The following is a 51,082-nucleotide window of genomic DNA, read 5'->3' on the forward strand; positions in this document are numbered from 1 at the left end:
ACGGTCGTCGGGCGCTGCGACGCGGCCTCGGGCGCCGGTCGTGCCACCGCCGCGGGCTCCTCGATCACCTGTGCGACCTCCGGATCCGGCGCGGGCTCCGCCACCACGACCTTCGGCTCGGGCGCGACCTGGGCCGCGGCGTCGATGCCGGTTGCGACGACCGACACGCGCAGCACGCCGTCGAGCGACGGGTCCATCGTCGAGCCGACGATGATGTTCGCGTCCTCGTCCACTTCCTTGCGGATGCGGCCCGCCGCTTCGTCCAGTTCGAACAGCGTCATGTCCGTGCCGCCGGTCACGTTGATGAGCACGCCGCGCGCACCCTTCAGGCTGATCTCGTCGAGCAGCGGGTTCGCGATGGCGCGCTCGGCCGCTTCGACCGCGCGGTTCTCGCCTTCGGCCTCGCCGGTGCCCATCATCGCCTTGCCCATCTCGTCCATGACCGAGCGGACGTCCGCGAAGTCGAGGTTGATGAGGCCCGGACGCACCATCAGGTCGGTCACGCCCTTGACGCCCTGGTAGAGCACGTCGTCGGCCATCATGAACGCCTCGGTGAAGGTCGTCTTCTCGTTGGCCAGCCGGAACAGGTTCTGGTTGGGAATGATGATCAGCGTGTCGACATGCTTCTGCAGCTCGGCGATGCCGGCCTCGGCCTGCTTCATGCGCTTGGAGCCCTCGAAGGTGAAGGGCTTGGTCACGACGCCGACGGTCAGGATGCCCATCTCGCGCGCGGCCTGCGCGATGATCGGTGCGCCGCCCGTGCCGGTGCCGCCGCCCATGCCGGCGGTGATGAAGCACATGTGCGAGCCCGCGAGGTGATCGACGATCTCCTCGATGCTCTCCTCGGCCGCGGCGGCCCCCACGGTGGGTTTCGCGCCTGCGCCCAGGCCTTCCGTCACCTGCGCGCCCAGCTGGACCTGGCGCAGCGCCTTGGCCTGTTGCAAGGCTTGCGCGTCGGTGTTGGCGACCACGAATTCCGCGCCTTCCAGCGCCTTGTCGATCATGTTGTTGACCGCATTGCCGCCTGCGCCGCCGACCCCGAAGACGAGGATGCGCGGCTTCAGTTCGGTCTGCTCGGGCATCCGAAGATTCAGACTCATGGTGTGATCCGCCTGTGTTTGCTCTGCTCTACCTACGCGGCGTCCTCGTTTGGATCGGGACCCCTGCTGATTCGCAGGGTAGCGCAAAGGTATAAATCGGTCACGGAGAAATAGGTTAAGGCTGCCTTGTTTTGGGCGAAAACAAGGCAGGTTCGGCGGAAAATCGCGGTCTGCGATCCGTATGGAAAGCGTATGGCATGCGTATGGCAGATCGCCCGCGATTCAATCACCAGTTGTCGCGGAACCAGCGCATCGCCTTGCGGATGCGCTGACGGCCCGATCGGTCGGCGGGCATCTCGAAATCCCAGCATTCGTCCTGGGGCTTCGCGAGATGCAGCGCCAGCCCGACCGCGGCGGAGAACTGCGCGGCCGTCTGCGCCTGCGGCAGACCGGGGATGCGCATGGGACGGCCCAGCCGGACCTGACGGCCCAGGATGCGGGCCGCGACCTCCTCCAGCCCCGGAATGAGACTGCCGCCGCCCGTCAGCACGATGCGCCGTCCGGGCATGTGCTCGAAGCTGGCGGCGTCGAGCCGGTCGCGCGCCGATTCCAGGATCTCCTCGACCCGTGGGCGCATCACGCCGATGAGTTCGGCGCGGGAGATCATCTGCCGCCCCGGCGCGTCGTCATGCGCGTCGCGCGGCAGCTCGATCAGGTCGCGGTCGTCGCGGGAGGTGGCGACCAGTCCGCCTTGCAGCGTCTTGGTCCGCTCCGCCGTGTGGGTCGCGATCTCCAGCCCCGCGCAAATGTCACGCGTGACGTGATCGCCGCCCAGCGGCACCGCGTCGGCATAGATCATCTGCCGCTTCATGAAGATCGAGATGCCGGTCGAGCCGCCGCCGAGGTCGATGCAGGCGCCGCCCAGCTCCAGCTCGTCCTCGGTCATCGCGGCGAGCCCCGAGGCGTAGCTGGAATGGACCAGCCCCGACAGCTCCAGATCGCAGCGGCGCATCACCTGCACGAGGTTGAGGATGCTTTCCTGACTGACGGTCATCATGTGCATGTCGACGCTGAGCCGGGATCCGGTCAGCCCGCGCGGATCGGTCAGGCCGCTGCGCTGGTCGAGCATGAAGTTAACCGGCAGCGCGTGGATCACCTCGCGCGCCGCGCCGTAATCGGGCACGTCGCCCGCGGCGAGGGCCGCGCCGATATCGGCCTCGCTGACCTCGCCATGCTCGACCTCGGCCTCGCCCAGGATGCCGTAGGAGCGAGGCTGCCCGCCGGAATAGCAGGCGATGACGTGATCCACGCGGACCTCCGCCATCTTCTGCGCGCCCGCGATCACGGTGCGCACGCCGCGCTCGACCTCGTCCATAGAGGCGATCTCGCCCAGTTCGATCCCGCGCGAGCGGGTGGTGGCCGCGCCGATGACGCGCAGGCCCGCCTGCCCGTCGAGCCGCCCGACCCCGTCCGCGCGCGGTGCCCGCAGCAGCGCGGGATCGACCTGAAGGATCAGGCACGAAATCTTCGACGATCCCAGATCGACGATCGCGACCAGGCCCTTGCGCAGCGCGCTCTCGCGCCGGTCGCGCATGATGCGCTGGCTCTGGAACAGGCTCTGGCTCATGCGTCTTCCCCCGTCTGCATGGCGCGCACGCGCCGCATCTCGTACACCGCGTGGGTGCCCAGCCGCAGCGTCGGCCGCGCGCGGTTGCGCATGTCGAGCGTGACGATGTCGCGCTCCATCACTTCCTCGCTCAGATGCAGGGCGAGCACGTGCATCAGCGCATCCACCGCCCCGTCCTCGGGCAGCAGTATCCGCGCGCCGCGGTCGAGCACCACGTCCCAGCGCCGCTCGCCGATGCGCACCAGCCCGGTGATGCGGGGGGCGAGCGGGCCCGCCGCCTGCGCCAGCGACACCGCCTCGGCCACATGGGCATCCGCCCCGCGCCCGACGATCAGGGGCAGGTCCGGCAGGGTGTCGCGCGTCGGCACCGGGCCGATGTTCACGCCCTCCCCGTCCAGCGCGAACAGGCCCTCGTGGCTGCGCCAGACGGCGACGGCGGTGCGGGCGCGGACGCGGACATGCAGTTGGCGATCATCGCGGACCGACAGTTCCGCCCGCGCGATCGGGGCCAGCGCCTCGATGCGCGCACGGGCCGCCCGCAGATCGAGCCGCAAGGAGCTTTCGGGCAGGGTCAGGTCGAGCGCCGCCTCGATCCGGGCCGACAGCTCCGGCCCCGCGCCGTCGATGCGCAGGCCCTCGATTGCGAATTCGGGTCGCGCCTCGACCCCCGCGCGCAGATCGGTCCAGAGTCCCAATGCCCGCGCCTGGTTGGCCGGGTTCAGCGCGGCGAGCGCCAGCGCGCCGGTAACGAGGCCGAGCGGCAGCCAGCGCTTGACCAGCGCCTTGACCCGCGGGCTGAGCCACCACCGCGCGAGGCGGTAGCGCAGGCGGGAGGGGGCATAATCCCGCTTCACCGGTCGCATGAGGCGTCCGCCACCAGCATCCGGCAGAGTGCGGCGAAGGAGATCCCCTCCGCCTCCGCCTGCTCGGGGGTGAGGGAGGTCGGCGTCATGCCCGGCTGGGTATTGGTCTCCAACAGGATCAGCCCGTCGGGGCCGCGGCTCTCGTCCCAGCGCAGGTCGGTGCGCGACACGCCGCGGCAGCCCAGCACCTGATGCGCGCGCAGGGCGTAGTCGCGGCAGAGCGCGGTAATCTCCTCGGGCAGCTCGGCGGGCACGACATGGCGCGAGCCGCCATCACCGTATTTCGCCTCGTAATCGTACCAGCCGGTATTGCTGATGATGTCGGTAACTTGCAGCGCGCGCGGCGCGCCGTTCTCCTCGATGACGGAGACGGTCAGCTCACGCCCCGGCACGAAGGCCTCGGCCATCAGCATGTCGGGCATGTTCTCGTCGATCTGTGCGGGGCCGTTCGCGCCCTCCTGCACGATGTAGATGCCGACGGAGGAGCCTTCGTTATAGGGCTTGATGACGTAAGGGGGCGGCAGCGGGTGGTCGGCCATCGCCTCGGCCCTGGTCACGCGGCGGTCGTCGGCCACGGGCAGGCCCGCCGTGCGGTAGGCCGCCTTGGTCCTGAGCTTGTCCATCGCCAGCGAGGAGGCCAGCACGCCCGAATGGGTGTAGGGGATGCGCAGCCATTCCAGCAGGCCCTGGACGCAGCCATCCTCGCCCCAGCGGCCGTGCAGGCCGTTGAAGACGACGTCGGGTTTCGCCGCGCGCAATTGCTCGACCAGGTCGGGGCCCGCGTCGATCTCGATGACTTCGCTACCGTCTTCCCGCAATGCAGCCGCACATAGACGCCCCGAGACCAGCGAAACCTCACGCTCCGCCGAAGGGCCGCCCAGAAGGACTGCGATGCGGGTCTGTCCACTGCTCGACATGACCGCCTCTGGTGTTTTTCGCCCCGGTTCGTCCGGGGTCGCGTCATGCGCCGGAGTGTTCTCCTATCCGCATGATTTCCCACTGTAGCTCAATCCCCGAATGGGCCAAAACCCTTTTTCGCACTTCCTCGCCCAGACCTTCGAGATCGGCGGAGGTGGCGGTGCCGGTGTTGACCAGGAAATTGGGGTGCTTGGGCGACATGATCGCGCCGCCCTGCGTCAGGCCGCGGCAGCCCGCGTCGTCGATGACCTTCCACGCCTTGAGGTCGTGCACGTCGTCTGCCTGCCCGGTCGAGGAGAACCCCGCCGGGTTGCGGAAGGTCGAGCCGCAGGAGAGGTCGTCGACCGGCTGGCTCTCGGCCCGTTTGGCGAGTTGCTCCTCCATCTTCGCGGCGAGCGTGTCGGGATCGCCCTTCCCGCCCTCCATCAGCACCGAGAGGACCACCGCGCCGTCGGGCAGCGCGGAGGAGCGGTAGGCGAAGCCCAGCTCGTCCGCCGGAATCGTCACCACGTCGCCGCCGCGCAGCATGATCTCGGCCTCCACGACCACGTCGGCCATGTAGGTGCCGTAGCAGCCCGCGTTCATCTTCACCGCGCCGCCGATGGCGCCGGGAATGGTGCGCAGGAAGGTGAGGTCGACGCCTGCCTCCGCCGCGCGCCTGGCCACCTGCGCATCGAGCGCGGCGCAGCCCGCGCGCACGCTTGTGCCCTCGACCTCCACGCCGTTGAAGCCGCGACCCATGCGAATCACGACGCCGCGGATGCCGCCGTCGCGCACGATCATGTTAGAACAGACGCCGACCGGCAGGATCGGCACGTCCTCGGGGCAGCCCTTGAGGAAATCGGAGAGGTCGTCCGGGTCGGCGGGCATGTAGAGCACGTCCGCCGGGCCGCCGGTGCGCAGCCAGCTCATCGCGGACATGTCGCGGTCTTCCATGTAGCGGCCGCGGACCTCGGGGAGGCGGGAGAGGATATCAGACATCCTCGTGCGCCTCGCATTCCGCAAGGATCAGCCCGGCGGGCACCGCCGGGCAGCCCCCGACCGCCCCCCCGGGCGGGGGCTTCACCCCCACCCGCGGTCGGGGGCTGCCCTCAGCGATAAACTGCAACGCCATCACGTCAGGCTCCGCGGCAGCGCGTGGGCCCATTGCGTGATCGTGCCGGCACCGAGGAACACCACCATGTCGCCGGGCTCGGCCACCTCGCGCACGAAGGCGGGCAGGCCCTTCGGCGCATCGACCGCGCGCACGTCGCGGTGGCCATGCGCCTTGATCCCGTCCACCAGGTCCTGCTGCCCCGCGCCGGGGATCGGGTCCTCCCCGGCGGCATAGACCGAGGAGATGCCGACCACGTCCGCCTGGTTGAAGCAGGTGCAGAAATCCTCGAACAGGCTTTCCAGGCGGCTGTAGCGATGCGGCTGGTGCACCGCGATCACCTTGCCCTTCGTCGCGTTGCGGGCCGCGCGCAGCACCGCGGAAATCTCGACCGGGTGATGGCCGTAATCGTCGATGATGGTCACGCCGCCGACCTCGGCCACGTGGGTGAAGCGGCGGTTGACCCCGCCGAAGCCCGCGAGGCCCTTGATGATCGACTCGTCGGGGATCTTGAGGTCGAGCGCCACGGCCACCGCCGCCAGTGCGTTCTGCACGTTGTGCTCGCCCGGCATGGGCAGGCGCAGGCCCTCGATCCGCCGCTCCCCGTGGCGATGCCGCGCGATCACGTCGAAACAGGCGACGGGGCCGTCATAGTGCAGGTTCACCGCACAGATGTCGGCCTGCAGGCTGAACCCGTAGGTGATGACCCGCTTGTCGATCACCCGGCCCTTCAGCGACTGGCATTCGGGATGGTCGATGCAGATCACCGCGGCCCCGTAGAAGGGGATGTTGGACACGAAGCTGTCGAACGCATCGCGGATGGCGTCGAAGCTGCCGTAATGGTCCATGTGCTCGGGGTCGATATTGGTGATGATCCCGATGGTCGCGGGCAGCTTGAGGAAGGTGCCGTCGCTCTCGTCCGCCTCGACGACCATCCAGTCGCCCTCGCCCATGCGCGCATTCGAGCCATAGGCGTGGATCACCCCGCCATTGATGACCGTGGGATCCACCCCGCCCGCGTCGAGGATGGCCGCGACCAGCGAGGTGGTCGTGGTCTTTCCGTGCGTGCCCGCGACGGCGATGTTGGACTTGAGCCGCATCAGTTCGGCCAGCATCTCCGCCCGGCGCACGATGGGCAGGCCCCGCTTGCGCGCGCCGTCGAGCTCTGGATTGCCCTTCTTGATGGCGGTGGAGACGACGACGACCTCGGCATTCGTGAGGTTGTCCTCGGACTGGCCGACGAAGGTGCGCGCGCCCTTTTCACGCAGACGCTCCAGGATCGGGCCGTCCTTGAGATCGGAGCCCTGCACGTCGTAGCCGTGGTTCAGCATCACCTCGGCGATGCCGGACATGCCGATGCCGCCCAGACCGACGAAGTGGATCGAGCCGATATCCTGCGGCAGGCGGGTGGGGCGGTCGTTCATTCTGTCTCTCCATCGGCGATGCGCTCGACCAGATCGGCGAGGCGCGTCACGGCATCGGGTTTGGCATGGGTGCGCGCGGCCTCGGCCATCGCCGTGGCGCGCGCGGGATCGGTGAGGATGGCGGCGATTTCGGTGCGCAGGCTCTCGGACGTCAGATCGCCTTCGGGGCAGAGCACGGCGGCCCCCGCCTCGACCAGCCCGCGGGCATTGGCGGTCTGGTGGTCGTCGGTGGCCGAGGGCAGCGGGATCAGGATCGACGGGCGGCCCACCACGCCGATATCGGCGACCGAGGAGGCCCCCGCCCGGCTGATGACGAGTTGCGCCACCGACAGCCGCGCGGGCACGTCGTCGAAGAAGGGGCGCACGGTGGCGGAGATGCCCGCCTCGGCATAGGTCTCGCGCACCCGCGCCAGATCCTCCTCCCGCGCCTGGTGGGAGACGTTGAGCCGCTCGCGCACGGTGTGCGGCAGGCCGGCCAGCGCCTCGGGCGCGAGGCGCGACAGGGCCGCGGCCCCTTGCGAGCCGCCGATGACCAGCACCGAGAGCGGACCGTCGTCGGGCGCCTCGTAGGACGCCTCCGCCGCGGTCAGCACAGCGTCGCGCACGGGATTTCCGACATGCTCGGCCTGCGCGCCCTTCGGCAGTTCGGTCGGCCAGACGGCGCAGGCGACACGCGCCACGCGCGGGGCGAAGAGGCGGTTGACCCGGCCCAGCACGCCGTTCTGCTCGTGGATCAGGGCGGGAATGCCCATCAGCTTGGCCGCGCTCATCGCGGGCACGGCCGGGTAGCCGCCGAAGCCCGCCACCGCCGCGGGTCGTTCCGCGCGCATGGCGGCCATAGCCTCGCGCACGCCACGCGCGATGGCGAAGGGGGCGCCGAGCTTGCCCGCGATGCCGCCGCGTGCGGGCGTCGCCGCGCGCACCACCTCGCGTTTCACCGCGGGCGGGAAGTTGTCGGCATAGCGCGCCCCGCGCGCGTCCGTGCTCAGGCTCACCGTCCAGCCGCGGCGCAGCATCTCCTCCGCCAGGGCCTGTGCGGGAAACATGTGGCCACCGGTCCCCCCGGCGGCGATCACCAGTTTGCGCATGTTCTCTCGTATCTAGTCGGTCGTCCCCGTCGCGGGCGGCACCGCCCCCGCGATCTTTCAGCGCAAGATGGGCGTCTTACCCGTGAAGTCCAACCGCATCGCCCAGATCGTCCTGCGGGCGGCGACAGGTCAGCGCCAGCAGCATCCCCAGCGCGATCCCGGCAGCGACGACCGAGCTGCCGCCATAGCTGACGAAGGGCAGCGTCATCCCCTTGGCGGGCAGCAGGCGCACCGCCACGCCCATGTTGATGATCGCCTGCATCCCGAACAGCGCGGCAAGCCCCGTGCCCGCCAGCCGGATGAAGGGATCGCGCTCCCGGCTGACGCGGATCAGGGCGCGCAGGGTGATGAACAGGAACAGCCCGATGATGACCCAGACCAGCAGCAGGCCGTATTCCTCGGCCGCCACCGCGATGATGAAGTCGGTATGCGCATCCGGCAGCCGCCACTTCACCTGCCCCTCGCCGATGCCGACGCCGAGGAACCCGCCCTCGCGGATCGCGGCGGTGGCGTAGCCGATCTGCGTCGTGGGATCGATATTCGGGTTGAGATAGCCGTCGATGCGCCGGGCGAAATGCTCGGAGTTCTCGTAGGCGAAGGTGCCCGCGGCGACCACCGCGCCCGCCAGTCCCAGAAGCAGCGGCATCGGCGCGCCGGCCACGAAATACATCAGCCCCCAGGCGGCGAGGATGAGGCTCGCCTGTCCGAAATCGGGTTGCAGGGCAAGGCACCCGGCCACCGTCACCGCCACCCCGAAGGAGAGCAGCCGCCCCGGAGGCCCCCCGCGCACCATCGCCCCCGCCATCAGCCAGGCGCAGGTCACGACGAAGACCGGCTTGAGGAATTCCGACGGCTGCACGCTGGCGAAGCCCAGCGAATACCAGCGCGTCGCGCCCTTGCCGAAATCGGTGCCGAGCACCGGAAGCAGCAGGATCGCCACGAACGCCCCGGCGAAGCCGATCACCGCCCAGCGGCGCAGGTCGCGCGGGCTCATCATCGACGCGACCAGCATGGCCACCAGCCCGACCGAGCCGAAGAAGGCCTGCCGCGAGACGTAGTGGAACGGGTCGAGCCCGTTGCGCGCGGCCAGCGGCGGAGAGGCGGCGAGGCCCAAGAGCAGCCCCAGCAGGAACAGAATGAACACCGCCGACAGGCTCCAGCGATCCACCGTCCGCCACCAGCGGGAGAGAATCGGCTCCTCCAGGGGCACGTCCTGCGCCCCGAACACCATGTCGGTCATCTGCCTGCCTCGAACTCTGCCCGTGCCGCGCGCGCGCCGATCTTTCGCCGGTCGTCCTGGGGCACGGGTGGAACGATAGCGCGGACCGGGGCCTCGCGCCAGTCAGGACGATTCGGGCAGCACCTCGATGTCCTGTCGCTGCAACACCCGGCCCCGCGCCCAGGGGCGGAAGCGCAGGCGCACGGCGTCGAGGATGTCCGCATCGTCCTCGTCGCCATCCGCCGTCCAGCCTGCCGCGCGGGCGCGGGCGAGGAAGCTCTCCATGTCCACCCGGTCGGCCGTGCCCTGCCCCGCTTGCCCCGCGCGACCCGCGCGCGCCAGCCGCGCCCAGTCGAAGCGGGGGCCGGGGTCTTCCTTGCGGCCCGGCGACAGGTCCGAATGGCCGATCACATCCTCCGCCGCGATGTTCCAGCGCCCCCGGATCGCGTCGATCAGCCGTTCCAGCGCCTGCATCTGCGCCTGCGGAAAGGGCCGGTCGCCCAGATTGGCAAGCTCGATCCCGATGGAGACGGCGTTCACGTCCTCCCAGTCGCGCCAGCGCCCGATCCCCGCGTGCCAGGCCCGCCGCTCCTCGTCGACCATCGCGTAGGCTTTCCCCCGCTCGCAGATCAGCCAATGGGCGGAGACCTTGAACTCCTCCGCGCACAGCCGCTCCATCGCCGCCTCGGCACTGTCCATCGCCGTGTAGTGGATGACGATCACCCGCGGCACGGCCCCGTCGGGCCGGTCGTTGTGGTTGGGCGAGCGGTAGGTGAGATCGGCATCGGTCATGGCGCGCACCATGATGCGCCCGATGCGGAAGGACAAGGCACGGATGATCCGTCTTGCCTATTGCCAGAGAGGACCGTTATCGGCGGGCGCGGAGCCGAACACGTTCTCGCGGTGCCAGCGCAGATTTTCGGGATGCGGCGCGTCACGCGGGTCGGCGGGGCGGATCAGCTTGACGTCCGGCGGCAGCAAGCGGTCGGACACGTCGCGCGGCACCTTGTTGCGGGAGACGAGGATGGTCTCGCAATCCTCCGCGACCGAGATCAGGCCGCGATCGAACATCCAGTGCAGCGTGCCCGACAGCGCCAGCCCGTTGCGCACGGAATCGCTGCCCTCATGCTCGACCGGCCGGATATGCGCGGCCTGCACCTCGGGCCGCCCGCCGCCATTGCGCAGCATCAGCCCGGACATGGCGCAGCGATAGCCGTAGGCCTCGCGCACCTTTCGCCGAAAGGCGACATCGCGGTAGGGCCTGCGGGTCAGCCGTTCGAGGACCGGGCGCTCGAACGGCTCGGCCCCTTCGGCGAGACCGGGCGGGTGCGGGTCGTAGCGCGTCGCCTCGATCCGCTCCAGATCCTGCGGGAGGCCCCGATTGACGATGCGGGCGAAGTCGGCGTCGGGCAACCGGCGCACCGCGCTTTGCGCAAGTCCGCCCCTTTTCGGATTGCCGTCGGGTTCGCTCAGGGCCGTCTCCATCGGGCGGCCATCGACGAGACGCGGCACCTCCCGGTCGAACTGGAGGAAGGAGCCGGGAGCGATCAGGGCGAGGAAGCGCCCCTCCACACCCGGCTTCGGGATCACCTTGTCGATCCGTGCGACGGCGAAATAGCCGCGAGGCCCCGCCTTGACCGGCTCGTAATAGACGATCCAGTCGCCGACGGCCTCCTGCATCGCCTTCAGATATGCACGCGGGAAATCGTAGCAGACATCCGGCACATCCTCGTAGATCGAGTCGGCCTTGTGCAGGAGGACGAGTTTCACCATGCGCCCAGGAAAGCCCCTGCGCGCGGACGCGCAAGGGAAATCATGCCGGCCTGCAGTTCCTAGAGCCCCATCGAGACGTAGCTCGACGCGACGCGGCCGATGCTGACGAGGTAGGCCGCGGTGCGCAGGTCGGTCACGTCCTGGCGTTCGTGCCAGATGGCCTGCATCGACTGGTAGGCGGAGCGCATCGTGTCGTCGAGGCCGGAGCGGACCAGTTCCAGCTCCCCCGCCCCTTCGAGATACTCCTTCTTGAACTTCTCGGACAGCACGAGGTTGTTGCCCGCCGCGGTCTGCAGGCTTTCCAGCTCCTCGACCAGAAGCGCGTGCCGCGCCTCCTCGCGCCGCCGCTCCATCCGGCCGAAGCGGATGTGGCTGAGGTTCTTGACCCACTCGAAATAGGAGACGGTCACGCCGCCCGCGTTGGCGTACATGTCGGGGATGATGACGCAGCCGCGTTCGCGCAGGATCTCGTCCGCCCCGGCGGTCACGGGACCGTTCGCCGCCTCGATGATCAGCTTTGCCTTCACGTCGCGCGCGTTGGAGAGGTTGATGACCCCTTCCAGCGCCGCGGGCACCAGGATGTCGCAATCGAGCTCGAGCCCCTTCGCACCGTTCTCCTCGAAGGTGGAGCCGGGGAAGCCCTTGACCCCGCCGGTCTTGAGGATGTGGGCGCGCACGTCCTCCACGTTCAGGCCCGCCTCGTCCATGATGGCGCCGTCGCGCTCCATGATGCAGGTGACCAGGCACCCGTCCTGCTCGGACAGGAACTTCGCGGCGTGGTAGCCCACGTTGCCGAGGCCCTGCACCACCACGCGCTTGCCGTCGAGCTTGCCTTCCATCCCGGCCTTCGCGACGTCGGTGGGGTGGCGGAAGAATTCGCGCAGCGCGTATTGCACGCCCCGGCCCGTCGCCTCGACCCGGCCCTCGATGCCGCCCGCGTTCAGCGGCTTGCCGGTCACGCAGGCGCGCGCGTTGATGTCGGTCGTGTGCATCCGGCGGTACTGGTCGGCGATCCAGGCCATCTCGCGCGCGCCGGTGCCCATGTCGGGGGCGGGCACGTTCTGCGAGGGGTGGATCAGGTCGCGCTTGATCAGCTCGTAGGCGAAGCGGCGGGTGATCCGCTCCAGCTCGTCCTCCTCCCAGTCGCGCGGGTCGATGGCGAGCCCGCCCTTGGAGCCGCCGAAGGGCGTCTCGACCAGCGCGCACTTGTAAGTCATCAGCGCGGCGAGCGCCTCGACCTCGTCCTGGTGCACGTTGCTCGCATAGCGGATGCCGCCCTTCACCGGCTCCATGTGCTCGGAATGCACGGCGCGGTAGCCGGTGAAGGTCTGGATGTCGCCGCGCAATCTGACGCCGAAACGCACCGTGTAGGTCGCGTTGCACACGCGGATCTTCTCCACGAGGCCGGGCGGCAGGTCCATCAGCGCGACCGCGCGGTTGAACATCATGTCTACCGACTGGCGAAAGCTCGGCTCGGTCTTGTCCAGCATGGGCACCTTTCCTCCTGTCCGGTCTTGGGGCCGGGGTGTCGTGACCCAGCGTAATCCGAATCGTCGCCGGGGCCAGTGCGAGCGTCGTGATATCTGGTATCAAGCGCGCGAAAGCCGGGCGTTCAGTTCCGCCCGACACACGGTCCGAAGATCGCAAAAAGGGCTGTTGACGCCCCCCGCGGGACATGGCAATTACCGCCTCACTTCCGAAGGGGCCACGCTCCGACGGACGGATGGGCGTATAGCTCAGCGGGAGAGCACTTCGTTGACATCGAAGGGGTCACTGGTTCAATCCCAGTTACGCCCACCATCCAATTCCCGCCCCCGCCGACGCGCGACGGGGGCAATGCAACCAAAGGCGCTCGCCGCGCCGCTGAGACAGGAGAGTCAGAGATGAAGGTCAAGAACTCGCTTCGCTCCCTCAAGCAGCGCCACCGCGATTGCCGCGTCGTGCGCCGCAAGGGCCGGGTCTACGTGATCAACAAGACCCAGCCTCGCTTCAAGGCCCGCCAGGGCTGAGATCGGGCAAGACTCGAGATTTCGCGAAAGCCGTCCCGGATCGGGGCGGCTTTTGCAGTTTTGCACAGGGTCCGCGCACGGACTCGATGGATGATCTGCAAGGGGACCGCCGCGATGACCGATATCCGATATGTCGCCGCCGCGCCTGCGCATCTCGACGGCATGTGCGCGATGCTGCAACGCCTGCGCGACGACGGAGTGCGGACCCGTCCCGCCGATCCGGCTTTCGTGAACGACAACTATATCGCGAATCCCGATCGCATCGCCTGCACCGTGGCGCTCGACGGCGCGGGGCAGGTCCTCGGCTTCCAGTCGCTGAGCCGCGCGCGGGCGGGCAATCCGTGGGACACGCCGGTCGGCTGAGGGATCATCGGCACGCATGTCCATCCCGATGCAGGCCGACGCGGGCTGGGTCGCGGCCTGTTCGACGTGACGCGCGGGGCGGCGGTCGGCCTGCCCTTCATCGAAGCGTTCATCGGGCGGACGAACGCGCAGGGCCTGGGCTATTACAGTGCCATGGGGTTCGAGACCTATCGCGAGACGGACGCGGCCATCGTCAAGCGCTTCGCCCCCTGACATAAGGTGCCGGATCGGCGCGCGGGCGGTGCTTTGAGCGTGACGCGATCGCGCGAGGTCCGCGTCGGCGCCGGGGTCTGGAAAAGGCCGCGCCCGACGACGCGGCCTCCCCCGGTTCAGCAGGACGGCATCAGGCGGTCAGCGCCTTGCGGAACGTGACCTTGTCGTCGCCAGGCGCCCAGAAGTCGCGCAGGCGTGCCTCCGCCTCGTAGCCGACGCGGGCGTAGAAGGCGCGCGTCGCCGCGAAACCCTCCGTGCCGGACGTATCGACGATCATCAGCCGCGCGCCGTCCGCGCGCAGCCTGCCCTCCGCGGCCGTGACCAGTGCACGGCCGAGCCCCCGCCCCTGCATATCGGGACGGATGGCCAGGGCCCGCATGTTCCACGTGCCCTCGGTCAGTGGCTCGGGCACGCAGAAGACGAGCCCGACTGCCGCCCCGTCGCGGTGCAGGCTCAGCCACAGGGCCTCCCCCGCCTCCGCCAGCAGTCCCGGCAGCAACGCCGCCGGGAACAGGTCGGTTTCGGTGACCACGCGGGCCAGATCGGGGATGTCCGCCTCGGCGGTCGGATGAATTGCGAAGGTCATGTCTACCCTCCTCATCGGTTGTCGGGTTGCGCGTGCACGGCCGCGAGCCCGGCCCGCGTCACGCGGTAGGGCCGCCCACCGACGGAGCGGATGAAGCGCCGCTTCAACAGCCGGTCGAAGACCCGCATGTCGCAATCGCTGAGAAGGTGCCCCTCGCGGGTCATGCAGCGGATGTCGCGGATCTTGCCGCTCGGCAGCCGGTCGAAGCGGATGGCCCCGCCCTGCGCGAGCACATGCAGCACGCGCTGTTCGTGTTTCGAGATATTCAATGGAGTGTCTTTCGGACGTCATGTCAGCACGACGGGCTTCCGGCATCGCGCGCGGAAGTCCGATCGGTGGGGAGGTCCTTCAGATGGACCTAGCGGCGGACCGCAATCGTAGACATGAACACTCCATCGCCCCTGTCAGGTTCGGGGCGTGGGACCTTGCATAGCACGCAAGACACGCATGAAAAAGGCCGCTTCGAAAAGCGGCCTTCCTCGAACATTCGTCACTCGGCTCAGTTGCCCTGCAGCGTGATCAGCTGGCGCACCGTCGCCGGGTTCATGTAGCCCGTCGCGGGCAGGCCGTAATCGCGCTGGAACGCGGCCAAGGCTTCTCGGGTCTGCGCGTCGAAGCTGCCCGAGACGTTGCCAACCTGGTAGCCCAGCGCCTGCAGCCGGATCTGCGCGAGCGCGCGGTTGATCGAGTTGAGGCCCAGCGCGTTCTCCTCGGCCTGCGCCTGTGCGGTGGCATCCTGATTGCCGCCGGCGTTGCCGTTGTTGCCGTTGTTATTGTTGTTGTTGTTCTGGTTCGCCTGCTGTTGCGCGGCGCGCAGGTCGTTGATGCGCGCGCGGGCCGTGTTGGCGAAGTCGCTGTTGGGATAATCCTCGATGAAATCTTCGTAGTCGTCGATCGTGTTCGCGTTCAACGTCTCGTTCCACTCGCGCTCGATCTCCTGCGCGCGGGCATTGCCCAGCTGGTTCAGCTGCTGGCGCGCCTGCTCGGCGAAGGCACCGTTCGGATAGCGTTCGAGGTAGCGGCGCAGGCCGGCCTCGTTGCCGCTGGAGCCCGTCGCCTCCCAGAACGCACGGTCTTCGCGCTGGGCGGTGGCCTGTTGGCGCTGCTGCTCGGCCTGTTGTTCGGCGCGGCGGTTGTCGGCCTGCACGGCGAGCAGGTCGATCTGGCCGCGGGTCAGGAAGCCGTTGGAGGTGAAGTTCTGCTGCGTCTGCCACCCGGCGATGGCCGAGCGGGAGCCGGAGCCGAAGATCCCGTCCACGCCGCGCGTGTTGTAGCCCAGGATCGTCAGGTCCTCCTGGATCTCCGTGCGCTGGGCGCGGGTCAGGTTCAGCGCGTCCTCCGTCTCCTCCGCCGTGTTGCGCGGCTCGGGCTGCTGCGGGGTCTGGGGGACCGGCGTCTCGACCACCTGCGGCAGCGGCTCGGGATCGGGCTGCGAGCTCTGACGCTCGTCCACCAGCACGGCCCCGCGCGGGCCGAAGCCGGAACGCTGGACGCCATCGGGCAGGTCGCGCACCAGATCGCGCAGGGTCATACCCGGCGACAGCGCCTCGTCGCGCACCAGATCGGCGATCACATCGATCTCGCCGCTGAGGAAGATCGTGTCGCGCGGCGTGTAGATGCTGCCCACGCCGCCCTCGAAATCATCGGCCTCGAAGCCCGCATCGGCATCGGTGCCCACAAAAACCGCGCCATGCTCCTGCGCGTCCGCCGCGAAGGAGAGGAACAGGTCCAGCGTCGGCGCGCTGAGCGCGGTGCGCACGATCGTGTCGTCGCGCGCGTCGACCGGCAGGAACCAGGTCTCGTTATCGGTGGTGACCGTCACGCCGTTGAGGTGGACGACCACGCGGTCGGCGCCCTCGGCCCGGTCGAGATAGTCGCGCAGCAGGTTGAACATGTCCGAGCGCGACAGGTTCTCGCCCTCGACCACCTCGTACCCGGCGGAGGTATAGGCGCTGACCAGGCTGTCATGCTCGTCATCGGGCAGCGTGTCGGCGTTCTCGTAGTCGGAATTGCCGATCACCAGCGCGACGTTCTGCGCGGCAGCGGGTCCGGCCAGCGCGGCGAAGGCCGTGCCGGTCAGCAAGGCGGCAAGGGTGCGGTTCATGTCTGCGTCTCCTCGGTCCGTTTAACGGGTATCAAGGGAAAGACGCGGGATCGGGTCAGGGAGTTCCCTCGACCGCGACCACGGGTCCGTGAGCGGCCCAGCCTTCGCGCACGTGCTGCTCGCTGGTCCGGGCGAGCATCTTGCGCCCCCCGGCGGTCGCGGGGTCGAGCACCGGGCCGAAATCGAGATGCACGACCCCGCCCCAGGACCATTGCAGCATCTGCCAAGCATGGCCGCCGAGGCTCATGTCGCCCCACCAGCCGTAGAAGTCGGGCGGCATCCCTTCGGGCGCGACGTAGCGCGCCGCGACAGGCTGCACCGGCGCGTCGGCGCCCATCGCGTCGAACACGGCAAAGAGCGAGGACTTGAACGGCAGCACGCGTTGCCCGTCGGTACTGGTCCCCTCGGGAAAGAACAGGAGCTGCTGGCCGCGCGCCAGACGCTCCGACATCTCGACGGTCTGGGCAGCGGCGGCGGCGGCGCGGCGTTCCACGAACATTGCGTCCATCATCCGCGCGCACCAACCCACGCCGGCCCAGCCCGCGACCTCGGACTTCGCGACGAAGGCCACCCGCCCGATCGAGCAGAACAGCATGATGTCGAGCCAGCTCGAATGGTTCGCGACCAGCGCGACGCCGCGCGCGGGAGCCCCGTGCACCACGCGCCGAAGCCCCATCAGCCGCAGCGAGACCCGCGCCCAGGTCCGCATGACCGCGTAGCGCGGACGCCAGCGGCCGGTCAGCGGCTCGGCCCATTTCAGCGGCAGGTAGATCGCGATCATCAGCGCCAGCCATGCGAAGACGACCGCACCGCGTGCGCCCGCCACGATCTTGCGCAGCGGACCCGCCTGCGGCAGCACGGGCGGCGGCGGTCCTTGCCAGGTGCTCATGCCGCGCTCATGCCGAGACGTTGCGCGAGTACATGTCGCGGTAGCGCGCCGTCATGCGCGCCGTGTCCATCAGCAGGCAGACGTCGACCGTGTTGAAATCCCGGTCGACATAGGCCCCGTCGCCCACCACGCCGCCCAGCCGCAGATAGGCCTTGATCAGCGGCGGCATCATCCGCATCGCCTCGCGCCGGTCGATCGCCTCGGGCGGCAGGATGTCCATGTCGACATGATGCCGGTCGAGCGTGCGCACCCTGAGCTCGGGCGGCGCGAGATGGGCGTGATGCAGGTGCGACAGCGGCTGCGCCAGCGCCGCGACATCCGTGCCGGGAAAGCTCGCCACGCCGAACATGATCCCGATGCCGTTGCGGATCACGTAGGCGCCCAGCCCCTGCCACAACAGGTGCATCGCCGCCCCGCCGCGATGGGCGGGATGCACGCAGGAGCGGCCCAATTCGACCACTTCGCGATCCAGCCGCAGCAGCGGGTCGAGGTCGTATTCGTGCTGGCCGTAGAAGCCCGGACCCGCCTGCGCCACTGCCCCGCGCAGCAGGCGGTAGACACCCACCACGTGCAGGTCGCCGTCGCGGGGCGCGGCGTGGTCGATCAGCAGCAGATGGTCGAAATGCGCGTCGAAGGCGTCCTTCTCCAGCCGGGCCTCGTGATCGGCCTCGGCGGCCTCGGCCCCGCGCTCCTCCACGAAGACGATGTAGCGCAGGCGCTGGGCGGCGCGGATCTCGTCCGCGTCGCGCGCGAGGCGCACCTCGTATCGCTGGGTTTCGACCTGCATCCGCGTCCTCCGGGAGGTGCACCGGCCCGCTTCGCGCGGCCCGGACCGCGCGCAACCTACGCATCGCGCGGATCGGAGGCAACGGCTTGCCGGATCGGGCCTGCACGTAAGAGTTCGTTAACCTTTACAGGGCAGGGTTAACGAGAGCTTACTTTTCCTGGTGGATCTGGCGCAGTATGATCCTGTCGCCATCGATGAGGACCTTGCCGCGGTTCTCGAAATTCACCGTGATCCGTCGGCCGATGACCGACTGCACCTGGCCCACGCCCCAGTCCGGCTCGTCCGGATGTCGCACCAGGGCCCCCGGTTCGAGGAATTCGTTCATGTCGCTTCTCTCCCTGCATGATCGGCCCGCCCCCGCGACCCAGCTGGACGAGGACGACCTGATCGGCCTCGTCACCTCGCGGATCTGTCACGACCTGATCAGCCCCATCGGCGCGATCGACAACGGGATCGAACTGATGGGCGCGATGGCCGGGCCGCCTCAGGGGGCCGAGATGGGCCTGATCGGGGAGAGTGCAAGGGCCGCGGGCCTGAAACTGAAGCTGCTGCGCCTCGCCTTCGGCACCGCCAATTCCGAGGCCCGCAAGGGCGGGGCGGAGCTGTCCGCCCTGTTCGAATCCGCATTCGATCGACCGCGCCTGAGCTTCGCCGTCCAGATCGAGCCTGCATCCATATGCGCCGCGCGCGCCAAGCTCGCGACCCTCGCGCTGCTCTGCGCGGACGGGGCCATGCCCTTCGGCGGCACGCTGACCCTGACGCTGGGCGCGCGCGAGGTGCGGCTCGACATGCGGGCCGAGCGGCTGCGCTGGCAGGAGGCGCTGTGGGACGGGCTGCTGGGCAATGCGGGGTTCGACACCGTCCGCGCGGGCGAGGTCCATTTTCCCATCGCCCGCCTGCATGCCGAGCGGATGGGCCGCGAATTCACGTTGGAACGGGACGAGGGCGGCGCGATCCTGACCGTTTGAACCTTTCGGCCCCGCCCTGCGTTGATGCGACACCTACGGTTCCTGCCCGAGACGGCGCGATCCGAAGGGACAGCGGACGACGCGCCCCGTTAGCGGGAATCGATCGATCGCAAGGGGGGCCGGAAGCCTGGATCGCTTCCGGCTTCCTGCTGACTCAAGCCCTATTCCGCCGCCAGCGGCGCCTCCGCCTGCGACAGCCATTCCCACATGCGCACCGGCGTGACCGGCATATCGATATGGCGCACGCCCGCCTCCCACACCGCGTCGAGCACGGCATTGGTCACGGCGGCGAGCGCGCCGACCGTGCCCGCCTCGCCACAGCCCTTCATGCCGATCTCGTTGGCCGTCGAGGGCACCAGCTCGGCATGGAACTCCATCCACGGCACGTCATAAGCGCGCGGCATCGCGTAATCCATGAAGCTGCCCGACAGAAGCTGCCCGTCCGCATCGTAGACCACCTGCTCGGTGATCGCCTGGCCGATGCCCTGCGCGACGCCGCCATGCACCTGCCCCTCGGCCAGCATCGGGTTCATCAGCACGCCGAAATCGTCGACCACCGTGTATTTGACCACCGTGGTCTTGCCGGTGTCAGGATCGACCTCGACCTCGCAGAAATGCGCGCCGTTGGGGTAGGAGCGGGCGCCGACCGTGTTCTCCAGATCCGTGACCAGCAACTCGGCCCGCCCGGCCTTGCGCGCCGTCTCGGCCAGCGCCATCAGCGTGACCTCCCGGTCGGTGCCGACCACGCGGAACGCCCCGTCCGAAAAATCGAGATCGGCAGCGGATACCTCCAGCTCCTCCTCCGCGAGCGGGCGGAACTTCGCGATCATCTCGTCGGCGGCGGCGTTGATCGAGTTGCCCTGCATGGTGACGGAGCGGGAGCCCCCGGTGCCGCCGCCCTTGGCGATCAGGTCCGAGTCCCCTTGCACGAAGTTGATTTTCTCGAAGGGAATGCCCGCTCGCGCGTGCAGGATCTGGGCGAAGACCGTCTCGTGCCCCTGCCCGTTCGACTGCGTGCCGACATAGAGGTTCACGCGGCCATCGTCGCCGAACTCGATCTTCGTGTTCTCGGTCTGGGAGCCGAGGATGCTCTCGATATAGTAGCACAGCCCTAGCCCGCGATACTTGCCCTGCGCCTCGCTCGCCGCACGGCGGGCGTTGAAGCCGGCAATGTCCGCTTCCTCCAGCGCGCGGTCGAGCACGCGGTGGAAGTCGCCCACGTCGTAGGTCTCGCCGCTGGCGGAGGTGTAGGGAAAGCGCTCGCGCGGGATGAAGTTCTTCTGCCGCAGCTCCACCGGGCTGACGCCCAGCTCCCGCGCGCTGAGGTCCATCAGCCGCTCCAGCGCGTAGATCGCCTCGGGCCGCCCGGCGCCGCGATAGGCGTCGATGGGCGTGGTGTTGGTATAGACCCCCTCGACATGGAAGAAGGTGGTCTGCACGTCATAGCAACCCGGCATGACCTTCAGCGCCAGGTCCGACTGGATCATCTGCGCGTTGGGCGAGTTGTAGGCGCCCAGATTGCTGACGGTGTGGAAGCGCAGCGCCTTGAGCCGGTGATCCGCGTCGAAGGCCGCCTCGGCCGTCGTCACCAGATCGCGCCCGCCGCTGTCGGTCAGGTGCCCCTCGCCCCGGTCGGCCATCCAGCGCACGGGGCGGTCGAGCTCGCGTGCGGCGAAGGCGCAGAGGAAATATTCGGGGTAGTCGAAGCTCTTCATCCCGAAGCCACCGCCGACATCCGGGTTCGTCACCCGCACGGCGTCGCGGTCGAGCCCCAGCTTCTTGCCCAGCGCGCGTTTCAGACCCCAGACCCCCTGCCCGTTCACCGCGACATGCAGCCGGTCGCCCTGCATCTCGGCGAAGCATCCGCGCGGCTCCATCGCGTTGGCGAAGACGCGGTTGTCGATCAGCTCCAGCGTCACGTGATGCGCGGCCCCGGCGAAGGCGGCTTCGGTCGCCGCCTCGTCGCCATGCGCCCAGTCATAGGCGCGGTTCTCGGGTGCCTCCGCGTGGATCGCCTCGCCGCCCACCGCCGTCTCCAGATGCACGGGCAGGTCGTCATAATCGGCCATGACGAGTTCGGCGGCGTCCTGCCCCGCGCGCTTCGTCTCCGACAGGATCACCGCCACCGCCTCCCCGGCATAGCGCACGCGGTCGACGGCGAGGATGGGCCGCACCGGCGCCGCGCCCTTCGAGCCGTCGCGGTTCTTCACCACCGAGAAGTCCATCTCGTTGACCAGCTTCCCGTCGAGATCGGCGGCGGTGTAGATCGCGACCACGCCCTTCAGCCCTCGCGCCCCCTCCACATCCAGCGACGCGATGGTGCCATGCGCGACCGGCGCGCGGACGAAGGTGGCGAAGAGCGCACCGTCGGGCACGTTGTCGTCGACGTAATTGCCCGCCCCGGTCAGGAAGCGGGTGTCCTCCGTCCGCCGGACGGACTGGCTGGTGCCGAACTTGGTCTTCTGCGCGCTCATGGAATGCCCTTTCGTCCAGGCCGGTGCCTGATAGTCTGATGGCTGCGGCACAGACTAGCACCGGCACCGCCGGTGTCCATCGGAGGCGACATCATGCCCGACGGCTGGAGCAAGGCCCCCTTCACCGCGCCCGTCGCGGGCCGCGACCTGACGCGGCAGGTCCACACGCTGGGCGAAGGCCCCGATATGGTGCTGATCCAGGAGCTGCCGGGCGTCACGCCCGAATTGCTGGCCCTGGCCGGGCGTCTGGCGGCAGCGGGGTTCCGCGTGCACGTCCCCCACCTCTTCGGTCCCTGGGGGCGCAGCGCGATGCTGAGCAACACGCTGCGGGTCCTGTGCCTGCGCCGCGAATTCGCGGTCTTCGCGCGCGATCGCTCCAGCCCCGTGGTGGACTGGCTGCGCGCGCTCTGCGCCCAACTCGGCGGGCCGGTCGGGGTGATCGGCATGTGCCTGACCGGCAATTTCGCGCTGACCCTGATCGCCGAGGACAGCGTGGCCGCGGCGGTGGCGAGCCAGCCTTCCCTGCCCATCGCGCGGCAGGACGCGCTGCACATGAGCGCGGGCGACATCGCCGCCAGCCGCGCGGCGCTCGACGTGAAGCCGCCGATGCGGGCCCTGCGCTTCGAGGGCGATCCGCTGTGCCGGGCCGCGAAGTTCGCCGCCATCGACGCCGCCTTCAACGACGACCGCACGCGCGTCGAGACCACGACCCTGCCCGGACGCGGCCACGCCGTGCTGACCGCACATTTCGTGGACGAGGCGGGCCACCCGACCCGCGCGGCCCTCGACACCGTGCTCGCCTATCTCGATGCGACATTGCGCCCCGAGCGCGCGTAGCATCCTGCAATGGTCGCCAGCCCCTCCGAGCCTAGGTGACGGGGGGACCCATCTGACAGGAGACCCCTCATGGACGCCCTCTTCTTCGGCTCGATCGGCGCCATCGCCGAAACCTCCGAACGCCAGCGCCAGGCCTTCAACCGCGCCTTCTCCGAAGCTGGCGTCGCCCTCGAATGGCAGGAGGCGCAGTACCGCGACCTCCTGGGCAGCAGCGGAGGCGCCAACCGCATCCGCGACGAGGCCGCGCGCGCCGGGCTCGACCTCAGCGAGGAGCAGGTGAAGGCGCTGCACATGCGCAAGACCCAGATCTTCGACACCGGCCTCAAGGACGACCCGCTGGAGCCGCGCCCCGGCGTCGTGCGCCTGCTGCGAGAGGCACGGCAGAACAATATCCCAACCGCCTTCGTCACGACGACCTCCTCGGACAATGTCGACGCGCTGCTCGCCTCGGCCTCCGACCATCTCAAGCCGGAGATGTTCGACCTGATCATCACGCGCGACATGGTTAGCGCGGGCAAGCCCGACCCCGAGGCCTACCAGCTGGCGATGGAGCGGCTGGGCGTGACCGCACCGGTGGTCATCGAGGACAGCCCGCCCAGCCTGAAGGCCGCGCGCGGCGCGGGGCTGGCCACGCTGGTGACGCCGGGGGCCTACCATACCGGGCGCGACTTCGACGGAGCCATCGCCGTGGTGCCGCATCTCGACGACCGGGGCGACGGGCAGCCGGTGGACCTCGACTGGCTGCGGGGTAAGGCAGACATGGGCTGAGGGCCCGCGCGTGCCGTGCGGTCGCGCTTGACGCGGCCGCACGGGGCGGCATCGTGCGGCCCGAACGGATCAGGGAGGATCAGCATGACACGCGACATCGTCATTCTCGGCGGCGCACGCACCGCAATCGGCACCTTCGGCGGCAGCCTCGCCGCCACCCCGCCCATCGAGCTGGGCACCACCGTGGCCAAGGCCGCGCTGGAGCGCTCGGGCGTCGAGGGCGGGCAGATCGGGGCCGTGGTCTTCGGCCACGTCATCAACACCGAGCCGCGCGACATGTATCTTTCCCGCGTCGCGGCAATGCAGGCGGGCATCCCCGACACCACGCCCGCGATGAACGTCAACCGGCTCTGCGGCTCGGGCGCGCAGGCCATCGTCTCGGCCACGCAGTCGGTGATGCTGGGCGACGCGGATTTCGCGCTGGCAGGCGGGGCCGAGAGCATGAGCCGCTCGCCCTACATCCTGCCCGACGCGCGCTGGGGCGCCAAGATGGGCGACGTCCGCGGCCTCGACATGATGCTCGGCGCGCTCAACTGCCCCTTCGGCACCGGCCACATGGGCGTGACGGCCGAGAACGTGGCGGACGAGCATGACGTGACCCGCGAGGACATGGACGCCTTCGCCCTGCAAAGCCAGGAGCGCGCGGCGGAAGCCATCGCCCAGGGCCGCTTCGCCGAGCAGATCGTCCCGGTCGAGGTGAAGGTAAAGCGCGACATGGTCGCCTTCGACACCGACGAGCACCCCAAGGCGACCAGCGCCGACAAGCTCGCCGGTCTCAAGCCCGTCTTCCGCAAGGAGGGCCGCGTGACCGCGGGCAACGCCAGCGGCATCAACGACGGTGCCGCGGCCATCGTTCTGGCCGAGCGAGGTGCTGCGGAGAAGGCGGGTCTGACCCCGCGCTTCCGCGTCGTGGGCTACGCCCATGCCGGCGTGCGGCCCGAGGTCATGGGCATCGGCCCGATCCCGGCGGTGGAGAACCTGATGGCCAAGACCGGGCTAAAGGGTGCCGATTTCGACGTGGTCGAATCGAACGAGGCCTTCGCCGCGCAGGCCATCGCGGTCAATCGCGGGCTGGGCCTCGACCCCGCCAAGGTGAATCCGAACGGCGGCGCGATCGCGCTCGGCCACCCGGTCGGCGCGACCGGGGCCATCGTGACCGTGAAGGCGATGTACGAGCTCGACCGCATCGGCGGGCGCTACGGCCTGATCACCATGTGCATCGGCGGCGGCCAGGGCATCGCCATCGCCATCGAACGACTCTGAGGTCCGTGCTACCCTCCGCCCGTGAGTTTCATGGGCGGAGGATCCGATGACCGAGACGACGACCGGCACCTGTTTCTGGTATGACGGCACCGCCGAGGAGGCGGCGCGGCTCTACACCTCGATCATCCCCCGTTCCTCGATCACCGCCGTGATCCGCAACCCGATGGCCTGGCCCGGCGGGGCTGCGGGCGACGTGGTGCTGGTGGAGTTCGAGCTGGCCGGGACGCGCTATCAGGCGCTCAACGGCGGGCCGGACCAACCCTTCAACGAGACCGCCTCGGTCACGGTCTCCTGCCCCGATCAGGCGGAGGTGGACCGCATCTGGGACGCGCTGATCGACGCGGGCGGCGAGGCGATGATGTGCGGCTGGCTCAAGGACCGCTACGGCCTGCGCTGGCAGATCGTGCCGCAGGCGATGGAGCGCATGCTGCGCTCGGGCGACAGTGACGGCATCGGCCGGGCGATGGCCGCGATGGGCGAGATGGTGAAGCTCGACGGCCCTGCGCTGGAACGCGCGTTCGAGGGGTGAGGAGGCACATGTCTCCAAAGCGCGGAGTCAAGGCCGAAGGCCGCCGCGCATCGCCGGGCCGCCCCCCGGCACGGCGATTTGGTCGGTGGAGGCGCGACGTTTGAATGTCATGCGGACTTGGCTGGCATAAACTGCCATGCTCAAGCCGGAGATCGCCGCACCGCGGCCCGTCGCTGCGCTTTGTTCCTCTTCGGCGCAAGTTTCGGCACCCTCACGCCTTGTGCGGGCACCCCTCCTCGTGCACCAGCTCCCCGATGTCATGCGCCTCCGCCCCGCATTCGACGCAGCGGATCCCCGTCTCGGTCTTCTGCAGGAAGGACGGCAGCATCCCGTCCTCCCCGTGCCCGCCCGTGGGATCCGGCGCACCGGCGCGCGCAAGGCTCATCTTGTCCTCGAATTCACTCATCTGGAATCTCCCTTTCGCTGGGTCACCAACCCGCGACCCCATGCCGGAGTTGCGCCGCCGCGCCCCCGCGTCCATCCTTCGCGGCAAAGGGCCGCGAAGCGCCCGTCACGACAGGGAGACGACAACATGCACAACCTTATGCAGGACTGGCCATTGCGCGTCGGCGCGATCCTCGACCACGCGGCGCGCTACCATGCGAAGCGGCCCATCATCTCCCGCTCCGCCGAGGGGCCGATCATCCGCACCACCTGGGCCGACATCCACCTCGCCGCGCGCAAGTGCACGCAGGCCCTGCGCCGCCTCGGCGTCAAACCGGGCGACGTGGTCGGCGTCATGGCCTGGAACACCGCGCGGCATCTGGAGGTCTGGTACGGCGTGCCGGGCGCGGGCGCGGCGCTGCACACGCTCAACCCGCGGCTCTTCGCCGACCAGATGGCCTACGTGATCGACCACGCGGGCGACAGCGTGCTGATGGTGGACGCGGACCTGCTGCCGTTGATCGAGGCGCTGATGCCCCGCCTCCTCAAGGTGCGGCAGGTGATCGTGCTGACCGACCGCGCCAACATGCCCGACACCGCGCTCGACGTGCTGTGCTACGAGGACCTCGTCGCCGCCGAGGATGGCGACACGGATTGGGAGCCGGGGGACGAGCGCGACGCCTGCGGCATCTGCTACACCTCAGGCACCACCGGCAACCCCAAGGGCGTGGTCTACACCCATCGCTCCAACGTGATCCACGCGCTCGCCAGCCAGTCGCCCGACATGCTGGGGCTGGGTGCTGCGGACACGGTGATGCCCGTTGTGCCGCTGTTCCACGCGAATGGCTGGTCCATCGGCTACACCGCGCCGCTGGCCGGGGCCTCGGTGGTGATGCCGGGCCGCGACATGACGCCGCCCGCGCTCTACGAGATGCTGGAGCAGGGCGTGACGCTGACCGCCGCGGTGCCGACCGTGTGGCTGGGCCTGCTCGGCTGGCTGCGCGACAACCCCGAAAAGCGCTTCTCGACGCTCAAGCGCGTGGTGATCGGCGGCTCCTCCTGCCCGCGCGCGGTGATCGAGACCTTCCAGGATACCTACGGCGTTCAGGTCCTGCACGCCTGGGGCATGACGGAGATGAGCCCGCTCGGCACCGTCTGCTCCTTCAAGCCCGAGGTCACGGCTTTGCCGCACGAGAAGCGGCTCGACGTGCAGGAGACCGTGGGCCACCCCCCCTTCACCGTGGAGCTGAAGATCACCGACGATGACGGCACCCGCCTGCCCGAGAACGGGGAGGAACAGGGCAAGCTCTGGACCCGCGGCCCCGCGGTGGTCGGCGAATACCTGCACGCGGGCAAGTCCGCGACCGATGCCGAGGGCTGGTTCGACACCGGCGACGTCGCGACGATCGACGCGAACGGCTATGTCCGCATCACCGACCGCTCCAAGGACGTCATCAAGTCGGGCGGCGAATGGATCAGCTCCATCGACCTCGAAAACGCCGCCGTCTCCCACCCCGAGGTGGCCGAGGCCGCGGCGATCGGCGTGGCGCATCCGAAGTGGGACGAACGTCCGGTGCTGGTCGTCGTGCCGCGCCCCGGTGCCAGCCCCGACAAGCAGTCCATCCTCGACACCGTGGCGCGCAAGTTCGCGAAATGGCAGGTGCCCGACGACGTGATCTTCGTCGAGGAGCTGCCCCACACGGCGACCGGGAAGATCTCGAAACTGACGCTGCGCGACCGGCTGGCGGAGATGAACTACACCTTGCCCGGCTGATTTTCGCCGATCGCCGCTTGGCCTTGCCCGTTTTGCATTAGGTTAACGGTGCAAGGAACCGACGGGACAGATGCGCGCGATGACCGCCCTCGACCAGTATCAGCGGCTCGAAGCCGTAGCCTCGTGGCGCCCGGCGCCCGACGCCTACGAGCGGGAGGTCGTTGTCAGCTTCGGCAACGCGACGCTGACGCTGATGGACATGGATGACGCGCCGCGCGCGCACTGGTCGCTGGCGGCCCTGGAGGAGGTGCCGGGTGCCGAGGGGCGGCTGGTGCTCAGCCCAGATCCCGACGGGGCCGAGACGCTGAGCCTCGACGATCCCGACATGATCGCCGCCATCCGGGCCGTGCGTAGCGACATGAGCGTCGCGCGCACCGCGCGGCGGGCCTGGCGGCTGATGCTGCCGCTCGCCGCCGTGCTGATCGTCGCGGTCGGCGCGCTGGTCGCCCTGCGCGGGCCGCTGGCGCAGGAGGTCGGCGCCCGCATCGACCGCACGACCTGGGACCGGGTCTCGCTCAACCTCGCCACCGCGCAGATTTCCACTCCGGGCGCGAGCCTCTGCCGCTTCGCCACCTCCGCCGCGCTGCGCCGCAGTCCGGGGCATCCGCAGCTCTTGCGCATCGCGCAGCGCGTCGGCGGGGCCGAGCGGATGCGCCCGATGCTCGCCCGCTTCGACGGGCCGCTGGTGCTGTCGCTGCCGGGCGATCTGATGCTGGTCAACGCGACCGCGCTGGCGGCGGCGACCCAGCCCGAGGAGATCGCGGGCCTGATCGCGCTGGCGCAGGGCCGCCTCGACGCGGGCGCCGACCGCGCCGTCATCGTGCGGGAGTTGGGACTGATCGGCACCGCCCGCCTCGCCATGTCGGGTCAGGTCCCGCGCGAGGAGCGCCCGCGCCTCCTTGCCGCCCTGTCGCGCGACTGGGTCGAGAGCGGCGCGGGCGACCCGGCCGCGCTGCGGCTGCTGGCGACCGCGCAGCTGCCGACCCTGCCGGTCAGCCTGATGATGTCCGATGCCGGCGCGCCCGAGGAGCGGGTGGAGGCGATCCAGCAGGCCGACGTGATCGGCGGCGCGGCCTACACCCCCGCGCTCTACGACGCGGACTGGCTGCGCCTGTCGGCGGCGTGTGATTAGCCTTTCGCGTGAGCCGAGCAGCGCCGGGCCGCGGTGCGGCGATGCGACGTTCGTTCATGGCACTTTATGGCGGCCAAGTCCGCTCGACCTATCCGTGTCACGCCTTCATCAGCCAAATCGCCGTGCCGGGGGGCGGGTCACGCCGCAGGCGTGCTTCCGGCACGACCGATGCGCGGCGGCTTCGCCTTGATTCCGCGCAATGCCAAGCCCTAGACCGGATGCACCTGCCCGTGATCCAGCCGCAGCGTGCGATCCATGCGGCCCGCCAGCTCCAGGTTGTGCGTCGCGATCACCGCCGCCAGCCCGGTGGTGCGCACAAGGTCCATCAGCACGCCGAAAACCTGCTCGGACGTGTCGGGGTCGAGGTTCCCCGTCGGCTCGTCCGCCAGCATCAGCGCGGGCGCGTTGGCGAGCGCGCGGCAGAACGCCACCCGCTGCTGTTCCCCGCCCGACAACTCGGACGGGCGATGCTCGGCCCGTGCGGCCAGCCCGACCTTGTCGAGCAGGTCGCGCGCCCGCGCGCGCGCCGCTCCCGCCCCGACGCCGTTCGCGCGCTGGGGCAGCTCGATATTCTCGCTGGCCGAGAACTCGGGCAGCAGATGGTGGAACTGGTAGACGAAGCCGACCGTCTGGCGCCGCAGCCGCGTGCGCGCCCGCTCGCCCATCCGGCTCGCGTCCATCCCGGTGATCTCGACCGTGCCGCTATCGGCGCTGTCGAGCAGCCCCGCGATGTGCAGCAGCGTCGACTTGCCCGAGCCCGAGGGCGCGACCAGCCCCACGATCTCGCCGGGATGCACCACCAGATCGAGCGCGCGCAGCACGCGGATCTCGCCTGCCTTGCCTTCGTTGTAGGTCTTGGAGATGCCGCCGAGGTTCAGGACCGGATCACTCATAGCGCAGCGCCTCCACCGGGTTCATGCTGGCCGCACGCCGCGCGGGAAACAGCGTCACGACGAAGCTGAGGCCGAGCGACAGCATTGCCGCGCGCGCCACGTCCCAGGCGCGCAGCTCTGCCGGCAATTCGCTGATGAAGCGCACCGAGGGGTCCCAGACCCCGCCGCCCAGCAGCCAGTTCACCGCGCCGAAGATCGGGTCGATATAGATGGCGAAGAGGCAACCCATGATGACCCCGATCAGCGTGCCGAGGATGCCGATGGACGAGCCGCACAGGAAGAAGACCCGCATCACCGACCCGCGGCTCAGCCCCATCGTGCGCAGGATGCCCACGTCGCGGCCCTTGTTCTTGACCAGCATGATGAGGCCCGAGGTGATGTTGAGCGTGGCGATCAGCACCAGGATCGACAGGATGACGAACATGATGTTGTCCTCCATGTCGAGCGCGCGCAGGAACCCGCCCGAGGACTGTTTCCACGTCCACGAATAGGTCCCCTGCCCCGCGGCGGCGAGGATTGCGGGGACGAAGGCGTCGATCTCCTCGGGATCGTCGATCAGCACCTCCAGCTCGTCCACCACGCCCTCGCGGTTGAAGAAGCGCTGCGCTTCGGCCAGCGGCAGGTACACCCGCACCCGGTCGATGTCGTAGCGCCCGACCTGGAACACATGCACCACCTCGTAGGTGGAGGTGCGCGGCGTGGTGCCGAACGGCCCCTGCACCCCGTTCGGAGAGATCAGCTGCACCCGGTCGCCCACCACGATGCCGAGCGCATTGGCCACGCCGGTGCCGATGGCGATGGCGTCGTTGCGCCCCTCCAGCGCGTCGAGCGAGCCATAGCTTACCTCCGGCTCGGCCATCAGCGGCAGCTCGCGGATATCCTCGATGGTCTGCCCCAGCACCTGCACGCCCGCATTGTTGCCATTGGCCGAAGCCAGCACCTCGCCGCGCACGGTCGGTGCCGCGCGGATCACCCCGTCGAGGTCCACCACCGCCTGCGAGCGGGCGTCGTACTCGCCCAGCGTGCGGATCACCTCGCCCGACTGCACGCGGTAGGGCTGTTGCAGCACCTGCACATGCGCGTTCGCGCCGAGGATCGTGCCCACGAACTCCGTCCGAAACCCAGAGCGCACGGCCAGCGTCGCGATCAACGCGAAGACGGCGAGCGCGATGCCCACCAGGCTGATCCAAGTCATCACGCTGACCCCGCCCTCGCGCCTGCGCGCGCGCAGGTAGCGCCAGGCGATCAGCCACTCGTAGCGGGAAAAGGGGGCGGCGCTGCCGGACATGCGGGTCTCCTTGCCGAATGCGCGCGGACAATGGGGGCGGGCGGCGGCGGGGTCAAGGCGGCGGGCGGCGCCTTGCACCCTCTGGCATAAGCGGCATAGTTGAACTTTCAGTCGAGAGGGCGGCACGGGGCCGTTTTGGAACCACGGACCTGGACGATGAACGACGATCGAAACCGGACGGAGGACACCCGTCAGGATCAGCTTGAAATCAATCCGCAAGAGCATCAGGACAACGCGAACCCGGAGCCCGAGAGCCTCGGTCTCGACACGGCCGCGTTGTTCGAGCAGGCGCTGGAACAGACCCGGATGGCCATCACGCTGGTCGATCCGTTCGCTCCCGATCAACCGATCGTGTACTGCAACCGCGCCTTCGTGGATCTGACGGGCTACACCCGCGAGGAGGCCGTCGGAAAGAACTGCCGGTTCCTTCAGGGGCAGGACACCGACCCCGACTCGGTCGCCGCGATACGTGCGGCGCTGGAGGCCAACGAGGTCCGGGTCATCGAGATCCTGAACTACCGCAAGGATGGCACGCCGTTCTGGAACGCGCTGCATGTGGGGCCGGTTCTCGATGACCGGGGCGAGCTGACCCATTACTACGGCTCGCAATGGGACATCACCGCGATTGTCGAGGATCGTCGTCACATCGCACTGCAAAGCCGCGTGGCCGAGGAGCTGGAGCATCGCACCGGCAACCTGTTCAACGTCATCGCCTCCATCCTGCGCGTCACCGCGCGGACCGAGACGGAGATCGCGCCGCTGGTGCAGAAGGTCGAGGCGCGCCTCGCGGCCCTCAACCTCGCGCATCGCAGCTCCATCTCGGCCGAGCAGAATGCCCGCCATGCCGATCTGCGTGACTTCGTCCAGACGATCACGGCCCCCTACACCAGCGCGGAGACCGACCGCGTCATCGTGCGGGGCGAGCCTGTCGACCTGCTGCCCGAGGCGGTCACGCCATTGGGACTGATGCTGCACGAACTGGCGACGAACGCGCTGAAATACGGCGCGCTTGGGTCGGAAGGCGGGAAGGTCGACATCGCATGGCAGCGCCGCGGCGACCGACTGCACCTGGTCTGGACGGAAACCGGCGGACCCCAGGTCGCGCGGCCCAGCCGTGCGGGCACCGGCTCGCGCCTGACCGAAGGCGTGCTGGCCGCCATCGGCGCGACCTTGACCTATGACTGGCCGCCGACCGGGCTGACGGCGACGCTGGACATGCGCCTGGGACGAGAAGACTGAGATCGTCTCGGGCGGCCGGATCCGGCAACGGGAGCGGCCGGAGACAGGCGGCCCCGGCGCGCGCGCCGGGGCATCGTCGATAGGACGGGCGCCACGCGCGCCCGTCAGGCGACCGTCACTCCCGCGTCAGCCGCACGACCGAGCCGCGCTCCTCGTCGATCAGCACCAGCAGCGAGCCGTCCGCATCGACCTCAACGTCGCGGATCCGGCCCAGATCGGTGATCAGCCGCTCCTCGCCCACGACTGTGTCGCCGTCGAGCTCCAGCCGCACCAGCGCGCCGGGATAGAGCGAGGAAGCGAGCACGTCGCCCTCCCAGTCCGCGAACATCTCGCCCTGGTAGAAGATCATACCGCCCGGCGCGATCACCGGATCCCAGTAATAGCGCGGCTCGACGAAACCGTTGCCCGCGTGATCGGCCTGTCCGGTGCCGACCGGCGTGCCCGAGTAGTTCTCGCCGTAGCTGACCACCGGCCAGCCATAGTTGTTGCCCGGCTCGATGAGGTTCAGCTCGTCCCCGCCCGCGGGCCCGTGCTCGATCGACCAGAGCTGGTCGGTGCCGGGGCGCAGCGCCGCGCCCTGGATGTTGCGGTGGCCATAGGTCCAGATCTCGGGCAGCGCGCCCTCCTGCCCCTGGAAGGGGTTGTCGGCCAGCGCCTCGCCCTCGGGCGTCACGCGCACGATCTTGCCATAGGTCTTGTCGAGGTCTTGGGCATAGACCCGCTCCGCCGGGATCGAATGCTCGCCCATCGTGACGAAGACCCAGTCCTCGGTCGGAATGACGCGCGATCCGTAATGCTTGGACGAGGCCGAGGGCGGGTCCTGCACGAAGATGTCGCTGACCTCGCTGATCCCGCTCAGATCCTCGGCCAGCACCGCGCGCGCGGCGGCGGTGGCGGACATGCCGTCCTCCATCGGCTTGGCATAGCTCATGTAGATCACGCGGCTCTCCGCGAAATCGGGGGCCAGCACCACGTCCAGCAGCCCGCCCTGATCCACGTCGTGCACCTCCGGCACGCCCGTGAGCTGCTCGGACAGCGACCCGTCCGCGGCGATCACGCGCAACTGGCCCGAACGCTCGGTGACGAGATAGCCGCCCTCGGGCAGCACGGCGATGCCCCAGGGGTGGTTCAGCCCCTCGGCGATCGTGTCCATCGCGATCGACACCCCGCTGTCGGAGGCCGGCGCGCGCGTCTGCTCGGGGAAGGCGGGCGTGAACTCGGGCACGTTCGGCTCGCCCTGCGGCACGGGGTCGGCGGATTGCGCGGCGGCGGGCAGTGCGAGCGTCAGCGCGATCGCGGCGGTCATCATCGGTTTCATCTTGCGTCCTCCTTCGGGAAAATCCCTGTCGGGTGAGAACATAGCGCAAGGGACCGCCCTGACACGCGCCGGATCGTCACGGGTGGGTGAGGAAGGACACAAGCCGCGCATCGGCGGGCCGCGGTGCGGCGATCCAAGGTTCGAGCATGGCACTTTATGCCGGCCAAGCCCGTGAAACCTTCCAGCGTCACACTCACATCAACCAAATCGCCGTGCCGGGGGGCGGGTCACGCCGAAGGCGTGCCTTCGGCACGACCGATGCGCGGCGGGCTTCGCCCTTGGGTCCGCGCAAGGTCAGGTTCGCCCGCGTCTCACACCCCTTCGAAAATCCCCTTGAGCCGGTCCAGCGCCGCCTCGGGCGTTAGGCTCTCCGCCTCGCCCGTCCGGCGGGAGGTCAGCTCGACCTTGCCGTCCTTCAGCCCGCGCGGGCCGACCGTGATCCGCCACGGCGCGCCGATCAGGTCCATCGTGGCGAACTTGGCGCCCGCCCGCTCCTCGCGGTCGTCGTAGAGAACCTCGATCCCCGCCTGCCCGAGCTCCGCATAGAGCCGCTCGCACATCGCGTCGCAATCGCTGTCGTTCTGCTTGAGGTTCACGATCGCCACGCCGAACGGTGCCACGCCCTCGGGCCAGATGATGCCGTTCTCGTCGTGGTTCGCCTCGATGATGGCACCCACCAGACGCGATACGCCGATCCCGTGCGAGCCCATGTGCAACGGCGCGCGGCCCCCGTCCTCGGTCTGGACCATCGCGCCCAGCTTCTCGGAATATTCGGTGCCGAAATAGAAGATCTGCCCGACCTCGATGCCCCGCGCGACCCGGCGGCGCGCCTCGGGGACCTTGTCGAACACCGCTTCGTCATGGGTCTCGTCGGTGCGCGCGTAGCGGGAGGTGAACTCCTCCAGCACCGCCTGGCAGGCCGCGCGGTCGTTCGGATCGACCTCGCGGTCGCCGAAGGTCAGGTCGGTGATCTCGCTGTCGTAGAACACCTCCGACTCGCCCGTGTCGGCGAGCACCAGGAACTCGTGCGTGTAGTCCCCGCCGATCGGCCCCGAATCGGCCCGCATCGGGATCGCCTGCAGGCCCATGCGCTCGTAGGTCCGCAGGTAGCTGACCAGATGCCGGTTGTAGGCGTGCAGCGCGTCCTCGCGCGTCAGGTCGAAATTGTAGCCGTCCTTCATCAGGAACTCCCGCCCGCGCATGACGCCGAAGCGCGGCCGCACCTCGTCGCGGAACTTCCACTGAATGTGGTAGAGCGTCAGCGGCAGCGCCTTGTAGGAGGTCACGTAGTTGGCGACGATATCGGTGATCATCTCCTCGTTCGTCGGACCGTAGAGCATCTCGCGCCCCTGCCGGTCGGCGATGCGCAGCATTTCGGGGCCGTAGGCGTCGTAGCGGCCCGACTTGCGCCACAGGTCCGCCGATTGCAGCGTGGGCATCAGCATCGGGATGTGACCGACGCGCTGCTGTTCCTCGTGCACGATCTGCTCGACCCGGCGCAGCACCTTGTAGCCCAGCGGCAGCCACGAATAGATCCCCGCGCTCGCCTGCCGGATCATGCCCGCGCGCAGCATCAGGCGATGGCTGGCGATGGTGGCATCGGCGGGCGTCTCCTTGAGCACGGGCAGGAAATAGCGGGACATGCGCATGGGTCGGGGCTCCGTCGATATGGCGTCGCCCCCGTCTAGATCATGGGACGGGGCTGGGCAATGGCGGGCACCGCCCGTCCGCCCTCGTCCGCGAAAGATCCGTGCGCGCACCCCGGCGCGGCGGCCGATCGGACCGGCGCGATCATGCCCTTCCCCGCCCGATCCGGTCCCCTGACCCGGAAATCGAGGGGGTCCGCGCACGCGATGCCCCCCGATTGGGCGCTGCACCCCCGCCTTTCGCTTATTTTTTGTGCATGAAATAAAATTACGGGGTGACGCGGGGTCATAGAATCGATTAGACCTTTCTCAAAGCCGCTGAAACGGCCCAAGTCTGGGGAGACTTCATGAAACGGATCGGGTCCGCCCGGTCCGTTTCTCGTTTGGGGGGGCTGGCTGCTCCGACCCGCCTCAATGCATCTCGATCCGCGCCTTGCGCCCCATGTTGGCGGCGAGCTTGGCCAGCCGCTTCTCCACCACCTCGCCGCGCAGCGCCGCCATCGAGCCGTCGAGCGTCAGCACCAGCTCGCCCTCCTCCAGCTCCAGCCGCGACTGGCGCAGCGCATCGGCCGACGCCCCGGTCAGCATCGCGCCCAAGCGCAGCGCGCGGCCCACCGTCTCCGCCAGCACCTGTTGGTCGTCGGTCAGCAGCGCCAGCACATCCTCGGGCGGGCGGGCGCGCTGCCCGCTCTTGTAGCGATGCGACAGCACGAGGCCGAGGAACACCCGCCCCTGATGCGTGATCCCGCCCAGATTGGCGCGGGTCACACTCTCGAAACTCGCCGTGGGCCGGAAATCGGGATGGGTGCGCCAGTTCACGTCGTGCAGGTGGCACGCCGCCCGGATCAGCCGCTGCACCGAAGGCGGGCACCCCTCGAAGAGCGGCCGCACCCAGTCGAACAGCGCCACGCCGAAGCCGGGGAAGCGCGCGGCGGCCAGCTCCATGTGACGGCACGCCTCCAGCAGCGGGTCTAGCTGCCGCGCCTCCGCCGACATCTGCTCGTAGAGCACACCCTCGCGCAGCCCGTAGGACGACACCGCGATCCGGTCCGGCCCGAAGGCGGGGATCAGCTTCGACAGCACGCGCGCCGCCATCGGCACCAGCTGCAACCGCGCCTCGGAGGTCGTCACGAGGTCCTGGAAGGTGGCGACCTCCTGCCCCACCGCCCATTCCGCCGTCTCGAGCAACGCTTCCGGCGCGACCTCGTAGGCATGCAGCACATGCAGCGGATAGCCGGTGCGGGCCATGTGCAGGTTGGCGATCGCCCGCCACGATCCGCCGACGAGGAACATTTCCTCGACCGTGCCGGGCAGCTTGTCGCGCAGGTCCTCCAGCGTGCGCTCGATGACCTTGTCGCGCTTGCTCTCCTTCACGTCCGCCAGCGACAGCGGCGCGAGGTTGGAGGTCACGCAGGTGCCGATGCGCCCGCCATGCACGCGGGCCATCTCCATCGAGGAGCCGCCGATATCCACGATCAGCCCCACCGCGTCGGGCCAGCCGACCAGCACGCCCTGCGCGGACAGCCGCGCCTCCTCCACGCCCTCGATCACGCGCAGGTCCAGCCCGGTCTCGCGCTTCACTTCGGCCACGAAGTCCGGGCCGTCCTCCGCCTCGCGCACCGCCGCCGTGGCGACGCCGATCAGCGCGCTGAGCCGCATGCGCTCCCCCAGCACGGCGAAGCGCTTGATGGTGGCGAGTGCTGCGACGCGGCCCTCGGGGCTGAGCTTCCCGGTCGCGCCCACGCCCGCACCCAGCCCGCACAGCACCTTCTCGTTGAAGAAATAGGCGGGAGAGCGGGCGGCCCCGTCGAACACCACCAGCCGGACGGAGTTCGAGCCCACATCCACCACGCCCACCCGCGACAGGTCGCGCGCATCCGCCATCGGTCCGGCCATCTCGTTCATCGCAGGCTCCTCCTCGGTCAGCCGGGTCACGATAGGGCACGCGGGGGGCGAGGCCAGCCCAAGAATGCGGGGAGGGATCGCAATTGTGACACGGAAGCCGCGCAGCGTCGGGCCGCGGTGCGGCGAACCGACTGTCGAACATGGCACTTTATGCCTGCCAAGTCCGCGAGACCTAGCGACCTCGCCCATCCATCAACCAAATCGCCGTGCCGGGGGGCGGCCCGGCGATGCGCGGCGGCCTTCGGCCTTGATTCCGCGCAATCCACACCCCTACCCCGCCACCAGCTCCTTCGTCAGGCGCGGCGCGTCCTCGGTCCCGGCCCGCCCGCGCCCGCTCAGCGACGGGTGGCGCATGAAGAACTCGTGGCAGCTGAACGGCTCGCCACCATCCACCGCGCCAGGGCGCACGTAGTCGCCATCGGGCTTCAGGACCCAGCTCTGCGCCTCGTCGGCGAAATTCGCGGCCATCACCTGATGGATGATCTGCGCATGCACCGTGGGGTTCGTCACCTCCACCAGCGTCTCCACCCGCCGGTTGAGGTTGCGCCCCATCAGGTCGGCCGAGGAGATATAGACCCGCGCCCCGTCGGAAGGCAGCCCCGCCCCGTTGCCGAAGCACGCGATCCGGCTGTGTTCCAGGAACCGCCCGATCACCGATTTCACGCGCACGTTCTCCGACAGGCCCGCCACGCCGGGGCGCACGCCGCAAATGCCGCGGATCACCATGTCGATGCGCACGCCCGCCTGGCTGGCCGCATAAATGGCGTCGATCACGTCCGGCTCGATCACCGAGTTGCACTTGAACCACGCCGCGGCGGGCCGCCCGGCGCGCGCATGCTCCGCCTCCGCCTCCAGGCTCTTGATGATGTGCGATTTCAGGCTGTGCGGCGAGATGTGCAGGTTGTCGAGGCTCTCGGGCTTGGCATAGCCCGAGACGTAGTTGAACACCCGCGTCGCATCGCGCCCCAGCGCGGTGTCGCAGGTCATCAGGCTCAGATCCGTGTAGAAATTCGCCGTGATCGGGTGGTAGTTGCCCGTCCCGAAATGCGAGTAGGTGACCAGCTTCTTGCCCTCGCGCCGCACCACGGTCGAGATCTTGGCATGGGTCTTCCAGTCCATGAAACCATAGATTACCTGCGCGCCCGCGCGTTCGAGCTGGCGGCTCAGCCGGATATTCGCCGCCTCGTCGAACCGCGCCTTCAGCTCCACCAGCGCGGTGACGGATTTCCCGTCCTCCGCCGCCTCGCACAGCGCCGCCACGATGGGCGAGTTCTTCGACGTGCGGTAGAGCGTCTGCTTGATCGCCACCACGTCCGGGTCGCGCGCCGCCTGCCGGATGAAGTCGACCACCGTGTCGAAGGTCTCGTATGGGTGGTGCAGCAGCATGTCCTTCTGCGCCACGGCGGCGAAGATGTCGCCGTCATGGTCCTGCACCCGCTCGGGCGGGCGCGGCTTGTATTTCGGCCACAGAAGCTCGGGCCGGTCGTCCAGCACCAGTTCCCCGAGGTCGGAGATGCCGATGACGCCGTCCACCTCGATCACCTCCTCGGGCGAGGCGTGCAGCTCCTCCACGATCATCGCCCGCAGGTCGGCGGGGGCGCCCGCGCTCATCTTCAGGCGGATCACCTCGCCGCGGCGACGGCGTTTCAGCGCGCTTTCGAACTCGCGCACCAGATCCTCGGCCTCCTCCTCCACCTCCAGATCGCTGTCGCGCAGCACGCGGAAGGTACACAGGCCCGCCGTCTCATAGCCGGGAAACAGCCGGGTCAGGAACAGCTCCAGCAGCCCTTCGAGCGGCAGCATCCGCGTCAGCCCCGGCCGCCCGCCCTCCAGCCGCACGAAGCGGTCTAGCTGGTTGGGGACCGGCAGCAGCGCGTCGAGCGGCTCGCCATCCTCCTCGCGCCGCAGCTGCAAGGCCAGCGCGTAGCCCGCATTGGCGATGAAGGGAAACGGGTGTGCCGGGTCGATGGCGAGCGGGGTCAGGACGGGGAAGACCTGCTCCATGAACACCGCCTCCAGCCGCTGCGCATCGGCCTTGGTCAGGTCCGCGACGCCCACCACCTCGATATGCTCCCCCGCCAAGAGCTTGCGCAGCTCCGCCCAGCATTCCTGCTGGCGCAGCATCAGCGCGCGCGCATCCGCGTCGATCCGCTCCAGCTGCTGCCGGGGCGTCAGCCCGTCGGCCGAGGGCTTCGACACCCCGCCGCGCACCAGCCCGCGCAGGCCCGCGACGCGCACCGTGTAGAACTCGTCGAGATTGGAGCCCGAGATCGACAGGAACCGCACCCGCTCCAGCAGCGGCACCGCGGGGTTCTCCGCCTCCTCCAGCACCCGCCAGTTGAAGGCGAGCCAGCTCAGCTCCCGATTGAAGAACCGCTCGGGCCCCGAGACGTCGAAATCGGCGGGAATGGCGGGCGGGACATCGGAGTTGAGGAAGTCGGGATTGGTCATGCCGCACTATATCGCGCGGTTTCACGACAGGTAAATGACGGCCTAGCCCGAAGCGCCGCGGCGCAGCAGCCAGGGCCGGACGAAGATCGCGACGGCGACCATGCCCCCCAGCGCCATCAGGCCGAACGGATGGTGGGTCGCCTCGCGCCATGCCAGCAGCACGCCCAGCCCCGCACAGCCCACGATGCCCGCCATCGGCAGCCAGCGCACCCGATCCGCCTCGCGCCAGCACAGCCAGTTCACGATGCCGAATGTGACGACGTAGATCAGGCTCGCCGCCTCCACCAGCGCGGTCAGCGAGCCGAGCACCGCCAGCGCCGCCGCGACCGCGCCGATCACCAGGACGCCGACGCTCGGGATCCCGTTAGCATTGGTTCGCGCGAAGGCTGGGGGCAGCTCCCTGTCCCGCGCCACCCGCGCGCTGAGCTTCGCGGTGGAGAACAGCGTCGAATTGATCGCGGCCATGGTTGCGCAGCAGGCGGCCAGCGTCATCCCAGCCAGGCCCCAGCCCCCCGCCGCAACGCGCGCGGCGACGCTCAGCGCCACGTCCTGCTGGTCGATGACGGCCTGCGCCCCGGCCAGGCTGACGGCGCCCAGCGCGACCAGCACATAGACCCCGATCACCACAAAGGTGGCGGCCAGCATCACCGGCGTCAGCATCCGGCGCGGGCGATCAAGCTCGTCATATTCATAGGTCAGGAGCTGGAAGCCCTCGTAGGAGATGAAGATGACCGCCGCCCCGATCAGTGCCTGACCCGGTCCGTTGCCCGCGCCCGGCGCGGACAGGTTCGCGGGGCTCCACCCGGCGGTCACCCCCCACAGGCCCAGGATCAGCAGTGCCACGAGGTTGACCGAAACGATTCCGATCTCGACGCGCGTCAGCTTCGCCACCCCCCCGAGGTTCAGCGCGACGATGCACGCGACCACGGCCACGGCCAGGCCCTTGTCCGCCCAGACCGGCGCGCCCAGCGCGAAGCCGAGGTAATGCCCGAAGGCGAAGGAATAGACCGCGACGGTCAGCGTGTAGCCCCCGATCAACAGCCAGGACAGCGCCCCGGCCCAGGATGCGCGGTCCGCCTCCTCCAGGAACTCGAACACCCCGCCCGACTTGCGGTAGAGGTTGGACAGCCGCGCATAGCTCCACGCCGTCGGCACGATCACCAGCCCCGCCAGCGCGAAGCTCGCCCAGGCCCAGGCGCCCGCCACCTCGACGATCACGCCGAGCGAGACGTAGATGCCGCCCCCCACCATGCCGCCCGCCGCAAGCGCGAACGCCTTGGCCGCTCCGATCCCGCCCTGTGCCATCCCGCCCCCGACGCTGCGTAATGCCGCGCAAGCTAGGACGCGCGCTTGTCGGTGCAAACCTTGCCCCGGCCTCCCCCCGCGCGTATCTCAAGGCCAACCGCAACCGATGAAAGGGTGCCACGATGTTCAAGGGTATGGGCGGCCTCGGCGACATGGCCAAGGTCATGAAGCAGGCGCAGGAGATGCAGGCCAAGATGGAGGAGGCGCAGGAACGTCTGAACACTATCGAGGTCGAGGGCCAGGCCGGCGGCGGCCTCGTCACCGCGCGCGCCACCGCCAAGGGGGAGCTGACGGGCCTGACCATCTCCGACGAACTCTTCAAGCCCGAGGAGCGCGAGGTGGTCGAGGACCTGATCCTTGCCGCCATCAAGGACGCGCAGGGCCGCGCCTCCGACCGCGCGCAGGAGGAGATGGCCAAGGTCACCGAGGGCCTGCCGATCCCGCCGGGCATGAAACTGCCCTTCTGAGCCCCGCATTGACCGTGCGACGTCGCGCGGTCACTCTGGCCCGAACGATAAAAACGAGGGGAAACGCCATGTATCAGCCCGCCATCACCGGCAGCGGCGTGTTCACGCCGTCCGAGATCATCACGAATGACGAGCTGGTCGCCGCGTTCAACGCCCATGCCGACCTCTTCAACCAGCAGAACGCCGACGCGATCGCGGCGGGCGAGGTCGAGGCCAAGCCGCAATCCAACGCCGACTTCATCTTCGCCGCCTCCGGCATCGAGCAGCGCTACGTGCTGGAGAAGGAGGGCGTGCTCGACCCCGCGCGCATGTATCCCCGCTTCCGCGAACGCTCCGACGACGAGCCGTCGCTGATGGCCGAGATCGCGGTCAAGGCCGCGAAGATCGCGCTGGAACAGGCGGGCCGCGATGCGCGCGATATCGATGCCGTGATCTGCGCGGCCTCGAACATGGAGCGCGCCTATCCCGCGATGGCCGTCGAGATCCAGCAGGAGATCGGGATGGAGGGCGGCTTCGCCTTCGACATGAACGTCGCCTGCTCCTCCGCCACGTTCGGGCTGCAACAGGCGGCGGACATGATCCGCTCCGGCTCCGCGCGCACCGTGCTGATGGTCAATCCCGAGATCACGTCGGGGCACCTCGAATGGCGCGACCGCGACTGCCACTTCATCTTCGGCGACGTCTGCACGGCGGTGGTGGTGGAGCGGGCGGAGGACGCGAAGGGCGCCCGCTTCGACATCCTCGACACCCGGCTTCTGACACAGTTCTCCAACAATATCCGCAACAATAACGGCTTCCTGCGCCGCACCCGCCCGCACGGGATGGAGGACCGGCGCGACATGCAGTTCATGCAGGAGGGTCGCAAGGTCTTCAAACAGGTGGTGCCCATCGTGGCCGAGCTGATGACCGCGCACCTCGCCGACAACGACATCGCGCCGGGCGATCTGAAGCGGATGTGGCTGCACCAGGCCAACAAGTCGATGAACGACCTGATCGGCAAGAAGGTGATGGGCCGCGAGCCGACGCGCGAGGAGCAGCCCAACATCCTGCAGGACTACGCCAACACCTCTTCCGCCGGCTCGATCATCGCCTTTTCCAAGCATTCCGACGATTTCGAGCCGGGCGACCTGGGCGTGATCTGTTCCTTCGGGGCGGGCTATTCCGTCGGCTCGGTGATCGTGCGACGGGCCGGGTGATTTCGAGTATTTGGGCCAATCCGAAAGCCGCAGGCGCGTGCCTTGTCGCGGGCGCTGCGACCTGCCACATCTGAGACATGGCCCAGACCCCGCTCGATGACCTGATCGCCCTGCTCGCCCGCCTGCCCGGCCTCGGCCCCCGCTCGGCCCGCCGCGCGGCGCTGGCGCTGGTCCAGAAACGCCAGGTCCTGCTGGAGCCGCTAGCCGAGGCGATGGCGGATGTGGCGCGCAACGCCCGCGAATGTCTGGTCTGCGGCAATATCGGCACGGGCGAGCGCTGCGAGATCTGCCTCGATCCCAAGCGCGACGCCACGATCATCTGCGTGGTCGAGGACGTGGCCGACCTCTGGGCGATGGAGCGGGCGGAGGTGTTCCGCGGCCGCTACCACGTGCTCGGCGGCACGCTCAGCGCGCTCGACGGGATCGGGCCGGACGACCTGAACCTGCCGCACCTCTTCGCCCGCATCGACGGCGATGCGGTGTCCGAGGTCATCCTCGCACTCGGCGCCACGGTCGATGGCCAGACCACCGCGCACTATATCGCCGACGCGCTGGAGGGCCGCGGCGTGACCCTGACCTCGCTGGCGCAGGGCGTGCCGGTGGGGGGCGAGCTCGACTATCTCGACGACGGCACGATCACCGCCGCCCTGCGCGCGCGCCGCGCGCTATAGCAGCCACAGGATCGCGCCGGTGGCGATGCCGCCCAAGCCGAAGATCGAGGCGATCAGCGTGATCCCGGTGGTCGAGGGCGGCTCGGCCCGGTGCGAATCGAGCCGCGCCTGAACCTTGCACCCCGCCCGCCGCGCCATGGCGAAGATGACCAGCGCCACCGCGACGAAGATCATCGAGACCGATTTGGCGAGCCAGGTCGGCTCCGTCTCCTTGAACACCGCCGACAGGCCCACGGCGATGGCCAGCGCCGCCGTGCCGGTGCGCATCCACCCCGCGAAGGTCCGCTCGTTGGCCATGACCGTGCGGTCCTCGGCCCAGTCGGTCCGGTCCTCGGCCATCTGGTTCTTGTCGCTCATGGCGGCGAATATGAACCGGGCGATGCGGGGGGTAAAGGGTGAGAGGCTGGACGACGACCCAAGCGGGACTCGTTGTGGCTGCTTCCTTCCGGACCTGACCAGGTTGGCGAGGCGCCTGCCCGCGCCAACCTCTCGACCTTCAGATAATCCGCGCGGGCGGTGAACGCAACCCGGCGCGAAAGGTTAACGCGGCCCGGCGCGCCCGACAGGTGCCATACGCATGCCATACGCGTGCCATACGCATCGCAGACCGCGTTTTTCGGCGTTAACCTGTCCGCCCGCCGCGTCGCCCTTCGCGGACGCAGCATTTCGGTTGACGTTGACCCGGCATCAAAATACCCGTTGAGCCGACGCCATTGAAATTTTCTGTCGCACCGGAGACGCGCCCATGTCCTTCAAGGTCCAGCCCCAGGCCCCCGCCATTCCCAACCGCTGCCAGCTCTTCGGCCCCGGCTCGCGGCCCGCGATCTTCGAGAAGATGGCCGCCTCCGCCGCCGACGTGATCAACCTCGATCTGGAGGATTCCGTCAGCCCGTCCGACAAGGACGGCGCGCGCGCCAACGTCATCGAGGCGATCAACGACATCGACTGGGGCACCAAGACGCTGAGCGTGCGGATCAACGGGCTCGACACGCCCTACTGGTATCGCGACGTGGTGGAAGTGCTTGAAAAGGCAGGGGATCGCATCGACCGCTTCATGATCCCCAAGGTCGGCAATGCAGGCGACATCTACGCCGTCGACGCGCTGGCGAGCGCCGTCGAGATGGCCAAGGGACGCACGAAGCCGGTCAAGTTCGAGGTCATCATCGAAACGGCCGCAGGCCTCGCCCATGTCGAGGAGATCGCCGCCGCCTCGCCCCGCATGACCGCGATGAGCCTCGGCGCCGCGGACTATGCCGCGAGCATGGGGATGCAGACCACCGGCATCGGCGGGACGCAGGAAAACTACTACATGCGCACGCCCGACGGGCAGAAGCACTGGGGCGATCCGTGGGTCATGCCGATCACCGCCATCGTCGCCGCCTGCCGCACACACGGCCTGCTGCCGGTCGACGGCCCCTTCGGCGACTTCTCCGACGACGAGGGCTTCACCGCCCAGGCGCATCGCTCAGCCACGCTCGGCATGGTCGGGAAATGGGCGATCCACCCCAAGCAGGTGGCGCTCGCCAACGCGGTCTTCACGCCCTCCGACGCGCAGGTTCAGGAGGCGCGGGAGATCCTGCAAGCCATGGAAGAGGCGGAGAAATCCGGCCAGGGCGCCGCGGTCTACAAGGGCCGCCTGGTCGACCTCGCCTCGATCCGGCAGGCCGAGGTGATCGTCAAGCAGGCGGAGATGATCGCAGACTGAGAACGGGAAAGGCCGGGCACGCACGCGCCCGGCCTTCGCCTCGATTACGGATCGTCGCGCCCTGCGGCGCCGATCACTCCCAGCCGACCTCGTTGAAGATCTGCTGTGCCAGCGGGATGTTCAGCGCGACCGCGGCGAGGTCCACGTCGTCGGCGGTGAACTCGCCCATCGACGCCGCGTATTCGCCGGTCTCGACGCTTTCGACCACCGGGAATTCGTCATTGCCGTTGGCGAAGTATTCCTGCGCGCTCTCGCTCGCGAGGTACTCCAGGAAGGCGATCGCGTTCTCGCGGTTCGGCGCGTGTGCAGCCACGCCGCCGGCGGAGATGTTCACGTGGGTGCCCGTCGTCTCCTGGTTGGGGAAGACCCAGGCGATGCTGTCCACGTCGCCCGACAGCCCGTCCACGTCCTGACGCAGCGCGCGCGCGAAGTAATAGGAGTTCGACACTGCGATGTCGCACTCGCCCGAGACGAGACCGCGAAGCTGGTCGGTATCGCCACCCTGCGGATCGCGCGCCATGTTGGCGACCACACCCTCGGCCCAGGCCCGCGCGGCTTCCTCGCCCTCGTTCTCGATGATCGAGGCGAGCAGCGTCTGGTTGTAGGTGTTGGTCGAGGAGCGGATGCAGATCATGCCCTCGTAAGCCGGATCGGCGAGATCGGCATAGGTCGCGGGCGGGTTCTCCACGCGGTCCTCGGCATAGAACACCATGCGCGCGCGCTGCGAGAAGCCGTACCACATGCCCTGGTCGTCGCGCAGGTTGGCCGGGATCGCCTCGTTCAGCACGTCGCTCTCGATGGTCTGCAGGATGCCCGCATCCTCGGCCCGCTGCACGCGGCTGGCATCGACGGTCAGCAGAACGTCGGCGGGGGAGTTCTCGCCCTCGGCGGACATACGCTCGATCAGCTCGTCCGCATTGCCGTCGATGCGGTTGATGGTGATGCCGGTGGCCTCCTCGAAATCGGAGTAGAGCCGCTCGTCCGTGTCGTAGTGGCGCGAGGAGTAGAGGTTCAGCTCCTGCGCGAGGGCGGGGGCTGCGACGGCAATCAGGGCCGTGGTGGCGATGAGGGAACGGATCATGGTGAAGTCCTTTAACTGACTCGTTTGGTCGGGCATAGGAATGACATCCTGACTAAAATGGTCAAGAGGCATTTCCGAGTTTTTTTGTCGGGACGCGAGGCCATTGTTAAATTGAGTGCGAGGAGTCTGGTGCTTAGCCGCGCATCGCTGGGCCGTGGTGCGGCGATCCACGACTAGATCGTGGCACTTTATACCCGCCAAGTCCGTCGAACCTGTCCACATTGCGCCTCGCTCAGCCAAATCGCCGTGCCGGGGGGGCGGGTCACGCCGAAGGCGTGCTTTCAGCACGACCGATGCGCGGCGGGCTTCGCCCTTGATTCCGCGCCACAATCACTGGCCCGCCGCGCTAATCGAGTGCTATATCCATCCCATGAAATTCACCCTCGCCTCCCTCGACGCCCTCGCCGACCTGCCCTTCGACGAGATCATCGACGCCCGCTCGCCCTCCGAGTTCGCCGAGGACCACCTGCCCGGCGCCATCAACCTGCCCGTTCTGTCGGACGAGGAGCGCGCCCGCGTCGGCGCGATCTACGTGCAGGAAAGCCGGCTGGAGGCGCGCAAGATCGGCGCGGCGCTTGTCGCGCGAAACGTGGCCCGCCATCTCGACGCGCATTTCCACGACAAGCCCGGCGGCTACCGCCCGCTGATCTATTGCTGGCGCGGCGGGCAGCGCTCGGGCTCGATGGGGCTGATCCTGGGCCAGGTCGGCTGGCGGGTCGGCGTGCTCGACGGCGGCTATCGCACCTATCGCCGGATGGTGAGCGCGGCGCTGTACGGCGACGCCTTCCCCTGGCGGCTGGTGCTGCTCGATGGCAATACCGGCGTCGCCAAGACGGACGTGCTCAAGGCCCTGCCGGATGCGCAGATGGTCGATCTCGAAGGGCTCGCCAATCATCGCGGCTCGGTCTTCGGCGGCTTCGCGGACAGTCCCCAGCCGGAGCAAAAGGCGTTCGAGAGCGCGCTGTGGCAGGCCTTCGCCCCCCTGGATCCCGCCCGCCCGGTGCTGGTCGAGGCCGAATCGAGCAAGATCGGACGGCTGCTCCTGCCCCCCGCCCTGTGGAAGGCGATGTGCGCCGCCCCGCGGATCGAGATCACCGCGCCGCTCGATGCGCGCGCGGCCTACCTGACGCGCGCCTATGCCGACATCGTCGACGATACCGACCGCCTCGCCGACATCATCGAGCGTCTGCGCGATCTTCACCCGGCCGAGCGGCGCGAGCGCTGGCACGCGCTCGCCGCCGAAGGCGCGGTCACGGCGCTCGCCCGCGACCTGATGGAGAGCCATTACGACGCCGCCTATGCCCGCCAGCGCGGGCGGCATCCCGACCCGGTCAGCACCATCGCGGGCCGCACGCTCGACCCCGCCGATATCGACCGGATCGCGGCCGAGGTCGCTGCGGCGGTGAAGGAGCTCTGACCCGCCGCCGCCGCACGGGAATTGCAATTCGCCGCCCGCGCGCTCTATATCGCCCATGAAAGCAACGCTGAGGGGCCGGATGCAGAACTATCTCGACTTCGAAAAGGGTCTCGCCGAGATCGAGGGCAAGGCCGAGGAGTTGCGCGCGCTCGCCCGCCAGGATCCCAAGATGAAGGTGGAGGACGAGGCCAAGGCGCTCGACCGCAAGGCCGACGGGCTGCTCGCCGATCTCTACACGGACCTGACCCCCTGGCGGAAGGCGCAGGTCGCCCGCCACCCCGACCGCCCGCATTGCAAGGATTATATCGACGCGCTGTTCACCGAGTACATGCCGCTCGCCGGCGACCGGAACTTCGCCGACGATCACGCGATCATGGGCGGGCTCGCCCGGCTCGACGACAAGCCGGTCGTGGTGCTGGGGCAGGAGAAGGGCCACGACACCGCGACCCGCATCGCGCGCAATTTCGGCATGGCCCGGCCCGAGGGCTACCGCAAGGCGGTGCGGTTGATGGACATGGCCGACCGTTTCGGCCTGCCGGTCATCACCCTCGTGGACACGCCCGGCGCCTATCCCGGCAAGGGCGCGGAGGAGCGGGGCCAGTCCGAGGCCATCGCGCGGTGCACCGAGAAATGCCTGTCGCTGGGCGTGCCGATCGTCTCCGTCGTCATCGGCGAGGGCGGATCGGGCGGGGCCGTGGCACTCGCCACCGCTGACCGGGTCGCGATGCTGCAACACGCGATCTATTCGGTGATCTCGCCCGAGGGCTGCGCCTCGATCCTGTGGAAGAACGCGGAGAAGATGCGCGAGGCCGCCGAGGCGCTGCGCCTGACTGCGCAGGACCTCAAGAAGCTCAAGGTCATCGACCGCATCATCGAGGAGCCGCTGGGCGGTGCGCAGCGCAGGCCGGAGGAGGCCATCGCCTCGGTCGGCACGGCCCTGCGCGCGATGCTGGGCGAATTCGACGGCAAGACCCCCGACGCCATCCGCAAGGCGCGTCGGAAGAAATATCTCGACATGGGGTCCGTGGCCCTCTGACGCCCTCAGCCGTCGAGCTTCGGCGCTTCCAGCAGCGCCGCGCTCGCCGGTTCGATCTCGGATTCCAGCCGTTCGAGAAACGCCTTCTGGTCGAGGCCGAGCGGGATCACCGGCAGGAACTCCATCACCACCGTGCCGGGGCGGCGCAGGAAATCGTTGCGCCCCCAGAACACGCCCGCATTGGTCGCCGCGGGCACGCAAGGCAGCGCGAAGGTCTCATAGAGCGCCGCCGCCCCCCGCTTGTAGCGCGCGGTCTTGCCGGGAGCGACGCGAGTTCCCTGCGGGTAGATGACGATCTGGCCCGGATCGCTGCGCTCCTGCGCGACCTCGTCCATCATCTTGCCCATCGCGCCCTTCTGCTCCCGCTTCACGGGGGCGCAGCCGATCTGCATGGCGTAGAACCCCACGATGGGCGTCCACTTCACCGAGTCCTTCATCACGAATTTCGGACGCGGCAGCGTGCCCATCAGGATGATGATGTCGAGGAAACTCTGATGCTTGGCCGCGACGACGCATTCGCCCTGCGGCACCGGGCCCCGGATCTCCAGTTTCAGGTCGATCACGTTGCGCATCAGCCAGAACACCACGTGGCAAAAGCGCGACATGAACCAGTAGGCCCAGTCGCGCGACAGCATCGCCGGGATCGCGCCGATCACGCCCATGACGGCCAGCACCAAATACATCGCGACGTTGAAGATCAGCGAGCGGACGAACAGCATCGTGTCAGCCTTTCCAAGGGTCAGCCGTCCTCCAGACGGCGCAGTGCGCGGAACGCGGCCATGCGCGTTGCGATAAAGGCAGTCGCCGCAGCGATCAAGGGAACCGCCGCGATGGCGAGCCATTGCCAGCCGATCGGGCCGAGCCGCGTCGCGAAGGCCTCTTCCCGCGCGACCTCGGGCATCAGGGCGAGGCCGAGGGCGGCGACCGCCGTGCCGACCACCGCCCCTCCGAGCGCGCGCAGCGTGAACCGCCGGGTGAAGGCCGACGCGATCAGCCCGTCGCGCGCCCCGATCAGGCGCAGCGTGCCGATCACCTGCGCATTGGCCGCCAGCGCCGCCTGCGCGGCCAGCGTGATCATCGCCCCGGTGCCAAGCGCGATCAGCACCAGCGCCCCGATCCCGAACAGCCGCAGCCGGTTCGCCGCCGCCACCATCGGGCGCCGCCAGCGACTGTGATCGTCGTAGAGCGCGTCGGGCGCCTCGCCCGCCAGCCGCAATTGCAGCCCGATCGCGTCCGGCCCCTCTTCGGTTTCCTCCAGCACGATGGTCCGAGGGATCGGCACCACGTCGAGCACGACGTCCGAGCCGAGCCAGGGCGTCAGCAGGTTGCGCTGCTCGTCCTCGGTGAGGATCCGGGCCGAGACGATGCCGGGAGTCGTCCGCGCCGCCGCCAGCGCGGCTTCGGCCTGCGCGTCCATCTCGCCTTGCGGGGCCAGCACCGTGATGGTCGAGGAGCGGGCCAGCTCCGCCGACCAGCGATCGGCCAGCCGCGCGGTGGCGAAGCACGCCGCCAGCGCCGCGACCGCCAGTGCCGCCATCGCGAGCGAGACCGCCACCACCAGCCACGCGGTGAAGCCCGAGGGCGGCACGATCCCCTCGGCAGGCGAGGACAGGAAGGCGGGCCGCCTCACAGCCCGGCCCCGGCGACGGTCATCCGCCCCTCGGCCAGCCGCAGCACCCGCGCGGTCACGTCCGACTTGGCGGAGCGAATCAGGTTGAGATCGTGGGTCGCGATCAGCACCGCCTTGCCCAGCCGATTGAGCTCGATCAGCAGGCGCAGTACCCGCTCGCCCATCTCCGCGTCGAGATTGCCGGTCGGCTCGTCCGCCAGCACGATGTCGGGGGCGACGATGACCGCGCGGGCAAGTGCTGCCCGCTGCCGCTCTCCGCCCGACAGCTCGGGCGGCATGGCGCGCGCCCGCGCGCTCAGCCCCACCCAGTCGAGCAGGTCGTCGATATCGGCCTCCCGCCCCTTGCCCGTGCGACCCGCGACGCGCAGCGGCAATGCCACGTTCGTGCGAAGGTCGAGATGGTCGAGAAAGGCGCAGTTCTGGTGCATGACGCCCATCCGGCCGCGCAGTTCCGCCACGTCGTCGCGGTCCATCCCGCTCGCATCGCGCCCGAACAGCTCCATCCGGCCGTCCGTGGGCGTCAGCGCCAGGTAGCAGAGCTTCAGGAACGTCGTCTTGCCCGCCCCGGACGGCCCGGTCAGGAAATGGAAGGAGCCCGGCGGGATGTCGAGCGTCACGCCGGACAGGATCCGGTCCTGCCCGTAGCTGAAGCCGACATCGTCGAACGCGATCATATCCAACTCTCCAAGCGGGTCCGGGGCCGCACAATCGCAGATGCGGGCGGACCGGACAATCCGTTGAACCCTAGGCACCGCGGCAATTGCGCGCTAGGTTCGCGGAACGCCGGTGATCGGGGGTGATCGCCGCGACTACCGGACCGACCGTCACGAGGGGGAAAACGTGCGTCTGATCTGCCCGAACTGTGCCACGCAATACGAAGTTGCGGATGCGGACATCCCTGCGGCGGGCCGCCTCGTGCAATGCGGCACCTGCGAGACGGAGTGGACCGCCACCCGCCCTGCCGTGGACCCCGCGCCGCGCATCGCGGAGGAGCCGACCGAGGCCCCCCGCTTCGACCCCGCCGCGGCCCCCGACCCGGCCGAGGCAACCGAGGCGCAGCCCTCCGATTTCGACGCGGAGGCGCTGCGCTCGCTGCTCGCGCGCGAGGTCGGGTCGCAGCCCGCGCCGCAGGAGACGACGCCGGACCCGACGCCCGAGAGCTCGCTGCCCGACCTGCCGCCCGTGCCGGAGGAGGCGCCGCGCGATGCGCCCGACCCCGTGGCCGAGGTCCCGCCCGAGGTGCCCGAGCCCGCCATCACCGAACCGAAGCTCGACCAGGGGCCCATCGAGGCCGACGAACCGGACGCGCCCGCCGCCGAGGTGACGCAGGCCGACGGTGCTTCGGGCGATTTCTCGATCCCGCCCGTCCCTCAGGACGACGCCATCCGCGCCAGCGCCGATGCGGCCTTCGAGGCGATGCGCGCGCGCCGCGCCGAACGCCGGGCCAAGCGGGAGGGCACGCTCACTTCGCTGGACGATCACCCCACCCTGACCGAGGCGGAGGAACAGCCGATCGACGATGTCGATACCGCGCTGACGGACCTTCGCAGCCTGATCGACGCCGATCGAACGGACGCCGATGCCGGGATCGCGCCCGAGCGTGACGTCCCGCCGGCCGAGGACAGCGCCGAACTCGACGCCGCGACGGTGGAGCCCGTGCCCGCGCGTCCTGCCCGCCCCGGACGGCCCGAGGCGGACGCGGCGCCGGT

49 protein-coding genes, 1 tRNA gene and 1 other RNA gene are annotated in these 51,082 nt (G+C 69.2%); 19 read left to right on the plus strand and 32 right to left on the minus strand.

What is annotated here, in order from left to right:
* From ftsZ to RX333_RS13835, 11 genes are all read right to left on the minus strand, one after another.
* A partial coding sequence (gene ftsZ / locus RX333_RS13785; RefSeq protein WP_316015533.1) for a cell division protein FtsZ occupies nt 1-1,100 on the minus strand: 1,100 nt, incomplete at its 3' end.
* A gap of 226 nt (nt 1,101-1,326) precedes the next feature.
* Nucleotides 1,327-2,667, minus strand: a complete 1,341-nt coding sequence (ftsA, locus tag RX333_RS13790) for a cell division protein FtsA (protein WP_316015534.1) — start codon at nt 2,665-2,667, stop codon at nt 1,327-1,329.
* Nucleotides 2,664-3,530 carry a cell division protein FtsQ/DivIB gene (locus RX333_RS13795; RefSeq protein ID WP_316015535.1) on the minus strand — a complete coding sequence of 289 codons (867 nt, stop codon included), beginning with the start codon at nt 3,528-3,530 and terminating at the stop codon, nt 2,664-2,666. Before RX333_RS13795 ends, ftsA begins: the two co-directional genes overlap by 4 nt.
* Nucleotides 3,518-4,447, minus strand: a complete 930-nt coding sequence (locus RX333_RS13800) for a D-alanine--D-alanine ligase (protein WP_316015536.1) — start codon at nt 4,445-4,447, stop codon at nt 3,518-3,520. The genes RX333_RS13795 and RX333_RS13800 overlap by 13 nt, the downstream gene beginning before the upstream one ends.
* Before the next feature lie 43 nt (nt 4,448-4,490).
* Nucleotides 4,491-5,429, minus strand: coding sequence for a UDP-N-acetylmuramate dehydrogenase (murB, locus tag RX333_RS13805; RefSeq protein ID WP_316015537.1), 939 nt, complete (start codon nt 5,427-5,429; stop codon nt 4,491-4,493).
* 132 nt (nt 5,430-5,561) lie between these two features.
* Complete coding sequence (gene murC, locus RX333_RS13810) at nt 5,562-6,965, minus strand: UDP-N-acetylmuramate--L-alanine ligase (RefSeq protein ID WP_316015538.1); 1,404 nt, start codon at nt 6,963-6,965, stop codon at nt 5,562-5,564.
* Nucleotides 6,962-8,053 (minus strand): undecaprenyldiphospho-muramoylpentapeptide beta-N-acetylglucosaminyltransferase, encoded by a 1,092-nt coding sequence (gene murG, locus RX333_RS13815; RefSeq protein WP_316015539.1) that lies wholly within the window; start codon nt 8,051-8,053, stop codon nt 6,962-6,964. The genes murC and murG overlap by 4 nt, the downstream gene beginning before the upstream one ends.
* Before the next feature lie 76 nt (nt 8,054-8,129).
* Nucleotides 8,130-9,293, minus strand: a complete 1,164-nt coding sequence (locus RX333_RS13820) for a putative peptidoglycan glycosyltransferase FtsW (RefSeq protein ID WP_316015540.1) — start codon at nt 9,291-9,293, stop codon at nt 8,130-8,132.
* Between the two features lie 102 nt (nt 9,294-9,395).
* Nucleotides 9,396-10,064: an N-acetylmuramoyl-L-alanine amidase gene (locus tag RX333_RS13825; RefSeq protein WP_316015541.1), complete on the minus strand. Its 669-nt coding sequence runs from the start codon at nt 10,062-10,064 to the stop codon at nt 9,396-9,398.
* 57 nt (nt 10,065-10,121) lie between these two features.
* Nucleotides 10,122-11,045, minus strand: coding sequence for an HNH endonuclease (locus tag RX333_RS13830; RefSeq protein WP_316015542.1), 924 nt, complete (start codon nt 11,043-11,045; stop codon nt 10,122-10,124).
* Nucleotides 11,046-11,104: 59 nt separating this feature from the next.
* The gene (locus tag RX333_RS13835; RefSeq protein WP_316015543.1) at nt 11,105-12,535 is read right to left on the minus strand and encodes a Glu/Leu/Phe/Val dehydrogenase; all 1,431 of its coding nucleotides are present in this window, start codon (nt 12,533-12,535) and stop codon (nt 11,105-11,107) included.
* Between the two features lie 235 nt (nt 12,536-12,770).
* On the opposite strand from RX333_RS13835, the gene RX333_RS13840 reads away from it, so the two are divergent.
* The 4 genes from RX333_RS13840 to RX333_RS13855 all read left to right on the plus strand — a co-directional run bounded on the left by RX333_RS13840 (nt 12,771) and on the right by RX333_RS13855 (nt 13,630).
* Nucleotides 12,771-12,845, plus strand: a tRNA-Val gene (locus RX333_RS13840).
* An 83-nt stretch (nt 12,846-12,928) separates the two neighbouring features.
* Complete coding sequence (ykgO, locus tag RX333_RS13845) at nt 12,929-13,054, plus strand: type B 50S ribosomal protein L36 (RefSeq protein WP_024810264.1); 126 nt, start codon at nt 12,929-12,931, stop codon at nt 13,052-13,054.
* A 114-nt stretch (nt 13,055-13,168) separates the two neighbouring features.
* The gene (locus tag RX333_RS13850) at nt 13,169-13,417 is read left to right on the plus strand and encodes a hypothetical protein (protein WP_316015544.1); all 249 of its coding nucleotides are present in this window, start codon (nt 13,169-13,171) and stop codon (nt 13,415-13,417) included.
* Between the two features lie 66 nt (nt 13,418-13,483).
* The gene (locus tag RX333_RS13855) at nt 13,484-13,630 is read left to right on the plus strand and encodes a hypothetical protein (protein ID WP_316015545.1); all 147 of its coding nucleotides are present in this window, start codon (nt 13,484-13,486) and stop codon (nt 13,628-13,630) included.
* 130 nt (nt 13,631-13,760) lie between these two features.
* Here RX333_RS13855 and RX333_RS13860 read toward each other — a convergent pair whose 3' ends face one another.
* The 6 genes from RX333_RS13860 to RX333_RS13885 all read right to left on the minus strand — a co-directional run bounded on the left by RX333_RS13860 (nt 13,761) and on the right by RX333_RS13885 (nt 18,321).
* A complete protein-coding gene (locus RX333_RS13860; RefSeq protein WP_316015546.1) occupies nt 13,761-14,216 on the minus strand; it encodes a GNAT family N-acetyltransferase in 456 nt (151 codons plus the stop codon).
* An 11-nt stretch (nt 14,217-14,227) separates the two neighbouring features.
* On the minus strand, nt 14,228-14,485 hold the full coding sequence (locus tag RX333_RS13865; RefSeq protein WP_316015547.1) for a YjhX family toxin: 258 nt from the start codon (nt 14,483-14,485) through the stop codon (nt 14,228-14,230).
* 230 nt (nt 14,486-14,715) lie between these two features.
* A complete protein-coding gene (locus RX333_RS13870; RefSeq protein ID WP_316015548.1) occupies nt 14,716-16,320 on the minus strand; it encodes a peptidoglycan-binding protein in 1,605 nt (534 codons plus the stop codon).
* Between the two features lie 55 nt (nt 16,321-16,375).
* The gene (locus tag RX333_RS13875) at nt 16,376-17,209 is read right to left on the minus strand and encodes a lysophospholipid acyltransferase family protein (protein WP_316015549.1); all 834 of its coding nucleotides are present in this window, start codon (nt 17,207-17,209) and stop codon (nt 16,376-16,378) included.
* A 7-nt stretch (nt 17,210-17,216) separates the two neighbouring features.
* Nucleotides 17,217-17,996: a GNAT family N-acetyltransferase gene (locus RX333_RS13880; protein WP_316015550.1), complete on the minus strand. Its 780-nt coding sequence runs from the start codon at nt 17,994-17,996 to the stop codon at nt 17,217-17,219.
* A gap of 148 nt (nt 17,997-18,144) precedes the next feature.
* Nucleotides 18,145-18,321, minus strand: coding sequence for a DUF3553 domain-containing protein (locus RX333_RS13885; RefSeq protein ID WP_316015551.1), 177 nt, complete (start codon nt 18,319-18,321; stop codon nt 18,145-18,147).
* On the opposite strand from RX333_RS13885, the gene RX333_RS13890 reads away from it, so the two are divergent.
* On the plus strand, nt 18,320-18,964 hold the full coding sequence (locus RX333_RS13890) for a histidine phosphotransferase family protein (protein WP_316015552.1): 645 nt from the start codon (nt 18,320-18,322) through the stop codon (nt 18,962-18,964). The two genes, RX333_RS13885 and RX333_RS13890, sit on opposite strands and share 2 nt — an antisense overlap.
* 161 nt (nt 18,965-19,125) lie before the next feature.
* Here the strand turns inward: RX333_RS13890 and RX333_RS13895 are convergent, their stop codons facing one another.
* On the minus strand, nt 19,126-21,438 hold the full coding sequence (locus RX333_RS13895) for a xanthine dehydrogenase family protein molybdopterin-binding subunit (RefSeq protein WP_316015553.1): 2,313 nt from the start codon (nt 21,436-21,438) through the stop codon (nt 19,126-19,128).
* 93 nt (nt 21,439-21,531) lie between these two features.
* On the opposite strand from RX333_RS13895, the gene RX333_RS13900 reads away from it, so the two are divergent.
* The 4 genes from RX333_RS13900 (at nt 21,532) to RX333_RS13915 (ending at nt 24,835) form a co-directional block, all read left to right on the plus strand.
* Entirely contained in the window at nt 21,532-22,275 is a 744-nt protein-coding gene (locus RX333_RS13900; RefSeq protein ID WP_316015554.1) for a dienelactone hydrolase family protein, read from the plus strand.
* A gap of 69 nt (nt 22,276-22,344) precedes the next feature.
* Complete coding sequence (locus RX333_RS13905; RefSeq protein WP_316015555.1) at nt 22,345-23,043, plus strand: HAD-IA family hydrolase; 699 nt, start codon at nt 22,345-22,347, stop codon at nt 23,041-23,043.
* Between the two features lie 84 nt (nt 23,044-23,127).
* Nucleotides 23,128-24,306, plus strand: coding sequence for an acetyl-CoA C-acyltransferase family protein (locus tag RX333_RS13910; protein ID WP_316015556.1), 1,179 nt, complete (start codon nt 23,128-23,130; stop codon nt 24,304-24,306).
* A 46-nt stretch (nt 24,307-24,352) separates the two neighbouring features.
* Nucleotides 24,353-24,835 carry a VOC family protein gene (locus RX333_RS13915; RefSeq protein WP_316015557.1) on the plus strand — a complete coding sequence of 161 codons (483 nt, stop codon included), beginning with the start codon at nt 24,353-24,355 and terminating at the stop codon, nt 24,833-24,835.
* Nucleotides 24,836-25,046: 211 nt separating this feature from the next.
* Here RX333_RS13915 and RX333_RS13920 read toward each other — a convergent pair whose 3' ends face one another.
* The gene (locus RX333_RS13920) at nt 25,047-25,241 is read right to left on the minus strand and encodes a hypothetical protein (protein ID WP_316015558.1); all 195 of its coding nucleotides are present in this window, start codon (nt 25,239-25,241) and stop codon (nt 25,047-25,049) included.
* Between the two features lie 126 nt (nt 25,242-25,367).
* Between RX333_RS13920 and RX333_RS13925 the strand changes: the two genes are divergently transcribed.
* The gene (locus RX333_RS13925; protein WP_316015559.1) at nt 25,368-26,993 is read left to right on the plus strand and encodes a long-chain-fatty-acid--CoA ligase; all 1,626 of its coding nucleotides are present in this window, start codon (nt 25,368-25,370) and stop codon (nt 26,991-26,993) included.
* Nucleotides 26,994-27,063: 70 nt separating this feature from the next.
* On the plus strand, nt 27,064-28,125 hold the full coding sequence (locus RX333_RS13930; RefSeq protein WP_316015560.1) for a hypothetical protein: 1,062 nt from the start codon (nt 27,064-27,066) through the stop codon (nt 28,123-28,125).
* Between the two features lie 209 nt (nt 28,126-28,334).
* On the opposite strand, the gene RX333_RS13935 is transcribed toward RX333_RS13930, so the two are convergent.
* Together RX333_RS13935 and RX333_RS13940 are read right to left on the minus strand one after the other, a co-directional pair.
* The gene (locus RX333_RS13935; RefSeq protein ID WP_316015561.1) at nt 28,335-29,018 is read right to left on the minus strand and encodes an ABC transporter ATP-binding protein; all 684 of its coding nucleotides are present in this window, start codon (nt 29,016-29,018) and stop codon (nt 28,335-28,337) included.
* Complete coding sequence (locus RX333_RS13940; protein ID WP_316015562.1) at nt 29,011-30,306, minus strand: lipoprotein-releasing ABC transporter permease subunit; 1,296 nt, start codon at nt 30,304-30,306, stop codon at nt 29,011-29,013. Before RX333_RS13940 ends, RX333_RS13935 begins: the two co-directional genes overlap by 8 nt.
* A gap of 156 nt (nt 30,307-30,462) precedes the next feature.
* Here RX333_RS13940 and RX333_RS13945 point away from each other — a divergent pair, with 156 nt between their 5' ends.
* Nucleotides 30,463-31,545: a PAS domain-containing protein gene (locus tag RX333_RS13945; RefSeq protein ID WP_316015563.1), complete on the plus strand. Its 1,083-nt coding sequence runs from the start codon at nt 30,463-30,465 to the stop codon at nt 31,543-31,545.
* Nucleotides 31,546-31,660: 115 nt separating this feature from the next.
* Here the strand turns inward: RX333_RS13945 and RX333_RS13950 are convergent, their stop codons facing one another.
* The 5 genes from RX333_RS13950 to RX333_RS13970 form a co-directional block, all read right to left on the minus strand.
* Nucleotides 31,661-32,854, minus strand: a complete 1,194-nt coding sequence (locus RX333_RS13950; RefSeq protein WP_316015579.1) for a PQQ-dependent sugar dehydrogenase — start codon at nt 32,852-32,854, stop codon at nt 31,661-31,663.
* 320 nt (nt 32,855-33,174) lie between these two features.
* Nucleotides 33,175-34,512, minus strand: coding sequence for a proline--tRNA ligase (gene proS / locus RX333_RS13955; RefSeq protein ID WP_316015564.1), 1,338 nt, complete (start codon nt 34,510-34,512; stop codon nt 33,175-33,177).
* A gap of 408 nt (nt 34,513-34,920) precedes the next feature.
* Complete coding sequence (locus tag RX333_RS13960; RefSeq protein WP_316015565.1) at nt 34,921-36,444, minus strand: Ppx/GppA family phosphatase; 1,524 nt, start codon at nt 36,442-36,444, stop codon at nt 34,921-34,923.
* Between the two features lie 240 nt (nt 36,445-36,684).
* Nucleotides 36,685-38,865, minus strand: a complete 2,181-nt coding sequence (locus RX333_RS13965; protein ID WP_316015566.1) for an RNA degradosome polyphosphate kinase — start codon at nt 38,863-38,865, stop codon at nt 36,685-36,687.
* Nucleotides 38,866-38,907: 42 nt separating this feature from the next.
* A complete protein-coding gene (locus RX333_RS13970; RefSeq protein ID WP_316015567.1) occupies nt 38,908-40,170 on the minus strand; it encodes an APC family permease in 1,263 nt (420 codons plus the stop codon).
* A gap of 122 nt (nt 40,171-40,292) precedes the next feature.
* Between RX333_RS13970 and RX333_RS13975 the strand changes: the two genes are divergently transcribed.
* The 3 genes from RX333_RS13975 (at nt 40,293) to recR (ending at nt 42,504) form a co-directional block, all read left to right on the plus strand.
* Complete coding sequence (locus RX333_RS13975) at nt 40,293-40,637, plus strand: YbaB/EbfC family nucleoid-associated protein (protein ID WP_316015568.1); 345 nt, start codon at nt 40,293-40,295, stop codon at nt 40,635-40,637.
* Nucleotides 40,638-40,705: 68 nt separating this feature from the next.
* Entirely contained in the window at nt 40,706-41,833 is a 1,128-nt protein-coding gene (locus tag RX333_RS13980) for a beta-ketoacyl-ACP synthase III (protein WP_316015569.1), read from the plus strand.
* Nucleotides 41,834-41,910: 77 nt separating this feature from the next.
* Complete coding sequence (recR, locus tag RX333_RS13985) at nt 41,911-42,504, plus strand: recombination mediator RecR (protein ID WP_316015570.1); 594 nt, start codon at nt 41,911-41,913, stop codon at nt 42,502-42,504.
* On the opposite strand, the gene RX333_RS13990 is transcribed toward recR, so the two are convergent.
* Together RX333_RS13990 and ffs are read right to left on the minus strand one after the other, a co-directional pair.
* Nucleotides 42,499-42,861: a DUF202 domain-containing protein gene (locus RX333_RS13990; RefSeq protein WP_316015571.1), complete on the minus strand. Its 363-nt coding sequence runs from the start codon at nt 42,859-42,861 to the stop codon at nt 42,499-42,501. The genes recR and RX333_RS13990 overlap by 6 nt on opposite strands.
* A 36-nt stretch (nt 42,862-42,897) precedes the next feature.
* An RNA gene (gene ffs, locus RX333_RS13995) (signal recognition particle sRNA small type) lies at nt 42,898-42,996 on the minus strand.
* Between the two features lie 253 nt (nt 42,997-43,249).
* On the opposite strand from ffs, the gene RX333_RS14000 reads away from it, so the two are divergent.
* Nucleotides 43,250-44,209, plus strand: coding sequence for a CoA ester lyase (locus tag RX333_RS14000; protein ID WP_316015572.1), 960 nt, complete (start codon nt 43,250-43,252; stop codon nt 44,207-44,209).
* 73 nt (nt 44,210-44,282) lie between these two features.
* On the opposite strand, the gene RX333_RS14005 is transcribed toward RX333_RS14000, so the two are convergent.
* Nucleotides 44,283-45,290: an extracellular solute-binding protein gene (locus RX333_RS14005; RefSeq protein WP_316015573.1), complete on the minus strand. Its 1,008-nt coding sequence runs from the start codon at nt 45,288-45,290 to the stop codon at nt 44,283-44,285.
* Nucleotides 45,291-45,660: 370 nt separating this feature from the next.
* Between RX333_RS14005 and mnmH the strand changes: the two genes are divergently transcribed.
* Both mnmH and RX333_RS14015 read left to right on the plus strand, forming a co-directional pair.
* The gene (gene mnmH, locus RX333_RS14010) at nt 45,661-46,707 is read left to right on the plus strand and encodes a tRNA 2-selenouridine(34) synthase MnmH (RefSeq protein ID WP_316015574.1); all 1,047 of its coding nucleotides are present in this window, start codon (nt 45,661-45,663) and stop codon (nt 46,705-46,707) included.
* 79 nt (nt 46,708-46,786) lie between these two features.
* The gene (locus RX333_RS14015) at nt 46,787-47,743 is read left to right on the plus strand and encodes an acetyl-CoA carboxylase carboxyltransferase subunit alpha (RefSeq protein WP_316015580.1); all 957 of its coding nucleotides are present in this window, start codon (nt 46,787-46,789) and stop codon (nt 47,741-47,743) included.
* 5 nt (nt 47,744-47,748) lie between these two features.
* Here RX333_RS14015 and RX333_RS14020 read toward each other — a convergent pair whose 3' ends face one another.
* Genes RX333_RS14020 through RX333_RS14030 form a run of 3 tightly spaced genes read right to left on the minus strand, consistent with a single transcriptional unit; the run spans nt 47,749 to nt 50,047 of the window.
* Nucleotides 47,749-48,462: a lysophospholipid acyltransferase family protein gene (locus tag RX333_RS14020; RefSeq protein ID WP_316015575.1), complete on the minus strand. Its 714-nt coding sequence runs from the start codon at nt 48,460-48,462 to the stop codon at nt 47,749-47,751.
* Nucleotides 48,463-48,482: 20 nt separating this feature from the next.
* Nucleotides 48,483-49,373 carry a cell division protein FtsX gene (locus RX333_RS14025; RefSeq protein ID WP_316015576.1) on the minus strand — a complete coding sequence of 297 codons (891 nt, stop codon included), beginning with the start codon at nt 49,371-49,373 and terminating at the stop codon, nt 48,483-48,485.
* Nucleotides 49,370-50,047, minus strand: a complete 678-nt coding sequence (locus RX333_RS14030; protein WP_316015577.1) for a cell division ATP-binding protein FtsE — start codon at nt 50,045-50,047, stop codon at nt 49,370-49,372. Before RX333_RS14030 ends, RX333_RS14025 begins: the two co-directional genes overlap by 4 nt.
* A 112-nt stretch (nt 50,048-50,159) precedes the next feature.
* On the opposite strand from RX333_RS14030, the gene RX333_RS14035 reads away from it, so the two are divergent.
* On the plus strand, nt 50,160-51,082 hold a 923-nt coding region (locus tag RX333_RS14035), incomplete at its 3' end, for an MJ0042-type zinc finger domain-containing protein (RefSeq protein WP_316015578.1).

The organism is Roseobacter sp. HKCCA0434, from assembly GCF_032464675.1.
Taxonomy (GTDB): Bacteria; Pseudomonadota; Alphaproteobacteria; order Rhodobacterales; family Rhodobacteraceae; genus Pontivivens.

Excerpts from the sequence above, each read along its gene's own strand:
- ftsA (WP_316015534.1), bottom strand. The coding sequence starts at position 2,667 with ATGAGCCAGAGCCTGTTCCAGAGCCAGCGCATCATGCGCGACCGGCGC.
- RX333_RS13935 (WP_316015561.1), bottom strand. The coding sequence starts at position 29,018 with ATGAGTGATCCGGTCCTGAACCTCGGCGGCATCTCCAAGACCTACAAC.
- RX333_RS13830 (WP_316015542.1), bottom strand. The coding sequence starts at position 11,045 with ATGGTGAAACTCGTCCTCCTGCACAAGGCCGACTCGATCTACGAGGAT.
- RX333_RS13800 (WP_316015536.1), bottom strand. The coding sequence starts at position 4,447 with ATGTCGAGCAGTGGACAGACCCGCATCGCAGTCCTTCTGGGCGGCCCT.
- RX333_RS13920 (WP_316015558.1), bottom strand. The coding sequence starts at position 25,241 with ATGAGTGAATTCGAGGACAAGATGAGCCTTGCGCGCGCCGGTGCGCCG.
- ykgO (WP_024810264.1), top strand. The coding sequence starts at position 12,929 with ATGAAGGTCAAGAACTCGCTTCGCTCCCTCAAGCAGCGCCACCGCGAT.
- RX333_RS13940 (WP_316015562.1), bottom strand. The coding sequence starts at position 30,306 with ATGTCCGGCAGCGCCGCCCCCTTTTCCCGCTACGAGTGGCTGATCGCC.
- RX333_RS13795 (WP_316015535.1), bottom strand. The coding sequence starts at position 3,530 with ATGCGACCGGTGAAGCGGGATTATGCCCCCTCCCGCCTGCGCTACCGC.
- RX333_RS14000 (WP_316015572.1), top strand. The coding sequence starts at position 43,250 with ATGTCCTTCAAGGTCCAGCCCCAGGCCCCCGCCATTCCCAACCGCTGC.
- RX333_RS13820 (WP_316015540.1), bottom strand. The coding sequence starts at position 9,293 with ATGACCGACATGGTGTTCGGGGCGCAGGACGTGCCCCTGGAGGAGCCG.
- RX333_RS13975 (WP_316015568.1), top strand. The coding sequence starts at position 40,293 with ATGTTCAAGGGTATGGGCGGCCTCGGCGACATGGCCAAGGTCATGAAG.
- murG (WP_316015539.1), bottom strand. The coding sequence starts at position 8,053 with ATGCGCAAACTGGTGATCGCCGCCGGGGGGACCGGTGGCCACATGTTT.
- RX333_RS13885 (WP_316015551.1), bottom strand. The coding sequence starts at position 18,321 with ATGAACGAATTCCTCGAACCGGGGGCCCTGGTGCGACATCCGGACGAG.
- RX333_RS13825 (WP_316015541.1), bottom strand. The coding sequence starts at position 10,064 with ATGACCGATGCCGATCTCACCTACCGCTCGCCCAACCACAACGACCGG.
- RX333_RS13980 (WP_316015569.1), top strand. The coding sequence starts at position 40,706 with ATGTATCAGCCCGCCATCACCGGCAGCGGCGTGTTCACGCCGTCCGAG.
- RX333_RS13965 (WP_316015566.1), bottom strand. The coding sequence starts at position 38,865 with ATGACCAATCCCGACTTCCTCAACTCCGATGTCCCGCCCGCCATTCCC.
- RX333_RS13890 (WP_316015552.1), top strand. The coding sequence starts at position 18,320 with ATGTCGCTTCTCTCCCTGCATGATCGGCCCGCCCCCGCGACCCAGCTG.
- RX333_RS13915 (WP_316015557.1), top strand. The coding sequence starts at position 24,353 with ATGACCGAGACGACGACCGGCACCTGTTTCTGGTATGACGGCACCGCC.
- RX333_RS13875 (WP_316015549.1), bottom strand. The coding sequence starts at position 17,209 with ATGAGCACCTGGCAAGGACCGCCGCCGCCCGTGCTGCCGCAGGCGGGT.
- RX333_RS14020 (WP_316015575.1), bottom strand. The coding sequence starts at position 48,462 with ATGCTGTTCGTCCGCTCGCTGATCTTCAACGTCGCGATGTATTTGGTG.
- RX333_RS13990 (WP_316015571.1), bottom strand. The coding sequence starts at position 42,861 with ATGAGCGACAAGAACCAGATGGCCGAGGACCGGACCGACTGGGCCGAG.
- mnmH (WP_316015574.1), top strand. The coding sequence starts at position 45,661 with ATGAAATTCACCCTCGCCTCCCTCGACGCCCTCGCCGACCTGCCCTTC.
- RX333_RS13970 (WP_316015567.1), bottom strand. The coding sequence starts at position 40,170 with ATGGCACAGGGCGGGATCGGAGCGGCCAAGGCGTTCGCGCTTGCGGCG.
- recR (WP_316015570.1), top strand. The coding sequence starts at position 41,911 with ATGGCCCAGACCCCGCTCGATGACCTGATCGCCCTGCTCGCCCGCCTG.
- RX333_RS14030 (WP_316015577.1), bottom strand. The coding sequence starts at position 50,047 with ATGATCGCGTTCGACGATGTCGGCTTCAGCTACGGGCAGGACCGGATC.
- RX333_RS13860 (WP_316015546.1), bottom strand. The coding sequence starts at position 14,216 with ATGACCTTCGCAATTCATCCGACCGCCGAGGCGGACATCCCCGATCTG.
- RX333_RS13850 (WP_316015544.1), top strand. The coding sequence starts at position 13,169 with ATGACCGATATCCGATATGTCGCCGCCGCGCCTGCGCATCTCGACGGC.
- RX333_RS14005 (WP_316015573.1), bottom strand. The coding sequence starts at position 45,290 with ATGATCCGTTCCCTCATCGCCACCACGGCCCTGATTGCCGTCGCAGCC.
- proS (WP_316015564.1), bottom strand. The coding sequence starts at position 34,512 with ATGCGCATGTCCCGCTATTTCCTGCCCGTGCTCAAGGAGACGCCCGCC.
- RX333_RS13880 (WP_316015550.1), bottom strand. The coding sequence starts at position 17,996 with ATGCAGGTCGAAACCCAGCGATACGAGGTGCGCCTCGCGCGCGACGCG.
- RX333_RS13925 (WP_316015559.1), top strand. The coding sequence starts at position 25,368 with ATGCACAACCTTATGCAGGACTGGCCATTGCGCGTCGGCGCGATCCTC.
- murC (WP_316015538.1), bottom strand. The coding sequence starts at position 6,965 with ATGAACGACCGCCCCACCCGCCTGCCGCAGGATATCGGCTCGATCCAC.
- RX333_RS13930 (WP_316015560.1), top strand. The coding sequence starts at position 27,064 with ATGCGCGCGATGACCGCCCTCGACCAGTATCAGCGGCTCGAAGCCGTA.
- murB (WP_316015537.1), bottom strand. The coding sequence starts at position 5,429 with ATGTCTGATATCCTCTCCCGCCTCCCCGAGGTCCGCGGCCGCTACATG.
- RX333_RS13900 (WP_316015554.1), top strand. The coding sequence starts at position 21,532 with ATGCCCGACGGCTGGAGCAAGGCCCCCTTCACCGCGCCCGTCGCGGGC.
- RX333_RS13895 (WP_316015553.1), bottom strand. The coding sequence starts at position 21,438 with ATGAGCGCGCAGAAGACCAAGTTCGGCACCAGCCAGTCCGTCCGGCGG.
- RX333_RS13945 (WP_316015563.1), top strand. The coding sequence starts at position 30,463 with ATGAACGACGATCGAAACCGGACGGAGGACACCCGTCAGGATCAGCTT.
- RX333_RS13910 (WP_316015556.1), top strand. The coding sequence starts at position 23,128 with ATGACACGCGACATCGTCATTCTCGGCGGCGCACGCACCGCAATCGGC.
- RX333_RS13905 (WP_316015555.1), top strand. The coding sequence starts at position 22,345 with ATGGACGCCCTCTTCTTCGGCTCGATCGGCGCCATCGCCGAAACCTCC.
- RX333_RS13950 (WP_316015579.1), bottom strand. The coding sequence starts at position 32,854 with ATGATGACCGCCGCGATCGCGCTGACGCTCGCACTGCCCGCCGCCGCG.
- RX333_RS13870 (WP_316015548.1), bottom strand. The coding sequence starts at position 16,320 with ATGAACCGCACCCTTGCCGCCTTGCTGACCGGCACGGCCTTCGCCGCG.
- RX333_RS13835 (WP_316015543.1), bottom strand. The coding sequence starts at position 12,535 with ATGCTGGACAAGACCGAGCCGAGCTTTCGCCAGTCGGTAGACATGATG.
- RX333_RS14015 (WP_316015580.1), top strand. The coding sequence starts at position 46,787 with ATGCAGAACTATCTCGACTTCGAAAAGGGTCTCGCCGAGATCGAGGGC.